At 47.7% G+C, this 57,671-nt stretch carries 54 protein-coding genes and 1 riboswitch (2 of these 55 running past the window's edge); of the genes, 35 read left to right on the top strand and 19 right to left on the bottom strand.

Annotation, left to right across the window (positions count from 1 at the left end; translation table 11 throughout):
* From lepB to MHH25_RS03515, 7 genes are all read left to right on the top strand, one after another.
* On the top strand, positions 1-137 hold the end of the coding sequence (lepB, locus tag MHH25_RS03485) for a signal peptidase I (RefSeq protein WP_340019171.1). 469 nt of this gene lie to the left of the window's left edge; 137 of the gene's 606 nt are visible here — the last part of the coding sequence; its start codon lies off the left edge, out of view; it ends in the stop codon at positions 135-137.
* Between the two features lie 171 nt (positions 138-308).
* Entirely contained in the window at positions 309-2,189 is a 1,881-nt protein-coding gene (queG, locus tag MHH25_RS03490) for a tRNA epoxyqueuosine(34) reductase QueG (protein WP_340019172.1), read from the top strand.
* A gap of 15 nt (positions 2,190-2,204) precedes the next feature.
* Complete coding sequence (locus MHH25_RS03495) at positions 2,205-3,236, top strand: HD domain-containing phosphohydrolase (RefSeq protein WP_047841405.1); 1,032 nt, start codon at positions 2,205-2,207, stop codon at positions 3,234-3,236.
* A 165-nt stretch (positions 3,237-3,401) separates the two neighbouring features.
* A complete protein-coding gene (locus MHH25_RS03500; RefSeq protein ID WP_017690778.1) occupies positions 3,402-3,665 on the top strand; it encodes a YneF family protein in 264 nt (87 codons plus the stop codon).
* A gap of 57 nt (positions 3,666-3,722) precedes the next feature.
* Complete coding sequence (gene folE, locus MHH25_RS03505; protein ID WP_036614134.1) at positions 3,723-4,316, top strand: GTP cyclohydrolase I FolE; 594 nt, start codon at positions 3,723-3,725, stop codon at positions 4,314-4,316.
* A gap of 189 nt (positions 4,317-4,505) precedes the next feature.
* A complete protein-coding gene (locus MHH25_RS03510) occupies positions 4,506-5,360 on the top strand; it encodes a lipoate--protein ligase family protein (RefSeq protein ID WP_340019173.1) in 855 nt (284 codons plus the stop codon).
* 70 nt (positions 5,361-5,430) lie between these two features.
* Positions 5,431-5,655 (top strand): hypothetical protein, encoded by a 225-nt coding sequence (locus MHH25_RS03515; protein ID WP_036614132.1) that lies wholly within the window; start codon positions 5,431-5,433, stop codon positions 5,653-5,655.
* A gap of 147 nt (positions 5,656-5,802) precedes the next feature.
* On the opposite strand, the gene MHH25_RS03520 is transcribed toward MHH25_RS03515, so the two are convergent.
* Both MHH25_RS03520 and MHH25_RS03525 read right to left on the bottom strand, forming a co-directional pair.
* Positions 5,803-7,083 carry a Fe-Mn family superoxide dismutase gene (locus MHH25_RS03520; RefSeq protein WP_340019174.1) on the bottom strand — a complete coding sequence of 427 codons (1,281 nt, stop codon included), beginning with the start codon at positions 7,081-7,083 and terminating at the stop codon, positions 5,803-5,805.
* Positions 7,084-7,240: 157 nt separating this feature from the next.
* A complete protein-coding gene (locus MHH25_RS03525) occupies positions 7,241-8,266 on the bottom strand; it encodes an alpha/beta hydrolase (RefSeq protein ID WP_340019175.1) in 1,026 nt (341 codons plus the stop codon).
* Positions 8,267-8,625: 359 nt separating this feature from the next.
* Between MHH25_RS03525 and MHH25_RS03530 the strand changes: the two genes are divergently transcribed.
* A complete protein-coding gene (locus MHH25_RS03530) occupies positions 8,626-9,369 on the top strand; it encodes an IclR family transcriptional regulator (protein ID WP_017690772.1) in 744 nt (247 codons plus the stop codon).
* Positions 9,370-9,517: 148 nt separating this feature from the next.
* Positions 9,518-9,631: riboswitch (TPP riboswitch) on the top strand.
* Between the two features lie 388 nt (positions 9,632-10,019).
* Positions 10,020-11,837 (top strand): phosphomethylpyrimidine synthase ThiC, encoded by a 1,818-nt coding sequence (gene thiC, locus MHH25_RS03535; RefSeq protein WP_340019176.1) that lies wholly within the window; start codon positions 10,020-10,022, stop codon positions 11,835-11,837.
* Positions 11,838-12,368: 531 nt separating this feature from the next.
* Here the strand turns inward: thiC and MHH25_RS03540 are convergent.
* The 4 genes from MHH25_RS03540 to MHH25_RS03555 all read right to left on the bottom strand — a co-directional run bounded on the left by MHH25_RS03540 (position 12,369) and on the right by MHH25_RS03555 (position 15,716).
* Positions 12,369-13,058, bottom strand: coding sequence for a hypothetical protein (locus MHH25_RS03540; RefSeq protein ID WP_340019177.1), 690 nt, complete (start codon positions 13,056-13,058; stop codon positions 12,369-12,371).
* Positions 13,059-13,240: 182 nt separating this feature from the next.
* Positions 13,241-13,408, bottom strand: coding sequence for a hypothetical protein (locus MHH25_RS03545; protein WP_017690769.1), 168 nt, complete (start codon positions 13,406-13,408; stop codon positions 13,241-13,243).
* Between the two features lie 465 nt (positions 13,409-13,873).
* Positions 13,874-14,692: a zinc ribbon domain-containing protein gene (locus MHH25_RS03550; RefSeq protein WP_340019178.1), complete on the bottom strand. Its 819-nt coding sequence runs from the start codon at positions 14,690-14,692 to the stop codon at positions 13,874-13,876.
* A gap of 73 nt (positions 14,693-14,765) precedes the next feature.
* Positions 14,766-15,716 (bottom strand): YafY family protein, encoded by a 951-nt coding sequence (locus tag MHH25_RS03555; RefSeq protein WP_340019179.1) that lies wholly within the window; start codon positions 15,714-15,716, stop codon positions 14,766-14,768.
* Positions 15,717-15,800: 84 nt separating this feature from the next.
* Between MHH25_RS03555 and MHH25_RS03560 the strand changes: the two genes are divergently transcribed.
* The 7 genes from MHH25_RS03560 to MHH25_RS03590 all read left to right on the top strand — a co-directional run bounded on the left by MHH25_RS03560 (position 15,801) and on the right by MHH25_RS03590 (position 20,315).
* A complete protein-coding gene (locus tag MHH25_RS03560; protein ID WP_340019180.1) occupies positions 15,801-16,496 on the top strand; it encodes a response regulator transcription factor in 696 nt (231 codons plus the stop codon).
* A complete protein-coding gene (locus MHH25_RS03565) occupies positions 16,489-17,577 on the top strand; it encodes a HAMP domain-containing sensor histidine kinase (protein ID WP_340019181.1) in 1,089 nt (362 codons plus the stop codon). The genes MHH25_RS03560 and MHH25_RS03565 overlap by 8 nt, the downstream gene beginning before the upstream one ends.
* Positions 17,578-17,676: 99 nt before the next feature.
* Entirely contained in the window at positions 17,677-18,540 is an 864-nt protein-coding gene (locus tag MHH25_RS03570) for a M15 family metallopeptidase (protein ID WP_047841412.1), read from the top strand.
* 28 nt (positions 18,541-18,568) lie between these two features.
* Entirely contained in the window at positions 18,569-19,129 is a 561-nt protein-coding gene (locus MHH25_RS03575; protein ID WP_340019182.1) for a VanZ family protein, read from the top strand.
* 13 nt (positions 19,130-19,142) lie between these two features.
* A complete protein-coding gene (locus MHH25_RS03580) occupies positions 19,143-19,352 on the top strand; it encodes a hypothetical protein (RefSeq protein WP_340019183.1) in 210 nt (69 codons plus the stop codon).
* A 214-nt stretch (positions 19,353-19,566) separates the two neighbouring features.
* Entirely contained in the window at positions 19,567-19,965 is a 399-nt protein-coding gene (locus MHH25_RS03585; RefSeq protein ID WP_340019184.1) for a hypothetical protein, read from the top strand.
* Positions 19,966-20,000: 35 nt separating this feature from the next.
* A complete protein-coding gene (locus MHH25_RS03590) occupies positions 20,001-20,315 on the top strand; it encodes a hypothetical protein (protein ID WP_340019185.1) in 315 nt (104 codons plus the stop codon).
* Positions 20,316-20,424: 109 nt separating this feature from the next.
* On the opposite strand, the gene acnA is transcribed toward MHH25_RS03590, so the two are convergent.
* The gene (gene acnA, locus MHH25_RS03595; RefSeq protein WP_036614112.1) at positions 20,425-23,139 is read right to left on the bottom strand and encodes an aconitate hydratase AcnA; all 2,715 of its coding nucleotides are present in this window, start codon (positions 23,137-23,139) and stop codon (positions 20,425-20,427) included.
* A 377-nt stretch (positions 23,140-23,516) separates the two neighbouring features.
* Between acnA and MHH25_RS03600 the strand changes: the two genes are divergently transcribed.
* The 14 genes from MHH25_RS03600 to MHH25_RS03665 all read left to right on the top strand — a co-directional run bounded on the left by MHH25_RS03600 (position 23,517) and on the right by MHH25_RS03665 (position 39,462).
* Positions 23,517-24,521, top strand: a complete 1,005-nt coding sequence (locus MHH25_RS03600) for an amidase domain-containing protein (RefSeq protein WP_036614248.1) — start codon at positions 23,517-23,519, stop codon at positions 24,519-24,521.
* Between the two features lie 137 nt (positions 24,522-24,658).
* Positions 24,659-25,759, top strand: a complete 1,101-nt coding sequence (locus MHH25_RS03605) for a D-alanine--D-alanine ligase (RefSeq protein WP_340019186.1) — start codon at positions 24,659-24,661, stop codon at positions 25,757-25,759.
* 30 nt (positions 25,760-25,789) lie between these two features.
* Entirely contained in the window at positions 25,790-26,113 is a 324-nt protein-coding gene (locus tag MHH25_RS03610) for a hypothetical protein (protein ID WP_036614107.1), read from the top strand.
* 155 nt (positions 26,114-26,268) lie between these two features.
* Positions 26,269-27,270: a UV DNA damage repair endonuclease UvsE gene (gene uvsE, locus MHH25_RS03615; protein WP_036614105.1), complete on the top strand. Its 1,002-nt coding sequence runs from the start codon at positions 26,269-26,271 to the stop codon at positions 27,268-27,270.
* A 98-nt stretch (positions 27,271-27,368) separates the two neighbouring features.
* Entirely contained in the window at positions 27,369-28,241 is an 873-nt protein-coding gene (locus MHH25_RS03620; RefSeq protein ID WP_036614103.1) for an inositol monophosphatase family protein, read from the top strand.
* 166 nt (positions 28,242-28,407) lie between these two features.
* Positions 28,408-28,698 carry a hypothetical protein gene (locus MHH25_RS03625; RefSeq protein ID WP_340019187.1) on the top strand — a complete coding sequence of 97 codons (291 nt, stop codon included), beginning with the start codon at positions 28,408-28,410 and terminating at the stop codon, positions 28,696-28,698.
* Positions 28,699-28,900: 202 nt separating this feature from the next.
* A complete protein-coding gene (locus MHH25_RS03630; protein ID WP_076320200.1) occupies positions 28,901-30,223 on the top strand; it encodes a stalk domain-containing protein in 1,323 nt (440 codons plus the stop codon).
* Between the two features lie 250 nt (positions 30,224-30,473).
* Positions 30,474-32,261 carry a histidine kinase gene (locus tag MHH25_RS03635; RefSeq protein WP_340019188.1) on the top strand — a complete coding sequence of 596 codons (1,788 nt, stop codon included), beginning with the start codon at positions 30,474-30,476 and terminating at the stop codon, positions 32,259-32,261.
* Complete coding sequence (locus MHH25_RS03640) at positions 32,236-33,789, top strand: response regulator transcription factor (protein ID WP_047841421.1); 1,554 nt, start codon at positions 32,236-32,238, stop codon at positions 33,787-33,789. Before MHH25_RS03635 ends, MHH25_RS03640 begins: the two co-directional genes overlap by 26 nt.
* A 221-nt stretch (positions 33,790-34,010) precedes the next feature.
* A complete protein-coding gene (locus tag MHH25_RS03645; RefSeq protein ID WP_076320198.1) occupies positions 34,011-35,294 on the top strand; it encodes a sugar ABC transporter substrate-binding protein in 1,284 nt (427 codons plus the stop codon).
* A 139-nt stretch (positions 35,295-35,433) separates the two neighbouring features.
* Positions 35,434-36,336 carry a sugar ABC transporter permease gene (locus MHH25_RS03650; RefSeq protein WP_036614094.1) on the top strand — a complete coding sequence of 301 codons (903 nt, stop codon included), beginning with the start codon at positions 35,434-35,436 and terminating at the stop codon, positions 36,334-36,336.
* 2 nt (positions 36,337-36,338) lie between these two features.
* Complete coding sequence (locus tag MHH25_RS03655) at positions 36,339-37,178, top strand: carbohydrate ABC transporter permease (protein ID WP_076333843.1); 840 nt, start codon at positions 36,339-36,341, stop codon at positions 37,176-37,178.
* A gap of 72 nt (positions 37,179-37,250) precedes the next feature.
* Positions 37,251-38,492, top strand: coding sequence for a rhamnogalacturonan acetylesterase (locus MHH25_RS03660; protein WP_235193723.1), 1,242 nt, complete (start codon positions 37,251-37,253; stop codon positions 38,490-38,492).
* Between the two features lie 553 nt (positions 38,493-39,045).
* The gene (locus MHH25_RS03665; RefSeq protein WP_036614092.1) at positions 39,046-39,462 is read left to right on the top strand and encodes a sensory rhodopsin transducer; all 417 of its coding nucleotides are present in this window, start codon (positions 39,046-39,048) and stop codon (positions 39,460-39,462) included.
* An 86-nt stretch (positions 39,463-39,548) separates the two neighbouring features.
* Here MHH25_RS03665 and MHH25_RS03670 read toward each other — a convergent pair whose 3' ends face one another.
* From MHH25_RS03670 to MHH25_RS03685, 4 genes are all read right to left on the bottom strand, one after another.
* On the bottom strand, positions 39,549-40,706 hold the full coding sequence (locus MHH25_RS03670; protein ID WP_036614090.1) for a Ger(x)C family spore germination protein: 1,158 nt from the start codon (positions 40,704-40,706) through the stop codon (positions 39,549-39,551).
* Positions 40,703-42,172, bottom strand: coding sequence for a spore germination protein (locus MHH25_RS03675; RefSeq protein ID WP_036614089.1), 1,470 nt, complete (start codon positions 42,170-42,172; stop codon positions 40,703-40,705). Before MHH25_RS03675 ends, MHH25_RS03670 begins: the two co-directional genes overlap by 4 nt.
* On the bottom strand, positions 42,153-43,259 hold the full coding sequence (locus tag MHH25_RS03680; protein WP_340019189.1) for an endospore germination permease: 1,107 nt from the start codon (positions 43,257-43,259) through the stop codon (positions 42,153-42,155). The genes MHH25_RS03675 and MHH25_RS03680 overlap by 20 nt, the downstream gene beginning before the upstream one ends.
* Positions 43,260-43,479: 220 nt before the next feature.
* Positions 43,480-44,415: a DMT family transporter gene (locus MHH25_RS03685; RefSeq protein ID WP_340019190.1), complete on the bottom strand. Its 936-nt coding sequence runs from the start codon at positions 44,413-44,415 to the stop codon at positions 43,480-43,482.
* Positions 44,416-44,574: 159 nt separating this feature from the next.
* Here MHH25_RS03685 and MHH25_RS03690 point away from each other — a divergent pair, with 159 nt between their 5' ends.
* Entirely contained in the window at positions 44,575-45,969 is a 1,395-nt protein-coding gene (locus MHH25_RS03690) for a PLP-dependent aminotransferase family protein (RefSeq protein ID WP_340019191.1), read from the top strand.
* 139 nt (positions 45,970-46,108) lie between these two features.
* Here the strand turns inward: MHH25_RS03690 and MHH25_RS03695 are convergent, their stop codons facing one another.
* Both MHH25_RS03695 and MHH25_RS03700 read right to left on the bottom strand, forming a co-directional pair.
* On the bottom strand, positions 46,109-47,428 hold the full coding sequence (locus MHH25_RS03695; protein ID WP_340019192.1) for a glutamate-1-semialdehyde 2,1-aminomutase: 1,320 nt from the start codon (positions 47,426-47,428) through the stop codon (positions 46,109-46,111).
* 130 nt (positions 47,429-47,558) lie between these two features.
* Positions 47,559-48,602 carry an LCP family protein gene (locus MHH25_RS03700; protein ID WP_036614081.1) on the bottom strand — a complete coding sequence of 348 codons (1,044 nt, stop codon included), beginning with the start codon at positions 48,600-48,602 and terminating at the stop codon, positions 47,559-47,561.
* Between the two features lie 212 nt (positions 48,603-48,814).
* Between MHH25_RS03700 and MHH25_RS03705 the strand changes: the two genes are divergently transcribed.
* From MHH25_RS03705 to bcp, 4 genes are read left to right on the top strand one after another with little or no spacing between them, the layout of a single operon-like run.
* Complete coding sequence (locus tag MHH25_RS03705; RefSeq protein WP_036668210.1) at positions 48,815-49,861, top strand: ABC transporter ATP-binding protein; 1,047 nt, start codon at positions 48,815-48,817, stop codon at positions 49,859-49,861.
* 1 nt (position 49,862) lies between these two features.
* Entirely contained in the window at positions 49,863-50,657 is a 795-nt protein-coding gene (locus MHH25_RS03710; RefSeq protein ID WP_036614077.1) for an ABC-2 family transporter protein, read from the top strand.
* Positions 50,658-50,662: 5 nt separating this feature from the next.
* Complete coding sequence (locus MHH25_RS03715; protein WP_036668209.1) at positions 50,663-51,448, top strand: ABC-2 family transporter protein; 786 nt, start codon at positions 50,663-50,665, stop codon at positions 51,446-51,448.
* A gap of 45 nt (positions 51,449-51,493) precedes the next feature.
* Entirely contained in the window at positions 51,494-51,958 is a 465-nt protein-coding gene (bcp, locus tag MHH25_RS03720) for a thioredoxin-dependent thiol peroxidase (RefSeq protein WP_340019193.1), read from the top strand.
* A 91-nt stretch (positions 51,959-52,049) separates the two neighbouring features.
* On the opposite strand, the gene MHH25_RS03725 is transcribed toward bcp, so the two are convergent.
* The 6 genes from MHH25_RS03725 to MHH25_RS03750 all read right to left on the bottom strand — a co-directional run.
* A complete protein-coding gene (locus tag MHH25_RS03725; RefSeq protein WP_340019194.1) occupies positions 52,050-53,177 on the bottom strand; it encodes an endospore germination permease in 1,128 nt (375 codons plus the stop codon).
* 99 nt (positions 53,178-53,276) lie between these two features.
* The gene (locus MHH25_RS03730; protein WP_340019195.1) at positions 53,277-54,401 is read right to left on the bottom strand and encodes an endospore germination permease; all 1,125 of its coding nucleotides are present in this window, start codon (positions 54,399-54,401) and stop codon (positions 53,277-53,279) included.
* Between the two features lie 18 nt (positions 54,402-54,419).
* The gene (locus MHH25_RS03735) at positions 54,420-54,656 is read right to left on the bottom strand and encodes a hypothetical protein (RefSeq protein WP_340019196.1); all 237 of its coding nucleotides are present in this window, start codon (positions 54,654-54,656) and stop codon (positions 54,420-54,422) included.
* A 6-nt stretch (positions 54,657-54,662) separates the two neighbouring features.
* Positions 54,663-55,865, bottom strand: coding sequence for a Ger(x)C family spore germination protein (locus MHH25_RS03740; RefSeq protein ID WP_051447347.1), 1,203 nt, complete (start codon positions 55,863-55,865; stop codon positions 54,663-54,665).
* A gap of 20 nt (positions 55,866-55,885) precedes the next feature.
* Complete coding sequence (locus MHH25_RS03745) at positions 55,886-57,400, bottom strand: spore germination protein (RefSeq protein ID WP_340019197.1); 1,515 nt, start codon at positions 57,398-57,400, stop codon at positions 55,886-55,888.
* Between the two features lie 133 nt (positions 57,401-57,533).
* Positions 57,534-57,671, bottom strand: the final stretch of a protein-coding gene (locus MHH25_RS03750) for a DedA family protein (RefSeq protein ID WP_127550916.1). Its footprint extends 510 nt past the window's final position; only the last 138 of its 648 coding nucleotides appear in the window; its start codon lies beyond the right edge, outside the window; it ends in the stop codon at positions 57,534-57,536.

Consider the following 57,671-nt stretch of genomic DNA (forward strand, 5'->3'; position numbering starts at 1 on the left):
ATTTCTTCGTGATGGGGGATAATCGTCATGAAGGCAAAAGTAAGGATAGCCGAGTGTTTGGCAGTATTACATCCGACCAGATTGTAGGCAAGGCTGAATTTATTTTCTGGCCGTTTTCTGAATTGAAGAAATTGTAAAATGCTTACAGGACAACAACTTCAGACTGCATTTTGCGTTAAACCATATAGACTCGTTCCGTTTGAATTCAAGTATGTAAGGCATATATAGAAATTAACGCCTGTCCTCTTACCGTGAGGCGGGCGTTCACTATTTACGGAATAAGTGTCGGAAGAAGAGAGGGAAGAGAAATGACGAGCTTACAGACCGGGGCAGCACAGGATGCCTCCGTATGGGAAAAGTTAAAACAGGAGATCAAGGCAGCTGGCCCCGGACTGGGCATTGATGATATCGGTTTTGCTTTGGCTGATCCCTTTGTTTCCCTGAAGTCGCTGCTGGAGCAGTCGCGGGATAAAGGGTATGCTTCAGGTTTTGAAGAGCCGGATATTGAAAAAAGGGTGCACCCCGCCTTAAAAGATGGCGAGCCCGCTTCACTTATTGCAATAGCCGTGGCATACCCATCCAAAATGGTGAATCCGCCGAAATCGGAGCCTGGTGCGTATCGAGGCATTTTTGCCCGTTCGGCTTGGGGTCAGGATTATCATCAGGTCCTGCGTGCAGCGATGGACAAGTTGGTCAATTTTATAAAGGAACGCGTACCTGAAGCCATGATCGAAAGCATGGTAGACACCGGAGCATTGGTGGATCGTGCGGTGTCCCAGCGTGCGGGGATTGGTTTTAGTGCCAAAAACTGTGCCATTATATCACCCAAATTTGGTTCATGGATTTTTCTCGGAGAACTGGTAACAAATATTCCTTTTCAACCAGACACACCTGTGACCGAAGACTGCGGTGAATGTACAAAATGTATTGATGCCTGTCCTACAGGGGCATTAGTGGGGCCGGGGCAGTTAAATGCACAGCGCTGTATTTCTTTTGTAACCCAGACAAAAGGGTTCGTGGATGAAGAATTTATGCTGAAAATAGGCAACCGTCTATACGGTTGTGATACGTGTCAGATTGTCTGTCCGAAGAACCGGGGTAAGAACTGGGATCACCATCCCGAGTTTCACCCCGATCCGGAGATTGTGAAGCCACTCCTACTGCCGCTGCTGGACATCGGTAACCGGGAATTCAAGGAACGTTTCGGTCAGAGTTCCGCCGCTTGGCGGGGCAAGAAGCCGATTCAACGCAACGCCGTTATTGCCCTGGGCAATTTCAAAGACAAAAGTGCTGTACCGAAACTTACAGAAGTACTAAAACGTGATCCGCGCCCCGAGTTGCGGGGAACCGCAGCCTGGGCGTTAAGCAGAATTGGAGGAGAAGACGCCATGAGAGCAATTGGGGAAGCTGCCGCTAACGAACAAGATGGGAACGTACTAAGCATGCTGCAGAAGGCCGAGGAGCGACTGAGTTCGTCCGAGACCTTACCCAAACAGCCACAGGCTGGACAAGTGAGTGAGAAGCAGTCAGAGGAACAGAACAACGAGAACAATTCCTTACGTGCGTTACAACAGGATTTGAAAATGGAAGCTGGGATTGAACCGGGTAGTGAGCAGTCTGCACAGCCTGCCAAACCGGAAGCCGTAGCGTGGAAACCTTCAGCCGTTACGGGTCTTCATGGCAAGCCCGTATACTACGATGAGGTACTGACACCGATTGGTACTCTTACGTTATGCGCGACGGATGAAGGACTGTGTCACATCGATTTTGGCGCCTTTCACGTACGCGAAGCTCATCTGCAACAATGGGCCCGCATCTGGATTGGCGAGTATCGATATGAGAAGAATGAAGAGAAGCTCAGCGAAGCTGCAAAGCAGTTAAAGGAGTATTTTGCAGGGGAAAGAAAAACGTTCGACTTGCAGCTTGATCGGCTTGGAACACCATTCCAGCTACAAGTATGGCAAGTTCTGTCCGATATATCTTATGGAGAGGCCTCATCACACCAACAGGTTGCGGAAATCATCGGCAGACCCAAGGCTGTTCGTGCAGTTCTGGACGCCATTAGCAAGAATCCGATTCCGATTATTATTCCCTGTCACCGTATCAGTGGTAAAGACGGTACCCTGGTGGGTTATGTAGGCGGTCTGCAAACCAAGGAGCAATTGCTCGCATTGGAGCAGCTATCGTAAGAGCGGGGGACGTTCATGAAGTATGTAAACGTGGAGAGCGTGGAAGCGGGGGAGCTTCTGGGCAAGACGGTATATTCCAGTAACGGCACGGTATTGCTGTCTGCCGGAGTCCAGCTCACCGTATACATGGTCAATACGCTGAAGCGTATTGGCGTGACCATGTTATACATCCAGGATGAAGCGTATAAAGATGTGGATGCAGAAGACATTCTGGATGAAACCACGAAACGGGCAATAATTAACGAAATGAGTGTCACACTCGAATCCATTCGATCCGGGAAAGACTGGAGTCCGAAAAAAGTTGCCCTCAGTATAGAGAAGTTGCTGAATGATGTACTGAACGGGCGTGAAATGCTTGTGCAGCTCACCGATATTCGTACCAAAGACAATGCACAGTATGTTCATGCGATGAATGTATGTTTGTTGTCTTCGGTCATCGGACTGAATATGGGACTCAATTATAATCAACTGAAGGACCTTGCTGTGGGGGCATTATTGCATGATATTGGCAAAGTGGGGGAACCTCCTGGCAGTGGTTCTGCTGCAAATTCTTCGCTGCATCATACATGGCGTGGATTCGAAGTGATTAAGAACAAACGGGAGTTCAGTCTGTTGGTCGCCCATACAGCCCTGCAACATCATGAGCATGTAGATGGTACAGGCATGCCGAGAGGGATCAAGGGAAGTGACATTCATCTGTTTGCGAGAATCGTTAGTGTGGCTAATATCTATGATAATCTCATTAATGGTTTATCCAAGGACAGTTTGATGCCACATGAGGCCTGTGAAGAGATGATGGCGTTGTCTGGTACAAAGCTGGATCGGGACATTCTGATTGAGTTCAACAAGAGTGTATCCGTGTATCCCAATGGTACAGCGGTACGACTGTCCACCAAAGAGACTGGAGTCATTGTGCGTCAACATCGGGGATTGCCCGGCAGACCTGTGATCAGGGTGGCACGCGGAAGTACGCGTTATTCTCTGGATGTGGTTGAAATCGATCTGGCTCAGCATACAACCGTTTTCATTGAAGCTGTCATGACGTAGCTTGTGTGCGGTTAAACTGGAAAATCCGTTTGCTCAAGGCGTGCGGAAATGCTATGATACTTTCAGGAAATCCGCTCTGTGTCAGGTTTGCAACATGTGTGTCGAACATCATGAAGTGACACGGATTATCAGGCTTTTTAGAATGCATACAGAGGTGTCTAAGAGATGGATATTGTTATACCGATTATTACATTGATTGTTGGTCTGGTCGGGGGATTTTTCATCGGGGTGTTCTACTTGCGTAAACAACTTGAGAAAATGCAAAGCAATCCGGACATGCTTCAGAAAATGGCGAAGCAAATGGGCTACAACCTGAATGGCAAGCAAATGCAGCGTGCCCAGCAGATGATGAAGAATCAGCAGCCAGGAGCGAAAATGCCTCAGCCGCAACAGCATCCTGCGCGTAAAAGTTCGGGCCGCCGAAAATAATAGCAGTGAAGTGAATAACTGCTTACCTTATTGTGGTTCGAAAGGAGGCGTTTGGCAGTGGCTGGCGTTAAAGATTATTTGAATTCAAAAGTATCCGACAATCGGGAGAAGATCGAGTATCATGTAGAGCAGATCCTGAAATTGATCGGAGAAGATAGTACACGTGAAGGGCTGCTTGAAACGCCTGCACGTGTGACCCGAATGTATGAAGAAATTTTTGGCGGATATGAAGTAGACCCGCGCGATGTGCTCGGTGTCACGTTTGACGAGAATCATGAAGAACTGGTTATCGTCAAGGATATTGTCTACTACAGTCAGTGTGAGCACCACATGGCGCCGTTCTTCGGCAAGGTACACATTGGGTATGTACCAAGTGGCAAGATCGTTGGTCTGAGCAAAATGGCTCGTCTGGTCGAAGCAGTAACACGTCGCCTTCAAGTGCAGGAACGTATTACTTCACAGATCGCTGACATTCTGACAGAGGCCGTTGAACCTCATGGTGTTATGGTCGTTGTGGAAGGCGAGCACTTGTGCATGTGTTCCCGCGGCGTGAAGAAACCTGGAAGCAAGACGGTTACGTCTGCTGTACGTGGTTCTTTCCGTGAGAATCCGGCACAACGTGCGGAGTTCTTGTCTTTGATGAAAGATTAAGATCAGGTATGTCCACTCGCTGGACAAGCCTGATGAGTAAGTTCCTTTGGTTTTGGAAGCAGCAGTTTCTAAGCCATAGGATGTGATATAAATAAGCCGTGTTCCCTGGGAACCGGCTTATTTATATATGCGTTGTCATTCCTATATACTGGATACATATGAATTCGTTAAGCCGGAGGTAATGGAACGATGAGTGTACCTTCCCATTCAGATCAACCGGTTCAGCCGGAAAAGGGACTACAGGCAGATCAGCAGGCTTCAATGCGTCTGCAAATCTGGGAGACACCACTCATGCGACAAGGTAGCAGTGTACTCGAAGCTTTTGCTTGGGAAGAAGTTATGTGCAGGCGGGTTGGGGCAGGGCATCTACCAGTTGCACATATATGGAGACACCCAGATGCCTTTGTAGCGGGTCTGCGTGACCGCAGGTTGCCACAGGCTGTAGAAGCGATGGAACAGATTAGAAGCCAAGGGACAGCGGTCTGTGTTCGGCCTTCCGGTGGAGCGGCAGTACCCTTGAACCCAGGGGTAGTTAATGTGTCGCTGATTCTGCCTAATCCCGGACATGCCATCAATATTCATGATGATTTCCGGGAAATGGCTTCGATTATTGCCGAGTCGCTAACGCCGTGGTCGAATCAGGCGCAAACTGGCGAGGTTCAAGGTGCTTTTTGCCCGGGAGATTATGATGTCAGTGTAGGTGGATTGAAATTCTGTGGTATTGCCCAGCGCAGGCAGGCAAAGGCGTATATCATTACGGCTTTTATCATCGTGGACGGTCAGGGTGATCAATTGGCAGCAGATGTGCGACAATTCTATCAGCATGCAGCAGGCGGGGCGAGTGAAGGATATCCCGATGTTCAGCCTGGCACGATGGCAAGTCTGAAAGAATTGGCAGGTGTACCTTCGGCTGCGGCATATACTGCGGCTTTGGTTCGGACACTGCGAGATCGCTATCCACTTGCGGAGACCAGCAGGGTGCTTAGCGTTGGCTCTGAAGAAGTACGCCTGACAGCTGAGCAGATGAAGCTGCGATACGATTAACACTTTTTACTAGGGCTTGGAATTGGTTAATAGAGATGATATGATGTGATTTCGGAAGGAGAGTGTTAGGATGGACACATTGAGATATACGTATTTATATGAGGTTGTATCAACAGGCGAAAAATCCGAGTTCAGCCAAATGGCAACAAGCAAGGAAGAGGCTGCTGCACTGATCGTTGCACGTATAGCCGATCTGGAGTTTACAGATGAGTCTGATATCAAGCTGGGCGATCTGATCTCCATTAGCAAACAGGTTGGCGACAACTATGTGGCGTGCGAGGGCTGTGCTTCTTAAGTGAACATTTAGAAATAGGAAGTCTCTCAAAATACAAGCAAGTCTCTTTTTACCGGAGGCTTGCTTTTTTGTCTACACCAAAAGAGATATCTTTCAGTCATTCGGCTGGAGATATCTCTTTTTTCTCTAATCCATCTAACCCCAAGCTTAATAAGGCGGCCACAACAACTTGCGTGCCGTTTCGTAACGCTCGGCAACAGCGGGCCAGTAGACAACGTTCCACCAATCCTCGATATACTTTTTGCGTTCATTCTGATGTTTCAGATAGTAGGCATGTTCCCACACATCCAGTGGCAGGAGCGGTACGATATCGGACTGGGACAGGTTCTGGTGTTTTTCCGCCTGCAAAATCTCCAAACGATGTGCTCTCGGGCTCCAGACAAGCATCGCCCAGCCACTGCCTTCCACCTTGTTCGCGGCTTCTGTGAATTGATTCTTAAACGCTTCATAACTTCCGAAATCCCGCTTGATCTGCTCTGCCAGCATACCGGAAGGTTTGCCGCCACCAGCAGGATTCATAATTGTCCAGAAGATCGTATGCAGGTAGTGGCCTGCCCCGTTGAAGGCAAGTTCACGTTCCCAATGTTTGATGAGTTCAAAGTTATTCTTTTTTCGCGATTCCGCCAGCTTTTTCTCTGCTACATTTAGTCCGTCCACATAAGATTGATGGTGTTTGTCATGATGGATACGCATCGTCAGCTCATCAATATGTGGCTCCAGCGCATTGTACGCATAGGGGAGAGGCGGCAGTGTGTGTCCTCCGATGGGAACCGGCTTCTCTTTTACGGGAGGTGCTGTAGAGCTGGGTGTGGCTTGTGTTGTTCCCGTAGAAGGCGGTTGAATGGTTGCGGATTGAATCTGAGCTGAAGCGGCAGGTGCATTTACATTCCCCTCTGGAGAAGTTGGAGCTTCTGAAGCTTGGCGATGGATGCTTCCTGACTCTGACGTATGCAACGCATTTTCCAGAAAAAGTGATGGCTCCGAATCCGTTTCGCGCAAGATGCCAGGTTGGCCAAGCGTATCCAATACGCCCAGAAAATACTCCGACTCGCGGATAAAATGCAGAATGAGTACTTTGGCAAGCGGAACAGCTTGCACAGCAGCACTTTGTTCCAGAAGAACATACAGCTGTTTGATGAACTCTCTCGATTGCTGCCGAGCTGCCAACACAAGTTGATCGATACAACGAACGATGTAGGGAGCAGGCGGATGGGTTCCAGGCAATAGTTGTTTTAAAAGCTGATTGGCTACTCGCTCACTGTTTGCAAAGGTAACCTCCCATTCCTCCAGTAGCTTGACGTAGGGGGGCTCCAGATCAGGAACCAGGGCACGAATGACGAGTGTATGTTCTTTCTCCTGCTCTTTCCAGAAACGGATTTCCTCCAATGTCCGCAGAGGCAGCAGGTGACCATATCCATACCAGTTCATCTATGTTGAACCTCCTTCAGATGAAATTCATTGCATGCAGACTGTCTGTTCATGCGTCCCAAGAGTATATTCCGATAGCCTGTTGTCCTATGAGTGCAAAAAAAAGAGCCCCTGAGGGCTCTGGAATCAACGAAAAATTCGGATGATTGAAATTTGGTTACTCTCCATTATTCGTGTTCTGCACATCGTCACTGCTTGTCTTCGTTACATGACTCAGGAAAGTTGAGACACGGCGCAGATATTCCTTCGGATGCTCCCGGAAGATCAACTCATGATGCGCATCCTGGACAATCCATACATCCGAGTACGGATTGGTCTGGTTGGCAGCGAGCTGCTCCGCAATTGGATAAGGCGCCTTCTCGTCCTCTGTACCATGGATGAAGAAAATCGGGAACGGATAATCTTCCTTTTTCACTTCCTGGTATGGAATCTGTTGCAGTCCGGTACCATTCAGAACAGGGAACAACAGCTTCATAATCTCGAGTGTAGGCTGACGCGGGAGATCGATCTGGTTATGAATGTTGTGGTACAGCGTATCCGGCTCAAGCAGGAACGCACTGTCCAGAATCATCGCATCGACTTCCTTCGTAATAAGTCCGGTTTGTAACGCTGTACCGGCACCCATCGAGAAACCCCAGACAACCAGTTCCTGTGCACCTCGCTGCTTGGCGAACTGGATGGCACCCAGCAATTGCTGTGACTCAGCTTTGCCACCTGTGGCTACAGCTTTGTTCACCTGTGAGGCGAAGCCATAATCGAACATGACCACGTTGAAACCGAGTTGATGGGCATAGTGGGCCAGGTCATACATAGGTACCCATGTTTCTTCACGATTGGCACCATAGCCGTGACTGAAAATAATCGTTTTGCTTGCAGCATTGTCAGCAGGTATATACCATCCCTGCATCGTCCGGCTGCCATCTGCTGCCGGGAACGTGATGTCTTCGTACTTCATGTTCTTGGCCTGCATTGGATTGGAGAAGACCGGCGCTACAGTAGGATTGGATAATACCCATGCGATGTAACCATGCAGTGCAATAAAACAAAACAGTAGAAAAAATACAACGGAGAGCAGCAACGCTACGATAATATGTTTGAACCGAATCAGCCTCGGTGATAGGGAAGAGGGCAGATCGGACACTTTTGTTTGCAGCGGGGCTTCGCTCTGGGATGTTGGATACATGAATGCCCCTCCTTTGAAGTTCAGTTGAAGATAACAACGACATGAAAAGAGAATTGCGTCGATTTCAGAGCCTGCTTCAGAGCGATATCTTAATGTAATATATCTTTATCGTATGTTCCCGTATAGTCAAAGTCAATTGATTGAGGGCATTTGTTACGCAATTGTTATATAGTTCTTAAGATATATGGGTAACATTACCTTAGTGTGTAAATTACAGGGGATTAAGTCTTATAAAAAGGAAAAATTTACACGTTGGTCTATTTTGATTTTGGCTCTTTTTGGTTTACAGATGAGACCGTTTCTCATATAATTTATGTAACCAAGTTTCATGTGATGAAACATGAGGAGGGCATTATGCCATGGAAGATCGCAAGTTAACCGTCCGGGCTGTGGAACGGGCGCTGGATATATTATTATGTTTTACCACACGCAGTGATCTGGGACTCACCGAAATTGCCAGCCAGATCGGCCTGCACAAAAGTACAGTCCACCGTTTGATGGCTACGCTGGAGGATCGAGGGTTCGTGATCCGCGATGCAGCAACAGAGAAGTACCGACTTGGCATCCGAATCTGGGAGCTGTCAGCTCATATGTCCCGCAGTGATGATCCCGCTATACTGCTGTTACCTGCGATGGAGCGACTGAGAGATCGATTGGGAGAGACCGTGAGTCTGTACCTGCGTGATGGAAGTGAACGGATTCGGATTCAGGCTGTACAAAGTGATCAGGCGATCCGCCGAGTCGCTCCCGTTGGTGTTAGACTCCCGCTGTCTGTGGGGGCTTCCAGCAAAGTTTTGATGGCGTTTGCCACGGACGAGGATCGTGAAGAACTGATGAACGGGCCGGAATGGCCGGTGTTTATTGATCCGGCGGTGTACTTGGCGCAAATGGGAGATATCCGGGATAACGGATATGCGACGAGTTATGAGGAACGTGAGCCGGGAGCTGCCGCGGTATCTGTACCGATTATGGATCGCAGAGGCAATATCGCAGCTGCCCTCTCGGTCTCGGGACCTGTCAGTCGACTTTCGCAGGAGACATTGCATGAATACGCACCTGTGTTGAAGGATGCTGCTACGCAAATGGGGCTCATGTTATCCTGATGTTGATGTAAGTTTTTTCTCCAATTGAGTTGGTGTTCTGGAATATAAAGGTTGTTTTTATGTTCCGGTTGCGCTACTCTGTAATGGACGGCCCAACGGGGCCAGCTTCATTGAATATGAACGGCGGCCTATGTAAGCCGCAACTTATTAACGTTACTGGGGGAGTCCGAATTGTCCGGACTGAGACGGAATCGCATGAGATTCCGGACCCTTTGCACCTGATCTGGATCATACCAGCGTAGGGAAGTAATCGGCGATATGACCACAACCACCACATGATGTGACCCTTGTAGGGCTCCGTTAAGGAGCTGCATGAAGGTGCATTATTGGTGATGGACATAAAAGTCGGTTCCTTCGGGGACCGGCTTTTTTATATACAGGGAACGGGCGATATAGCGCGGATTTTATGGGCTTCTTTTTCGATAACCTGCGGAAGTGGGCTTGGATGAATAGAGAACGCACCATAGATCATCCAAGATCTGTGGCAGCCTCCGTCTGTTGTTAACTGTACATGAAAAGTGTCTTCCCTGGTCTGGTGTAGGATCGCTCTTTCTTCTCTGCATTGCGCATGATTTGGAACAGGTACGTAACCAAGCTAATGATGATACCAACCAAACAAGCGACGAACACTGAGGAGGAGACAAGCGAACATGAGTACAGGAAATCAAACGGGACAACAAGCGACGGAGCGGGGACATAACGATCAGCAGGTGGAAAAAGAAACAGGAGCGGCCGGACGGGTTCAGCCCTTTCCCGGTAGCCGCAAAGTCTACATTCAGGGCTCACGGCCGGACATTGCTGTACCGGAGCGTGAGATAGCCCTTCATGACACGAATACTCCCCAAGGGGTGGAGCATAACGAACCGCTGCGTGTCTACGATACGAGCGGCCCCATGACCGATCCCGCATTTCATGCGGATATCCGCGCAGGTCTGCCAGCCCTGCGCACCCGCTGGATCACAGAGCGTGGCGATGTTGAAGCTTATCAGGGCCGTACAGTTAAACCGGAGGATAACGGACTAAAGCCCGGAGGGAAGAGAGCCGGCGCTGAAGAGTACCCCGGATTACGTGGCAAACCGCTGCGGGCACAGCCAGGACGCTGTGTGACTCAGATGCATTATGCGAGGCAGGGAGTCATTACGGCAGAGATGGAGTTCGCCGCTATTCGTGAAGGCGTGGAGCCGGAATTTGTGAGACAGGAGCTGGCGAGTGGACGGGCCATTCTGCCATCCAACATCAATCACCCGGAGAGTGAGCCGATGTTGATCGGTCGTCATTTTCACGTGAAGATCAATGCCAACATAGGTAACTCTGCTGTATCTTCTTCCATTGAGGAAGAGGTGGAGAAGATGACCTGGGCGGTACGATGGGGATCGGATACGGTGATGGATCTGTCCACAGGCAAAAACATTCATACCACCCGGGAATGGATTATCCGCAATTCACCTGTGCCGATTGGTACGGTGCCACTGTATCAGGCGCTGGAGAAGGTGAATGGCGAAGCGGAAGCGCTGACCTGGGAGTTGTACCGTGACACACTCATTGAGCAGGCAGAGCAGGGCGTGGACTACTTTACGATTCATGCAGGTGTACTGCTGCGTTATATCCCCATGACCGCCAAGCGAATGACAGGTATTGTGTCTAGGGGTGGTTCCATTATGGCAGCATGGTGCCTTGCGCATCATCAGGAGAATTTTTTGTACACCCATTTTGAAGAAATCTGCGAGATTATGAAAAGGTATGATGTGGCGTTCTCACTGGGAGATGGACTTCGTCCAGGCAGTATCTACGATGCGAATGACGAAGCTCAGATGGCGGAACTGGCCACGCTTGGGGAACTGACGCAGATTGCATGGAAGCATGATGTGCAGGTGATGATCGAAGGCCCGGGTCATGTGCCGATGCATAAGATCAAGGAGAATGTGGACTTGCAGATGGAGATATGTAAAGAGGCACCGTTCTATACGCTGGGGCCGCTGACGACCGACATTGCCCCGGGTTACGATCACATCACATCCGCCATTGGTGCGGCCATGATTGGCTGGTTCGGCACGTCCATGCTCTGTTATGTTACGCCAAAAGAACATTTGGGCCTGCCCAACAAGGATGATGTGCGGGAAGGGGTCATCGCCTACAAGATCGCAGCTCATGCCGCCGATCTGGCGAAAGGCCATCCACGTGCCCAGCGCCGCGATGACGCATTGTCCAAAGCGCGGTTCGAGTTCCGCTGGCGTGACCAGTTTAACCTGTCACTGGACCCGGAACGTGCGCTGGCCTACCATGATGAGACGCTACCGGCAGAAGGGGCCAAAGAAGCTCATTTCTGCTCCATGTGTGGACCAAAGTTCTGTAGCATGCGCATCACGCAGGACATTCGTGCCTTTGCCGCTGATAAAGGATTGTCTGAGAATGAGGCTGTAGCTGCCGGGATGCAGGAAAAGGCCGAGGAATATCGGACACGCTCCTAGGCGCCGATACAGCGCAAGCTGGGCAGTCTGACATCGTTTGAAGGTGAGAATACTGCTATCATGTCGTCTTCTTCATCTTATTGATCAGCTTCCTGATACTTTTTATCAGCATTATGGTTGATTGTCTAGCAGATGTTTAATAAAATGAATGTAAGTAAACACCAATAAGAGTAGCCAGGCCAATGGCTACTCCTGCACAGCATTTGCGGTGGGTATTCCTCCGAGTGCAGCAAGTTCAGATGAAGTGACCCGTCAGGCCGTCAACCTGTGGCGGGTCACTTCTTTTTACGATCGATGTATGTCAGGAGCGCAATAATTAACATCGCGAACACGATTACGTCGTTAAAAGAGAAGTTCATAGGATCACCTCCCACTGGAGGCAAGCCTATTTCCCACCACAAATTGGCTGTACAAAGTGATTATACCATTTGAAATGCTCTTGTTCGAGAGCATTTTTATTTTGCAGAAGGAGTCGATATAGTAGTTTTCACATGTTTTTAGTGATTGTAATATTTCACTCCAAATCAGCAGCTACTGTCGAGCCAGTTCCAAATTCTTCTCCAAATACGCCGCAAGCAATGCTAGCGGACTATGGATCGGAATACCGCGATCTACTGTAACCTGTGCAGCAGCGGGAGCCATAGACAGTTGGGCCGCCACTACCGCTTTACCCGGGTACTGCTCAGCAATCTGCTGTAAGCCTTCTCGTACCGCTTCGAGATACCCTTGCTGATCTCCACGCATAATCAACTCAAATGTCCCAGGGATGCACACCGCTTCCGTCTGAGAGGTCTTGGCAACGTGTAGTTGCCCATTCTCATCCTCTTGCTGTAATGCCTGATTCAACCGTGCCATCGTTCCTTCAATAGTTGCCGGGTTGGTGAATGATATTATGTAATCTCCTGGTACTCGCCGCATCTCCTGCAATAACGGATCATCTATGCCGATCACAGGCACAGGGACCTGTATGGCTTCCTGCTCCAATACTGTCGCAAACAGGGTACACGTGACCAGAATGGCATCGGCATGACACTCAGCGATCCATTGGAGCGTCTGGGCTACCTTCTCGTGAATGACGACCGCGGAAAAGTCAGCGTCATGTTTAAGACGGTCCAGACCTGGATCGACGTAATGGACCAATTCAACTTCATAAGGAGCAAGCGTCTCTTCAATTAAGGCGATGTTGGAATAATGAGCGTGAAAACAACCAATGGTGGTCATGTGCTAAGTCCCCTTTTACAGTTCGTATATGTCATGGATCTTTTAGATATTTAAACCATTATAGAAACATGCCTGAGAACTGTACAGTCGTTTATTGCTCAACGCCAATAACCGCCCTGCCGCCAAGCAGCGGAAAGACGGTTGATAACCTGACTCGACTAGGGTCGGTCCGGTGTCCATTTTTATCTAAGGGAAGGAGAAGCATTTTTCTTCGCCATTTTTTGTTGCAGAATTTCATGAAAGGATAGACCTTGAGTGTTCTCATTCTCCTTTTTAGGAGCAGTGGTCGCCGTGTTGCGCGGATATTGGTGATGGTACGGGATCATTTGCTGAATAGGCATGCGGATCATCTTGGTTCCTCCTTTGATGCGTTTTTTATGAATTATGTATTTCGACTGGTTACCATGCCAGGTGCGCATATAGGTACATGTGACTTGTTAGACGAAATAAAAGAGTTTAAAGCGTAATTCCAACTTGGATTGTAGTGATTTTACCCGGTTTTAAGGAGATGTAAACGTTTTTAGGGAAATTCAGGAGTAAAGGACCTAATATGAAAGGTTTGATATGGGAGGATCGAATCGGTTGTTATGTGAATAGTCCCAATTTTAAGGAAGTCAATGGTACCCGTATATGAGGCATATTATCTGGTTAAATGATGCAAAGCATGCTAACTAACTTGGTACCATGGTCGGGTTGTTTAGGGGGTAATGTAGTTCCGGATATAAAAAAACTGCCGAGCGAACCCGGCAGCTTACGTGATATGAAGAAGGATGCGATGAAACTTTGATTCTGTCTGAGGTGGTATCGTGTTGGCTTTATCTACTTTGGCGAACAGCGATGTATATATCCACTTGTACACTTTCGGGATTCAGGCTGCGTTCATCATACAATTCAAAATCCCCAGTGAACGTACGATCGCTTTGTTTATCCCATGCCCACACGGCTCCCCAAGCTTCGCCAACAACCTCTGCCATCGGTCCTTTTCTGGAAGTGAATATGGCGTAAGTTGCAGGAGGGAGTAAAATGTCGTCCAATCCCTCAGGCAACGATTCGTTCGGACTGACCTCATGCCCTACCAGTATGGTGTATTCTCCGGTTATGCCATCGGTGTAATCCGTGTAACAGCCATAGCGAACAACTTCAGGTGCAGGTAGGTGCTCTGAGGCAAAATAATTGTTCCAGAGTCCCTGAATACAGCCTTGGCCACTGATTTCAATGGCGTTGGTTGTGCGGGCGGATACGCCGGCAAGACGTTTGCCGGGGAGCGTGACATAACGAACGGGCTGGGCAGAGAACGAATGATCCGTTGTTACCTGACCAGGATTAGCAGAAGCAGTAGAGGTTTCAGTGAGAGATTCTGCATGCTGATCCGTTGTATTCGTGCGCCAACGTTTCAAAAAAGGAAGCTGGTTACGTAGCATCGAACGAGCGGATTCCTCATCCATGCCTTCGTCCTTCAGAATGGCAGTGCACATCTCCGTCATGCCTTCAAGTGACATACCGGGCTGCTCAAACTTGCCCTCTTTGTAACAATAGATACAGTACTCACGGGTTGTGCTTCCATCTGCTTCCGTTCCGAATTGGGCAGGGGTTGTGAGCGGCATGCCGCAGCTTTGACATACAGTGACGTTCATGATTAGTTCCTCCTCATATATGTACAGATTGAATATATCTGAAGTATACGGGGAGGAACTGGACAGCTGTCTGTCAGGTTTGAGTCGGAGGTATATAATTTTGTACAATTTGCTCCGCGATACGGCAGATTTCATCCCGAATATGCTGAGGTTCCAATACTTCAACGTCCGCGCCGAAGCCCAGGATGAATCCATATAACCAGCCATCCTCTGGAAAAGCAACCTGGCTGATGTAATACCCAGTCCCATCAGGCATGACGTTCTCGATCCCAAACCATTCTTCCGCAATATGACGGACGCGAGCATGGAATTTCAAGGTTAACCTAGCTTGATTGTCCGGACGGCTCCATTCCTGTTGCCAGGGTCTGTGCTGTGGGTTGATGACTTTACGCTCGAAGTGCTCATTAGCAAGCGTGACATCTTGCATGCGCACAAGCTTGAACATGCGAAATTGATTCCGCTCGTGACAAAAAGCATACAGGTACCAGGAATGCTTCTTGAGTACGATGGTATGAGGGTCGGCAGTTCGGTGAGTATGGATACCTTCCGCACTGCAGTAGGTAAAGGTTACGGGGCGTAATTGATCCATACCCTGTTCGATAAGTTCAAGCTTGATTTTCAGTGCTTCGGGATGCGTCCAGGTTGAATAATCCACGATGAATCGATTGGTATTGGCCTGAAAATCGTCATTTTTGGATTCAGGTACGATACTGCTGAGTTTTTCGACCAGAAGCTCTCGCGCAGCATTAGCATGGGAAGTGGATACACTGCGCAGTGCAGTGACGATGGAGGCGAGGTCCTTGTCTGTTAATACGTTTCGATCCAGCCGGTAGCCTTCAGCCAGGCCAATCCCGCCGCTTGCCCCCTGATACGTCACCACGGGGATGCCTGCTTGACCCAATGTATCGATGTCCCGATAGATGGTCCGGATTGATACTTCGAACATATCTGCCAAGTCTTTGGCTTGTACCCGTCCACGATTGATTAGCAACACCACGATGGCTAATAAACGCTCCAGTTTCATATGTATGGATTCCTTTCATTGGTTTATCTGTTGGATTCAAATATGTTATATTGTTGAGCATCACACATAGGAGTGGAATAAGCAATGAAGCGAATTACGATTCTGATCGCAGACGATGAAGTTGAGATCGCTGATCTGGTTGCTTTACATTTACAAAAAGAAGGATATCACACCATTAAGGCCTTTGATGGGAAGGCGGCGGTTCAAGCTATTCAGACCCAAGCGATAGATTTGGCGATTCTGGACATTATGATGCCTGGCATGGATGGGTATGAGGTGACCCGTAAAATTCGGGAGCAGCATCATTTGCCGATCATTTTCCTGAGTGCCAAAACATCAGATATGGACAAAATTACGGGACTTGTGATGGGTGCGGACGATTATATGACCAAACCGTTTAATCCGATGGAGCTTGTTGCCCGGGTTAACTCCCAGTTACGTCGTTCGCTGCAATTCAGCCAGTCTGCGCCTGTGCAGAGGTCCATTCTGGAGAAGGGTGGGCTCATCATCACGCCAGATCAACATCGCGTTACACTCTACGGCAAACCAGTGGAACTAACACCGAAAGAGTTTGACATTTTGTATCTGCTCGCGAGCCACCCCAAGCAGGTGTTCAGTGCAGAAAATATTTTTGAACAGGTCTGGGGAGAAGCCTATTACGAGAGTGGGAATACCGTGATGGTCCACATTCGGACCCTGCGCAAAAAGCTAGGGGAAGATGTGAACAAGAACAAGTTTATCAAAACCATCTGGGGTGTGGGGTACACGTTTAATGACTAAACGAAGAAGTTTTCGTACAACCATGATTATGTTGCTAGGGTTAAGCATGCTTGCCTCTGGTGCAATTACCTATGGGATTTACAAGCTTATGCAAGCCTATTATTCGGGTGTCCGTGCAGAAGATCAGCTCGCTGAATATCGTCATTTTATGAGAAGTATCGGGGATATCTATTTCTTTCTGATTTTATTTATCCCACTCGCCATTCTATTTTTCTTCTGGTTTACCAAACCCTACGCGACGTATTTCAAGGATATTTCTACAGGGATCAGGCATTTGGCCAACGGTGACTTTCAGCATCGTGTGCAGATCTCCTCGAAGGACGAGTTAGGTACGATTGCGGAAGATGTGAACCTGGCAAGTGAGAAGTTAAAGGAAGCAGTAGAACGAGGGGATTTTGCTGAAAATAGTAAGGACCAGCTTGTTGTCAATCTGGCGCATGACCTGCGAACACCGCTGACGTCTGTGCTTGGATATTTGGATCTGCTCATGAAGGATGATCAGCTAACGGAGGAGCAGGTACGGCACTTTACGTCGATTGCATTCACCAAATCACAGCGTCTGGAGAAGCTGATTGATGATTTGTTCGAAATTACCCGTATGAATTATGGCATGCTGCCTATAAACAAGACACAGCTGGATCTTAGCGAGCTGCTGAAGCAGATGAACGAAGAGCTCTATCCTGTATTTGAAAAGAACCAACTAGTCGCCCGACTAAAAATAGACACTGACCTTACGGTCTCCGGTGATGGCGAGCTACTGGCTCGTGTGTTCGAGAATCTGCTAATTAACGCTGCACGGCATGGCAAGGATGGCATGTACGTAGATATTAATGGATATCGGGATGCAGAACAGGTCATCATTCAGGTAATTAACTATGGTGGACATATTCGTCCAGAGGAATTGCCACATATCTTTGATATGTATTACACCGGAGATCGTGCCAGGACCCCTCAGGAGGGTGGGACAGGCCTTGGACTGTTTATCGCTCGTAATATTGTGGAGCAGCATGACGGTATGATCTCGGCTCAGAGCGACGTGGTACGGACGTTATTCGAGGTTCGTTTGCCCGTCTTCCAGTAAGGTTGACGTCAAAATTTAAGAAAAACTTTAAAATTGCCCTGCTTTTTCTTTAACTTGTGTTGTCTATCCTTGATGTATGAGGTAAAAGGAGGAACAAGCATGAAGAAGTGGGGCTTTTTGATATGTATTATTTTGATCGGATATATAGTTACGCAATCACCGGGATGGATTCAGCAGAAGGATGAGTTGCCCATCGAGATTCAGAATACGCGTGAAAATCCCGCAGGTTATACCGTATCCGTCACCGGAAACATTCAGGATCAGGTACATAAGGGCAATTTGTTACTGGTTGATAAGCAATACCCCGTTCACCCGGAAGGAGTTAAATCCGATATTGTATATGTGGCACATGAGGATGATCTGCTTCGTGGATATGGGATACTGGATCAGAAAATCATGTTATCACGACAGGTGGCGCAGGAGTTTCAGAAGATGGTTGAAGCAGCAGGCGAAGAGGGAGTCAGATATTTTCTCGTCAGCAGTGGGTACAGGGACTTTGAAAAGCAGGACGAGTTATATCGGGAAAAGGGTTCAGATTATGCGCTTCCTGCGGGACACAGTGAGCACAATCTTGGGTTATCCCTGGATATCGGCTCGAGCTTGGCTGCCATGAATGAAGCACCAGAGGGTGCTTGGCTGGAGAAGAATGCATGGAAATACGGATTTATTTTACGTTACCCAAAGGATAAAGTGCGCATCACCGGTATTCAGTATGAACCATGGCACTTTCGATATGTAGGGCTACCGCACAGTGCTGTCATGTATAAGAATAATCTGGTGCTTGAAGAGTATCTCGATATGCTTAAAGAGAAAGAGAACATTACTGTGGAAGTAGAGGGTGAGCAGTATCATATCCGCTATTATCGGGCCACCCGAGACACAACCGTTTACATACCTGAGCAAGGACAAACTGAAATATCGGGTGATAACATGGATGGTGTCATTGTCACCGTAAAGAAATAACAGGGCAACACAAAGGAGGCGAAACAACATGAAGCACAACAACCAGAAGAAAAGCAAACATTACATCCTTTGGATTGCCGTTTTCATTATCTATTTATATCTGCTGACTAAGCTGATCCTGTTCAAAGGAAGCCCGGTCGATTTTGGCATCGTGAAGGATCGACTGATGGCGTTCTTGCAACAACCGGATCTGATCCATACGCGAACCGTGAACCTGACACCATTCAAGGAAATCTCACGAGACTGGAACAGCCTGTCATTGCATCGTCCGGGTACAGCAATCCATCTGGTAGGTAATATATTGGCCTTTATCCCACTGGGCATCTTCATTCCTGTGTTGACGGGCAACAAGTTATTCTCTGGAGTAAAGGTACTTCTGCTGTCTCTGCTGCTCAGTCTGGGCTATGAAGTGACACAGTTAGTGACTGGTATGGGCATATTTGATGTGGATGATTTGATGCTTAATACACTCGGCGGCTTCATTGGATATATTGTTTTCACTATGGCTATGGGTCTGAAAAAGGTGTTGGTGGGAGGAGAATCCCGCGTGACGACGAAAAAGTTAAATTCTAAGGAAAGTCACGTGTAAGGAGGGGAAGAACTTGATTATAATGGCTGTACTGTTCATTAGCGTAGGGCTAATATTTCTCGTGTATCCACACAAGGTAACGGATGCTTCGGAAAAACAGATTGCGGAGCGAGTAATCATGTCTAGATGGGTTGGCGGCTCGTTAATTGCTCTGTCGTGTTTGTTTCTGATCATGGGCACGATTCAACTGTTAGATCAAGCCTCACATCACATTGGGCATTAGAAGGCAGCTGGCCTTGAAGCAACGGAGAATACACACATACTGAAACCACAGCTCCCCGTAACGTGCAGAGTGCACTTTACGAGGAGTTTTTTAGTGTTTCATAAGGTATCGAATTTAGCATAGGACCAGTGAACTTTGCGAGTAACATCGCAAATGAGGTAGAGTAGAGAGGATGCGTTAGTACCTATTCCTTACAAAAAAAGGAGGACATACATTGTATTCATTAGCTAAAGAACTAGCAGGAACCATGAAAGCTATTATGCAAATTGAAACCGAAATTGCAGAAGCTAAGATTGATCAACAGGCTGAAGAGATCATACTTGGTATGGAAGAGAGAAGATCAGCTTTAATAAATAGTGTCACACGTGATGAATTAATGGTCATCCAAACAGTGATGAACGTAGGAAGGTCAGAAAGAGGGTATCGTTATCATTTTAATTCGGAAGACGTTGAGATTATTAACCTTCCCATTGAGTTAAACGAGCATGAGTTGATGCAGAAATATTCCTACTATTTGATACATAAGACCAAAGAGGAATTAGCATATGGAATTGAATATCATACGCTTGTCTCATCATTTCTAAAAGAAGGTATAGAGATCTTAAAACTCTAGACCGTTACGCGACATACTAATAGGAGGTCTGCAAGATGATAATGAAAATTTCGTATTATACGCCAGATGGATTCTACTATTATGTCCCCGATCAATATGCAGAGAAGATGGAAGAGTGGAGAATCGAATTTTCAGATTTTTTGCAGAGTATAGAGGGGAAACATCCATTCACAGAATACATGGAGTCCATTAATTATGAGGGTGAGCTGGAATATGCCGTTTTTGTAAGATGCTACGGAGGAGATGAGTTTGTAGACTGGATTAACGTAGAGAAATTAAACTGCAGAGGTATATATCGTATAGCTGAGCCACCTGATGATTCGGAAGTTGGCTTGAAGATTGATTTTTAAACATATTCCTATTATAAAAAACAAAGCCAAAAAAGCTCCTCGCCACGTGCTGATTGCACGTGGCAGGGAGCTTTTCTGTATAACTTCATCACATTAATGATTTATATCATTAAGCTTTTTTCATCATTTGACGCAATACAGTTTGCAGGATACCGCCGTTATGGTAGTAATCCACGTCAACCATGCTGTCCAGACGAGCGATGACAGGGAATTCGAACTGTGTACCGTCTTCACGAGTTACGGTAACTTTCAACTCTTGTCCTGGCTTCACATCATTGCTGAGGCCAGTAATGTCATACGTTTCACGTCCGTTCAGACCAAGGCTGGACCAGCCGTGACCTTCCTGGAATTGCAATGGCATTACGCCCATGCCGACCAGGTTACTACGGTGAATACGCTCGAAGCTTTCTGCGATAACGGCTTTGACGCCGAGCAAGAATGTTCCTTTTGCCGCCCAGTCACGGGAGCTTCCTGTACCATACTCTTTACCTGCGATAACGATCAGGTTCTGTCCTTCATCCTGATACTTCATGGAAGCATCGTAGATGGACATTTCCTCGTCCGTTGGCAGGTACTTCGTGATACCGCCTTCTGTACCAGGAGCCACCTGATTACGAATACGAATGTTGGCAAACGTACCACGCATCATGACTTCATGGTTACCACGGCGTGAACCGTAGGAGTTGAAGTCTTTGCGCTCTACGCCATGTTCTTTCAGGTACAGTCCAGCCGGGCTGGATGGTGCAATATTACCTGCTGGCGAGATGTGATCCGTTGTTACGGAATCCGCAAGCAATGCCATAACGCGTGCAGAACGGATATCTGCGATATCGTTCAACTTGTCGCCAAGCTCCTGGAAGAACGGAGGATTCTGAATGTACGTGGAGTTCGGATCCCACTCGTACAGTTCACCTTCCGGTACAGAAATTGAATTCCAACGCTCATTGGCTGTAAATACATTCTCGTACTTGTTGCGGAACATCTGAGCGTTCAGGGAACTAGCGATAGTATCCTTGATTTCCTCGGAGGTAGGCCAGAGGTCTTTCAGGAATACAGGCTCATTGTTCGTATCATAACCGATTGGATCGGTTTCAAAGTCAATATTTACGGTACCCGCAAGTGCATATGCCACAACGAGTGGTGGTGATGCCAGGTAGTTGGCTTTAACCTGTGCGTGTACACGGCCTTCGAAGTTACGGTTACCGGACAATACAGCCGCTACGGTCATATCGTTCTCAGCAATAGCTTCACTCACTTCGTCCGGCAGTGGGCCGGAGTTACCGATACATGTTGCACAACCGTAGCCCGCAACGTTGAATCCGAGTTTGTCGAGATACGTGATCAGACCTGCTTTTTCCAGGTACTCGGTAACCACAAGGGAACCTGGTGTCAGACTGCTTTTCACATATCCTGGTTTGGTCAGGCCGCGTTCAACTGCTTTTTTCGCCAGTAGTCCCGCTCCAACCATAACACTTGGATTCGAAGTGTTCGTACAACTTGTGATCGCCGCGATTACAACAGCGCCTGCCTTCAGTTCACTGTTGGAACCGTCCGGATGCTTCACAGGTACGGATTGTTCGATTTTCTCATCGCTCAGACCGTAGCCGCCTTTATCTACAGGTGTGCGAATGATGCTGTTGAAGCTTTCTTTCATTTGTGTCAGCTCGATGCGATCTTGTGGACGTTTTGGTCCTGCAAGACTTGGTACAACAGAGCCGAGATCCAGTTCAATCACATCTGTGAATTCAGGATCAACGGTGCTTGAAGTACGGAACATGCCTTGAGCTTTGTAATAAGCTTCAACCAATTCTACCTGCTCGTCAGGACGGCCAGTGTTACGCAGATAGTTCAACGTTTCACTATCAACAGGGAAGAAACCGATCGTTGCGCCATATTCTGGTGCCATGTTGGCTACTGTTGCACGGTCAGCCAGACCGATGTTGGCAAGACCTGGTCCGTAGAACTCTACGAATTTACCAACAACGCCTTTTTTACGAAGCAATTGGGTAACAGTTAGTGCCAGATCCGTTGCTGTTGCGCCTTCGCTCAGGCTGCCTGTCAGTTTGAAACCGATAACGTCTGGTGTTACAAAATAAAGCGGTTGGCCCAGCATACCTGCCTCAGCCTCAATACCACCAACACCCCAACCAACAACACCAAGTCCGTTGATCATGGTGGTGTGGGAGTCTGTACCTACGAGGGAATCCGGGAATACAACGGTTTCGCCGTCCACGGTTTTTGTTGCTGCCACGGAAGCCAGATACTCCAGGTTAACCTGGTGAACGATCCCTGTGGATGGTGGAACTGCACGGAAGTTGTTGAATGCCGTTTGCGCCCAACGCAAGAAGCGGTAACGCTCTTCATTACGCTCAAACTCAACTTTGATATTGTAATCAAGTGCATCGTTGGTACCAAAAGCATCAACCATAACGGAGTGGTCGATAACGAGATCGACCGGTACGAGCGGGTTGATCTGTTTTGGATCGCCACCTGCTTTTTTCACAGTATCACGCATTGCAGCGAGGTCAACGACAACCGGTACACCGGTGAAATCCTGCAGAACGATACGTGCAGGGATGAATGGGATTTCCTTGTTATTGTCACGGCCATCTGCCCAGCCGGTCAGTTGTTTTACGTGTTCTTCGGTGATAGCACGTCCGTCGAATTGACGAATTGCTGCTTCAAGCAACACTTTAATGGAGAAAGGAAGCCTGGAAAGATCGCCGTGGCCGTTTTCCTGAAGAGCATCGAGACTGTAGTAGCGGTAAGACTTGCCTCCAACCTCAAGACTGCGAGCGGCGGAGAAATGATTCTTTGCTGACATACATGTACCTCCTTGGGATGTGTCGGTGAGATGAAGAAAACGTTCATTTAGGTGAAGAACAGGCCTTCATCGTTCCGTGTTCTTGTTCGTTAGTTTCATCAGATGAAACGTAATTTCATAATCATAACTTTAGTTTTAAGTATACCGTTTTCACCTCCGTACGTAAAGGTCTTTTTGCCTGATCAAGCAAGCTTTTGGACCGATGAAGGCGTTTTCGTGAAGCGAGCAGGAATAAGATATCTTGTGTACCTGTATTTGCCGAATTTCGGATCTCCCTCCTGAGCCGTGTACATACAACCGAAGACCCTTTCATATGAATAGTAGGAGTTTATATACGCAATGAAATATTCCAAACAGAACTCATGCCAAAGGGGGACATAGGCTTGGAACGGGAATGGAAGAGTGCCTTATATACTTACGTGAACCAGTACAATCGCTGTGAGATCGACTACCGTCCACAGACCAGCGAACGGATCGTTACCGATCCTGACTTCGTGGTGGAACGGGGAGAGCGTATGGCAAGGCTGGACGAATGGTATCGTAAGCGGCGCGCCGTGCCTCTTCGCAGCGAGACCAGCGCCAAGCTTGTGCGCACGCTTATGGATGGCCAGGAAGAAGCGGTGGTGGATGTACAATTGTACAGCAGACTGTTCTACGAGAAGAGCGGGATCACCCACCGGGAGGACCGGATTGAGCGGGAGCGGTTAACCTTTCTGCGGCAGAGTGGTGGATGGATCATTGGACGGGTCGAGCGAGAAGTGCCAGAGCGTCGCCCTGCTGGGGAAGGACGTCCGTTTCAACAAGCTGATTTTGTACAGGCGATGAATCGGCCGCTGCTGAATCGGGAAGTGTTGGGTCAAGGAAGAAGCTCACGGCAACAGTCATATCGAAGAGATCTGGCGGTTGCCTATGCAGATCGGTGGTGGAATGCGGGGAATCCGGCATTTGAGGAATTTGATGTGGATTGTACCAATTACGTGTCCCAATGTCTCTTTGCAGGGGGCGCACCCATCCACTATACTGGTAGAAGAGAAGCTGGCTGGTGGTATAAAGGGTATGTGAACGGCTCCGAAATGTGGAGTTACAGTTGGGCAGTTTCCAACAGTCTGGAGCGTTATTTGTCAGGCAGCAGCTGGGGTCTGACCGCGACAGAAGTGGAGCGTCCTGAGCAGCTGATGCTCGGCGATGTTATTCTCTACGATTGGGATGGAGATGGACGATTTCAGCACAGCACCGTTGTGACCGCGTTTGATGCGGGCGGTATGCCGCTTGTTAACGCACATACGGTTAGCAGCCGTCACCGCTTTTGGGATTACCGGGATTCTTACGCTTGGACGGAGCGGACGGTATACCGGCTTTTTCATATTGCAGATGAGTTTTGATGACGAAAGATTTTCGGGATGCGGTGACGCAGACATCCAGTTCCGTGTAAAATAAGACCAGATAATGCAAGCAGAATAACAAGGGTGCTGAGCATGCAAACATGACAGCATCAGGCACAGATAATCGGAGGGTACACATGAGTATGGATAAATTAAAAGTAGGCGTCGTGTACGGCGGAAAATCGGGCGAGCATGAGGTGTCGCTGCAAACGGCGTTTGCTGTAACAAACGCATTTGATTATGAAAAGTATGAACTGGTTCCTTTTCATATCTCCAAGCAGGGGACGTGGAAAAAAGGACCTGTCATGCATGCGCCGTTCGCGCAGATTGAAGACTTGAAGCTGGAGCAATCGGCAGGCGGAACGCAGGATGCGCTGAACGCACTGTTTGGCCGTTTGTATGGCGGAGCAGAAGCGCTGGACGTGATGTTCCCTCTGCTGCATGGTACGTTTGGAGAGGATGGTACCATTCAGGGCATGTTTGAGATGGCGGATATGCCATATGTAGGTGCAGGTGTACTGGCTTCTGCTGGCGGCATGGACAAAGTGGTCATGAAAAAGCTGTTTGCACAGGCTGGCATTGACCAATGTGCCTTTACGTATTTTAACGCGACACAATGGAAGCAGACAGAGCACGAAATGATCGTACAGGTCGAAGATCAGCTGGGGTATCCTTGTTTTATCAAACCGGCAAATCTGGGCTCCAGTGTAGGCATCTCCAAAGCACGTAACCGCGATGAGTTGAAGACAGCTGTCGAGTTTGCACTTCGGTATGACACGAAGGTTGTCATTGAGGAGTTCGTTGAAGCACGCGAGGTTGAAGTCAGCGTCCTCGGCAATGACGAGCCCATGGCTTCCGTTCCAGGTGAGATCGTATCCTCCGGTGAGTATTATGACTATGCAGCTAAGTATATTGATGGTCAATCACAGATGCTGATTCCAGCTCCACTGGACCCAGAGGCCGCAGATCGCATTCGCGAGGCAGCTTTGCAGGCGTTCCGTGCGATTGAAGGTAACGGTATTTCACGTGCCGACTTCTTCATTCGGAAAAATGACGGCGCTTTGCTTATTAATGAAGTCAACACCATGCCTGGTTTCACACCATACAGCATGTATCCACTTCTTTGGCGTGAGACAGGTGTATCGTATGCCGAACTGCTGGATCGCATGATTGAACTGGCACTGGAGCGTTACAACCGCAAGCAGGCACTGAATTACGAGAACGGCGTACAGGCGTAGCCTGAGACCACAAGATCAGGAGGGATATGCATGGGATTTCAGACTGAATTCAATTCCGTATGTAAGTTCAAGAATGAGCAGGAGCTGTTCGAACTGCTTGAATACGGACGCGGCAAAATGGTCAAACAGGGCTTCCGGGTATTTCCTACCGGCCAGAAAGTGATTGCATACACACCGGATAACGTGGCTGTAGCCATCGTCAAGATCGTGGTTTCCATTGCGGAGATCAACTTCCAGGGGCAAGAGGTAACTGAGGTGGAGATGCAACTCATCCGCAAATTGACTGAGGAAGAATCACGCATTCAGACTGCCCTTGCGGATGAGATGTTCTTTGGGGAGCAAGCACAGGAGTAGTTGTTGACTGTAAGTGCGGGTCGGAAGGACGGATTTGCCAGAATACGATTATGGTCACTCTTTTAGGGTAAAACTTGGTTATATACAGTGACGGTACATCCTGACGGCTGAATATGCCGTGTGGGTTCTCCGCCCTAATAGAGAGGAAGAGATTCATGCTCGTACGCTTTGGTTACGTGGCAATGTCCGTGCTTATAGAGAACGCCTCGCCTTCCCGGACCATGACCATGTCGAGTTTTAACAAAATCGATGACAGGGAAGCGGCGATCCGCAAGCTCGAACGGATTGCAGCCGAGAACCTGCACAATACATTACGTTTGCTCAGGCACAACAAGGGTAGCCATATTCATGTATATCGCTTCTCTTCCAAATTGATTCCACTGGCAACACACGAGGACCTGAATGACTGGGACCCGTTCCCGGCGCTGAAGCAGGACTTTGCGGCCATTGGTGATTTTGTGAAGGAAAATCATATGCGTGTGTCCTTTCATCCGGATCATTTTACCGTACTTAGTACCCCCCGCGAGCAAGTTCTGCGCAACTCGATTCGCGACCTTCGTCATCATGTTCGGATGCTGGATGCCATGGGGCTGAATGCCACTGCCAAGAACAATATACATATTGGTGGTGCATACGGGGACAAGCCTTCGGCGGCGCTTCGTTTTGAAGAAAACTTTTTGAAGCTGGATCGGGACATTCAGGAGCGGCTCACACTCGAAAATGATGATAAAACGTTCAATGCGCCTGAGACACTTGCCGTGTGCCAGCGCTTGGGATTGCCCATGGTACTGGATATCCATCACCATTGGGTGAACAACGAAGGAGAACAGGCATGGGATCTGTGGCCTGATATTCTAAAGACCTGGCAGTCACCGCTTGCCCAGGCAGATTCACCGGCTGATCAGCCATTGCCACCCAAAATCCATGTCTCCAGTCCAAAGAGTGAGAAGGATCTGCGAGGTCATGCCGATGGTGTGGAGGTAGAGCCTGTGCTCGATTTCTTGCGTCATATCGCAGCAGACACCCCAAGACTTGACGTGATGATTGAGGCCAAACGCAAGGATGAGGCTCTTGTGCAACTGATGCAGAAGCTGGCATTCTATCACGAAGAGGGTGTGGAGTGGGTGGACGAGTCTACCGTCATCATTCATCCGTAGTGCCAAAAGGGGCCTGGGCAACGAGAAACTTTACGACCTGTGGGGCGTATACTTTTAACAAGTATTTCAACTTTTCGTAGATTGATATAGAAAGTAGAGTGAACGCTTTGAATGAGAAGGAAAAGACACCTTATGTCGTGACAAGCAAAAGCTATACTGCCGTTGCCATTAATGCAGCTTCCAAAGCTGGCGAATGGATCAAAAGCCGTCTTGGGACGGTAGCTGAACTTGGTACCAAATATTCACCCCAAGATCTGGTGACCGAAGTGGATAAAGGAGCGGAGCAGATGATCCGCCGCCTGATTCTCACGCATTTTCCCCACCATGCTATTCTGGGTGAAGAGGGCGTTGAACCGGGACCGGAAGCTTCGGCAAAAGCACTGAAAGAGGCTGAGGAAGAAGAGTTCCTGTGGATTGTTGATCCTGTGGATGGAACGACGAACTTTGTACACGGATTTCCGTTTTATTCGGTGTCCATCGCATTGGCTCACAATGGTGAAGTCATTGTCGGCGTGATCTACGACCCTTCCCGTGATGAAATGTTTGTTGCGGAAAAAGGGAAAGGAGCATATGTTCACGGAAACCGGATGCTTGTATCTGGTGAACAGGAACTGGCTCAGAGCCTGATTGCGGTTGGATTCCCGGCAGACACAACCTTTGCGTTGCCACTGAATATGGCCGCTGTGCAGGCGCTTGCTCCGCAAGTTCGTAACTTGCGTGCAGGCGGATCTGCCGCCCTCCATCTGGCATATGTTGCCGCAGGACGCCTCAGCGCCTACACCGAAGTTGGATTGAAACCGTGGGATATTGCCGCAGGTGCACTGTTGGTTGAAGAATCAGGTGGCAAGGTGACCGATACCATCGGAACGCCTTACCAACTGTCTGTAAACCATGTTGTTGCCAGCAATGGCAAAATCCATGATGCATTAACAGATGTGTTGAAGGAAGCAAAGGCTACTGGGTTGGAGTGAGTTTATTCAACTCATCGGCTCGCCTTTATCACCGGATTTCTACCTTGGAAAAGGGAATCAAAGAAATCTGGGGATAACAGCGATCGGAAGATGGTTCTGTACACGAAGTGAAAGTACAATAGTAATAATTAACGCATGTATGACTTTAATTAAAGGAGCGAAAACAATGGATGAATCCAAAGAACTGGAACGACGGCTCAGTGATATGCTGACGGAAGGGGACATGGAAGAGTCCGGCGACACCGATCAGCGTGAACGCCAGCTGATTCCTCCCAAATATGAAGTGCGAATCCAGACAGAACGTGATCCAATTGTCGAGGAAACGTTAAAGTACCAGAAGATGGCACGCGAAGTGGATGATCGTTATGATCGGTATCTGGAGCGAGCTACCGGGAACAAACCGGAGAGTGACAAGGGTCATACGATTGCTGAAGACTCGAATAAGCCGCAATCTTAACTAATCACTGAACGTCATAGCTGAGCTTAACCAATAACAGGCTCCCCTTTAGGGAGTCTGTTATTTCATGTGTGCTCTCAGTAGAGAGGACAACGCCTACTTTAAAATGATAGAATAGAGTAACACCAACCAATGTCATTGGAATGACCAATGTACTATATATTAGTGTAATTATAGATTTGCGAGAAGGAGTGTTACCTGAATGAAGCGTAAACGTATATGGGAAAATACAGCTGCCGGTTTAACGGTAAGCATGTTGGCAGGAATGCTGCTCTTTACATCATCTGCATTGCCTGCACACGCGGCTGACACCAAAACTGGTGTATTGCCAGCGGGTACAAACGAGACTTCGCTGACAGCGAAGAAAGATGCAGTAGCCGTAACTAAGGAGTTCCGCATCCTCACATTGGGAGATTCCATAACGGTAGGTTATGAGCCTAACACAAAAGAATTGCCTTATGGTTATGTAGAACGTCTCCAGGAGCAAGGTTTGCTGCATGGACGTACACAGGTGGACAACTACGGGATTGCCGGATTGAAAACCAGTGGTCTGAAAAACTTTACTACTGCAATTAAGGATGGCAAAACGCTGACTTCTGAAGCCATTCAACCAAGTCTTCCTGATCCAAGAGCGGGACAGATCGGAGCCAATACTGCTGCAATCCGTGAGAGTGTAGCACAGGCCAATCTGGTTGCAATTACCATTGGGGGAAATGATGTATCTGAGCTTCTCGGTACAGCAGACAAACTGAGTGATCAGGATCTGCAAGCGAAGGTAAAAGAATTACTCGCAACATATACAGCCAATGTAAGTGCAACGATTAATGATATCCATGAAATTAATCCGACAGCTACAATTGTCATCGCCGATCAGTATCAACCGATGCCAGAAGTAGCAGGCAAGGCACTCTATGCTAAACTGATGGAGGCATCCCAAGGTTTCACACAGACCATTGATGGCATTGCAGCACAATTCACTGCTCAGGGTACCGATGTCAAAGTCGCACACGTGGCCAAGGAGTTTGTTGGTGGTGAAGGCACGATGACACATATGATCAAAGATCGTGATTTCCACCCGAACCAATTTGGATATGCGGCCATTGCCGAAGTATTTGCCAAAACGATCTGGGGCGACTACACGAAGCTGACTACACCTGCGACAGGTGAGCCGATGAACATTATTGTGAGTGGCAAAACATTAAATACTCCGTACAAACCGATTATCCGTAACGGCAAAAACTTTGTGGCGATTCAAGACATCGTGAATGCGGTCGGTGCTACTACGGTGTGGGATAACAAAACTTCAACCGCAACCATTACATATGGAGACCGGAAAGTTGCGGTGAAGATTGGTGCCAATGCTGTGAAGGTAAATGGAGCATCGGTTACTGTGGATACACCTGCATTCCTGAATAAGGTAGGCAAAGAGTCCAAAACATATGTACCACTTGCCATGGTGGCTGAAGGTCTTGGCTTTGATGTGCAGTATGTAGCGAAGCTGAAAACTGTTTTTGTGAATCCGTAAATTGTATTTCATGCTTTAACATGATGTTATTCAACAGCCAGAATACCTTGATCTGTTCAAGGTATTCTGGCTGTTTTGTGTTCTTTTTGGGTTGCTGATACAGATGTATGCCTTCTCTAATGACCTAAAATGTTGCATAAATATATCTTGTCAGATGACCAATGGATGTGTAAATATGAAAATAACTTACAATAAAACCACTAATGCATAGCATGACAGGCACCCCTCGCAAGCCAAAGGAGCGCTTAGGATGAACAAAATTAAGAACGCTTTCACAACACTGCCGATTCATCACAAAACGATTCTTCTTATCGGACTTTTGATGTTGATCAGCTTTACGTTTTATGCGTCCGTACTCCGATATGTGTTCAGCATCTATGACCGTCAGATCTATGAGAAATCCTCGCAGGTCCTCAATATGTCTTCGGTAGGTATTGAGAATCAACTTCGTGAAATTTCTAATCTCTCCTTCAAGGTGATGTCGGACGAGCCGCTTCAGCAATATCTGCTCCAACTGAAAAAGGCCGAAACGGGTTACGAGAAAAATGGATTACGTAAAAAAATTACCAACAGGTTAGTCGCTTATGCCGGTTCCGAAAAATACGTCTATTCCATGCTATTTATCGATAATGATAATAACGTTATGGCTGCAGGCAATCGAGAGGGAATTTCGGAGTCGAAGCAAAAGGAACTGGTTGCACTGGGACAGCAATACTCGGGCTCCAATGCATGGCATACCAGTGGGGATAAACAGTCCCGACTCTTGTCGGTCCGACAGGTGAAATCCTTTATTGGCGGAGCATTTACATTGGAGGACCTCGGCACACTGATCATCCGCGTACGGCTGGACCGAATTGTACAGGACCAGATGCAAGAACCGGCTGAGGACTCCCAATTACTCATTACGGATGGAAAAGAAGTGATCTATCCAACAGAATCGTCGGTCAGTGAAGCTGAGATTGAGTCTGAATTGAAGCGCACCCAGCCCTATGGAATTGCCATGTTGGAGCAGGGGAGACACTTTGTAGCTCGTGCTCATTCTTCCTATACGGATTGGACCTATTTGTACACAACCCCGTTTGACCAGATGTTTAAAAAGATCCAGTTTGTCAAACAGTTGGTTACGGTGATCTTCATCATGATCTTTCTGGCGGCGCTTATCATTGGAGCGAGATTCTCTCGCAGTATTACCCATCCGATTGCGCAGTTGATCAAAAAGATGCGTAATATCGAAAAAGGTGATCTGGATAAGCTGGAGGAGGCAGCCCTTGGCAATGTTCCGATATCTCCACAGAATGAGGTTGGGCTGCTGCATCGCACATTCAAGATGATGCTTCAACGAATACGTGAATTGATTGATGAGAATTATGCCAAGCAACTGGTGATTCGTGAGACCGAGTTGAAAGCGCTTCAGGCGCAGATTAATCCACATTTTCTATACAACACGCTTGAATCCATTAACTGGCTGGCTAAAGTACAGAAGCAACGACAGATCTCGGAAATGGTTGAGGCTCTCGGATTTCTGCTGCGTAGCTCTGTGAACATGTCCGAGAAGTGGATTACGCTGGAAAGAGAGCTGGACATTGTCCGCAGTTACGTGACGATTCAGCGCACGCGTTTTGAGGAAAGACTGGATTTCGACATGGAAATTGCCCCAGAGGTAGGAACGGCGCGGATACCGAAGTTAACATTACAGCCGTTGGTGGAGAACGCGATACATTATGCACTCGAACCAAGCATTGACCCCTGCCGGATTCGAATCCGGGCGAGAGCAGAGGGAGATAAGGTGATTATTGAAGTTGAGGACGACGGTCCGGGGATGACACCGGAATTCCTGAAACAACTATACGAAGGACGTATTCAGACAAGAGGACAGGGCATTGGGTTATCTAACATCCAGGAACGAATCAGACTGACCTTCGGTGATGAAGGTGGAATGGTGATGAGCAGCAAGCCCGGATCAGGAACTGTAGTATCGATCAGCATACCTTGGATCAGAGAGGACGATGACGATGTACAAAGTGATGCTCGTAGATGATGAACGTGTCATTCTGGAGGGGATTTCCCAAGTGGTCGATTGGGCCGCAGCAGGTACGGAATTGGTGGGTACGGCGAGGAACGGGATCGAAGCATTGGACAAAATTGGGCAGTCGAGACCGGATATTATCATTACGGATATTTCCATGCCGGGTCTGGATGGTCTCGGACTCATAGAGAAGGCATCTGAAGCATACCCGGGAGTACGTTTTATTATGTTATCCGGCTACAAGGAGTTCGAATATGCTCGCAGAGCGATGCAATATGGTGTGAAGCATTATTTGCTCAAACCCTGCAACGAGAATCAGATCCATGATGCATTAACTGAACTGTTGCAGGAACATCAGGATGCCCAAGTGAAGGAGCATGTTGCAGGTGAGATGAAACAGCGATTGCAGCGTGTCCTTCCACATGTGAAGGAGCAATTTCTGCTGGAGTTCATGACCAACCGCACCTATGGGCCGGTTGATCTGGAGTATTATCAGGAGCTGTTTGATCTGGAGCTTGAAGAGAACGCAGTTCGGTTACTGCTGTTCCGAATTGTAGATGAACATGATTACAGTCACTTATTTGCGATCAAAAACATTGCCAGTGACCTGCTCCCACATGTCCTGTTAAGCACAACCATTGAAGGCAAACTCCTCATTCTGCTCGCGGATTCAGCTGATCCAGCCGGACTGAAAGAAAGTATTGAAGAGGTTAGGGCTGCATTCACCAGACTATATAAATTGGAAGTGACCGCTGCGCTGAGTGAAGCAGATCGAATGATTCAGTCGCGGCGGTTGTTTCGTGAGGCGTTGCAGTATCTGAACCATCGCTTCTTTATCGGTGAAGGCAAGCTGATTACGAAGAATGATCTGGTACTGGCCGGAGAATGCGACGGATTGCATGTAGAACAGGATGCCGAGCAACTGTGTCAGTTGATCAAATCGGGCAATACCGAGGAAACAGCGGTAGAAGTGGAGCGTCTGTTTGATCTATTATCACGTCAGCAGCTGGAAATTGAGGTGACTCGCTCCTATGTAGTGCAGCTCTACTCGGCGATGGTTCATGTCTGTCCACCTGAGGAGGCAACAGAATTCACCCAGCGTATGGCAGAATTGCCTCATATCGATACGTTATCTGGTTTGAAGTCTTTTGTTGCAAGCAGTACAGCCCGATTAACTTCCGGTTATTACAAAAACCATATCAGTCGCCAGTCTTCTGCCGTGGAGAAGATGATGGATATCGTGGATCGTCATTATGGAGAGGCGGATCTCTCGCTCAATGGAGTCGCCCATCAGATGTTGTATATGAATCCCGATTACCTGGGCAAGATTTTCAAAAAAGTCACAGGAGAGAATTTCTCCAATTACGTGAATCGTCTGCGAATTGAACGCGCATGTGACCATATTCGCAGAGGCGGGGATGTGAAAGTATTTGAGCTTGCTGAATTGTTCGGATTCGGCGGGAATTCACAATATTTCAGTCAGGTGTTCAAAAAGTGGACCGGGATGACACCTACGGAATTCCGCAGGATCGGCATATAACAATGGGATACCAATCTTGTGATTCATGTCTGGGGAGGACGAACAGCGCCGAGAGGGGACTGTTGTCCTCCTCTGTTTTTTGAACCAACAAGACGGTTTTGTGTATTCAACTATGGTCGTACATTTGCGAAAATGACATTAACAAGTTTGTGAAAGCGTTATCAGAAATAAAAAGGATAACTCGTTCACACAACCATATCAACATAAAAGGGGAGATTGGCATGGTGAAAAAGGCAATATTCCTGATGATGGCTGCTTTGCTCGTGTTTACAGCGGCATGTAGCTCAGGTGGAGGAACTGAAGGAGCATCTGGAGATGACTCAGTTACCCTGCGGATCGCTTGGTGGGGCTCGGATGCAAGGCATGAATATACACAGAAGGTCATCGACCTGTACAAATCGAAAAACCCGAATGTCAAAATCGACGTGGAATATGCTTCATTTGATGACTACTGGAAAAAGCTCGCTCCACAAGCAGCGGCAAATCAGTTGCCTGACATCGTTCAGATGGATATTTCCTATATCAGCCAATATGCACAGAATGGTCAGCTTGAGGATCTAGCGCCTTATCTGGGCAACCAGATCAAAGTGGACGATGTGTCCGAGAATGTTATCAGCACAGGTGTAATTAACGGTAAACAATACGGTGTACCTGCCGGTGTTAACGTTCTGGGCTTCCAATATGATCCGGCATTGCTTAAAAAAGCAGGCGTGGATGCAATCCCTGACAATATGACTTGGGAATCGTACGAAGCACTGGGTAAACAAACCGCAGAGAAAGGCCTGTATTTGGATGGAGGGATAGCTCCGGATATTTTCTTCCACTACTTCCTGCGTACCAAAGGATTGTCGCTTTACAATGCGGAAGGAACAGGTCTTGGTTATGATGATGACCAATTGTTTGTGGAGTTCTTCGGACTTATGCGCCGCATGATCGAGCAAGGTGCAGCACCTACGCCGGATGTAGCCAACCAAACCAAAGGCATTATTGAGGAATCAGATCTCGTGAAGGAAAAAGGAATTGGCGTGTGGCAATGGTCCAACCAGTTCGTAGCCTTACAACAGGTAGCGAACCGTCAACTCGAAATCGCCCCAATGCCAGGACCAGATATGGAAAAAGGACTATATATGCAGCCAAGTATGTACTGGGGTGTGACGTCCAACTCCAAAGTGAAGGAAGAAGCGGCTAAATTCATTGATTTCTGGGTGAATGACGTGGAAGCCAACAAACTGATCAAAGGTGAGCGCGGTGTGCCAATTTCAGGAGCAATCAAAGAAGCTATCGCACCTGAGCTGAGTGACGCAACGAAACAAGTCTTTGAATTCGTAGCAGCCATGGAGCCTAAGGCTTCACCAATGAGTTCTCCGCCACCGGTTGGTTCACCTGAAGTAATCTCTTCCCTGGCAGATGTGGTTGAAGAATTGAACTTTGGCAAAATTACACCTGAACAAGCAGCAGAGACATTCCGCAAGAACGCCGAATCTGTACTTGCGAACAATAAATAACAGTTGAATGATGGCTTGCTCGTCCCACTTCAGGGATGGTCGGGAATGGGGCTACTCGCGAATGCGAGGGCCTTTCCCCGTCCAGATGACCGAAGCCAGGATGAGGGAGCAAGCTGATCCATGAAGGAGGTTCGTTCCATTGAGGCAGTATTCGTCGTTACGTAGAAACTTAACTGGATATGCGTTCATAAGCCCGTTTATTATTGGATTCCTGGGCTTCACACTCATCCCCATGTTTGTGTCCTTATATATGTCGTTCACGAGTTATAACTTGTTCACTTCTCCACGGTGGATTGGGCTTGATAACTACACCAAAATGTTTTTTGATGACCCGAAATATTGGAACTCGGTCAAAGTGACGTTTCTGTATGTATTCATTGGGGTACCGTTAAGGTTGATCTTTGCCCTCTTCGTAGCGATGGTCCTAAACACTGGCTCTCGTATGATTGGAACGTACCGGACGCTGTATTACCTGCCATCCATAATCGGTGGTAGTGTGGCCGTATCCATTATGTGGCGTAACCTCTTCAGTAATGAGGGTGTTATCAACAGTGCTCTAACGGCAATAGGGATCGGGCCAATCAGCTGGTTTGGTGACCCGAATGCGTCTCTCGTTATGCTTATCTCACTGTCTGTGTGGCAGTTTGGTTCGTCCATGCTGATCTTCCTGGCTGGTCTCAAAAATATCCCTACTGAGATGTACGAGGCAGCAGGTGTGGATGGAGCGAACCCTATACGGAAATTTTTCAGCATTACCTTGCCACTGCTTAGCCCGATCGTCCTGTTCAATATGATTATGCAGACGATTGGAGCATTCATGACGTTTGTACCTGCCTATATAATCTCCAAAGGCGAAGGTGGTCCAATGGACGGTACGATGCTGTACTCCCTGTATCTGTTCCGTCAGGCGTTTATGTTTAACAACATGGGTTATGCTTCGGCCATGGCCTGGATCATGCTTCTTATGATTGGTGGACTTACAGTAGCAGTATTCTTAACATCCAAGTACTGGGTGTTCTACGAATCTGAAGGAGGGAAGTAACGATGGTTTGGAGAAATGTGAAATGGCCCATTTATCACCTGTTCGTTGCAGCTCTTGCCCTCCTGATGCTCTATCCCGTCCTATGGATGCTATTCAGTTCATTCAAGGAAAGCCGTACGATCTTTGTCACTGCGGACACTCTGTTTCCTACCGAGTGGATCTGGAGTAACTATGTAGATGGCTGGAAAGGCACAGCGGGAAGACCGTTCATGGATTACATCACGAACTCACTTGTAATCGTAGTGATATCTACCATCGGTGCTGTGATATCGTCATCGCTGATCGCTTTTGGTTTTGCCAGACTGAATTTCAAGGGACGCACGTTCTGGTTTTCCTTGATGATGTTAACACTGATGTTGCCACATGACGTGGTATTGGTTCCTCAGTACATCATTTTCACGAAGCTCGGCTGGCTGAATACTATCTTGCCAATCGTTGTACCTACATTCTTCGGAATGCCGTTTTTCATCTTCCTGATGGTACAGTTCATTCGAACGATTCCGAAGGAGCTGGATGAGGCTGCAACCATCGATGGATGTAACAAATTCAGACTGTATATCCAGATTATTATGCCGCTGATCAAGTCTTCTCTGGCGACTGCAGCCATTTTCTCCTTCTACTGGAGATGGGAGGATCTGCTCGGTCCGGTATTGTACCTGAACTCGCCTGATAAATACACCGTGTCGATGGCGCTGAAAATGTTCCTCGATAGCGAATCTGCTTCCAACTGGGGTGCAATGTTCGCCATGTCCATCGTCAGTCTGGTTCCGGTTGTAGCTGTGTTCTTCATCTTCCAGAAACAAATTGTTCAAGGGATGAGCACCAGCGGATTGAAAGGATAAGCCAGATTACTGTATCTTCGTATCTTCGCCCGAATGAACGTTTACGAAAGTTAACCAAGGAGGTTATCGCTTTTGAATAAAGCTCAGGGTAGTCAGGCCGTTGCCATGGAGGCAGCGGCAGAGGGCCAGGCAGTGTCCGTGACCAGCTGGAAGTTTAACTTTGGACCGGACTCGGGAAGAGCAGATGAGACAGGGGATTATCTGAAAGTAACTGCAACAACCGCATATGAGGAACGCGGAGGATACGGATTCGAGGCAGGATCTCTGGTGTATGAGAAACAACGCATTAGTGATGACGATGTGTCGGATCCCACGAAACAACATCATAACAATCCGGGGCAGACAACCATGTCTGCCCGATTGCGTTCAGGCTTCTGTATTCCGCTCAAAGCCTCGTTTATCGTGGATGTTCCCGACGGAACCTACCAAGTATTACTTGTTGCAGGGGATGAATTGGCTGAGACAGTGACCCGCGTGAAAGCTGGTGAAGGCAGACTTGTACTGCCAACCATTCGCACACTTCCCGGACAATACGCAGAGGTTAGATTCTCGGTTGTTGTTCGCGGCGGCAGACTTCGTCTGTCATTCTCCGGTCCTGCACCGAGAATCAATGCATTGGAGATTACTCTTGCGAATCAGACCATGACCGTATTTCTTGCCGGGGATTCAACCGTAACAGATCAGCCGGAAAGTGGATATCCGTATTGCGGTTGGGGCCAGTTATTGCCGGCACAGTTCAAACATGATGTGGCAGTGGATAATCATGCCCAGTCAGGCCGCAGTTCCCGCAGCTTTATTAATGAAGGCAGATTAAGCGCCATTCTGGAGCGAATCAAGCCCGAAGATTTTCTGTTTATTCAATTTGGACATAACGATGAGAAGCCTGACCCTGAACGTGGGACGGACCCATTCACAACATATAAGGAATATTTGAAAAAGTATATCGATGCTGCACGCGAAGTCAAGGCTCGTCCAGTGCTCATAACCCCGGTGCATCGTCGCTATTTTGCGGATGATGACACATTGACCGATACGCACGGCGATTATATCATCGCCGTGCGTGAGCTGGCGGAAGAGGAAGATGTTCCGCTGATCGATCTGGCTGAGCGCAGCCGTCTTCTGTTCGAGCAAGCGGGTGTTGAAGGCACTAAGGAAGACTTTATGTGGGTACTGCCAGGCGAGTATGTGAACTTCCCATCAGGCGTGGAGGATAACACGCATTTTCAGGAACGAGGCGCCCGTCGCCTTGCCCAGCAGGTAGCAGAAGCCATCCGCGAGTTGCAATTGCAACCGTTGCAGATGTATCTGCGGTAGGTTCATGCCCTTAATAATTAAGCGAGTTAATTAAATAGCGAGCCAGCAAAGTTGCCCAGCGAATAGCGAAGGCAATAACCTTTTAAAAACAGGCGAGCGTAGCAGCGAAGAAGGGCGGAATCGGGTAGAGGGAGCGAAGCGTCCGCCTTTGGAGCGGGATTTCCCCTGCTGAGGGGGAATTGAATAGAAATCCCGAGCCAACAGCGGCCTGTAGCCCGATCCGCCCGCCGAAGCGACTGCCCCGCGAGCTATTCAGGGTTTAAAAGCTGTAGCGAGTTAAACGAAGTAACGAGCCAGCAAAAGTTGCCCAGCGAATAGCGAAGGCAATAACCTTTTAAAAATAGGCGAGCGTAGCAGCGGAGGAGGGCGGAATCGGGTAGAGGGAGCGAAGCGTCCGCCTTTGGAGCGGGATTTCCCCTGCTGAGGGGGAGTGAATAGAAATCCCGAGCCAACAGCGGTCCACAGCCCGATCCGCCCGCCAAAGCGGCTGGCCCGCGAGCCCGCAGATTTTTAACTTAATATTGCACTCGCAAAAAAAGGAGGAGGTATATCAATGACACCTGACCAGACAGAATCAGGCACATCTGCAAGTAAGAATGTTTCAGCAGCTACAGGTCACACCTACTGGGTCATTCCGGATGGTTACATTCCCCCGGAGAGCCGGGGCACATTGGAGAGTCATGAGAGCATCTGTGTACTGAACACCAGTGCCACGGATGCGGAGCTGCATATCACGATTTACTTTGAAGACAGAGAACCACTCGAAGGTATGGTCGCTGAAGTGCCAGCGAGAAGGACGAAGCATATTCGCACTGCATCGCTACGATCCGGGGAGCAGTCTATTCCACCGGGCGTGCCTTATGCGATTACGGTTTCGAGCAATATCCCTGTTATCGTCCAGTACAGTCGTTTGGACACGACCCAGCCTGAATTGGCTTTGATGAGTGTCATGGCGTATCCATTAGGATAACTTCCCCAATCGACAGCATAGTTGGAGATGGTAAGAAGCCCCGTAACCTTGCATTCAATGCAGGTACGGGGCTTCTATTTCTTCATTTATTCACTGTATTTATACGTGCTCGCATTCAGGATATCCACGTGAACCTCCACTTTTCCAAGCTTAAAACGTTGGAGTGGGTCCGCCCGGTTGTAGACTTCCTGTTTCCATAAGGGAAGGTTGTGGCGATATAAGTGTTCCACAAGACCATAGGAATCAATCATGCGTGACTTGGTTTTTTCGAACGTATCTCGGATTTGGGATTCGATCTGTTTCTCGGCTTCTTGTTCCATGGCATCTGGAGACCGAGGAGCCCCATGATCTTCGGTGATGGCGCTTTTGACCGTGGTAACCAGATCAAATGTGATGCCATCACCTTGCTTCTTCGCCTTGATTTTTGTCTTGGGATGATGAAGCAACAAGGTTAAATCAGGAGTTTTTCCACCATTCCCATATACATATAGTGGGTACTGATGTACCCGCTCATAATTTACGTATCGTGTACCATCTGCGTCTGCTCCTGCAACTCTACCCTGACTTGTGCCTTTGGATATCACATAAAATCCATCCATTCTAACAAGGGGAGGCGTTTTATCGCCGTTGAACCAGGTCTCGTTCCTCGTTGACACCGAGGGTAAAAGAACGACAGAAGCGGGTTCCCGTAATCCATCGAGAAGCTGGTGGAGCCGGATAGGTTCGTAACCAGAATGCTGTTTGTATAGTCTCATGGGCTCAAATAATTCAATGGTCTGGGCGGATTGGTTCAACAATGCAGAGGGAGAGAGTACATCCGGAATGTTATGCTCTGTAGCGTAGATCCAGGGTGTATATCTCAATTGGCCTGAATGAAGAAGTGTATTAAAGATATCCTCCAGTCGACCATCCAAGACTCTTTTGGATAAAACAATAGCTTTAACATGAGTCCAGAGCGTTAGCTGCTGTGACGTTTCATACAAGTCGTTAATAGCCATGTTCAGTGTTGTACCCTCGCCCCGTCCAGTCCAGATATCCCTTGTCTCCCGGGAAGTTGGTGTTTCCTGTTTTGCAATACTGGAGAAGTCAATCAGTTGGGCATACGCAATATACTGGTTGTCTACATAGTCAATTCCTATCGCCGTAATGAAGTTTATACTTTGCACCTCTTTGGAATCCCAGCACCCCGTTAGCAGGATCAAGCAGCTTATAAGAAGGCCACTTATGGATACCCATCGTTTCACGGACGTTTCCTCCGGCGGGTAGAATCCTGTGTATGAAGTGCTTCTGGGCGCTTGGTTCTTTTCATGGAAGGTGGCATGGATACGGCCTGAGTGAAGTCTCCGGGAATGTAGGGAGATACAGGTGACAGATAGGATACGCCATAACACTCCAACGATACGAGGTGCACCAACAAGGCTAATAGTCCGATCATAAAACCGAATAATCCAAGAATGGAAGAGATGAGTAACATCCCGATCCGAACATGGGCAGTAGCCCCGCTTAACACAGTATTCACGAGAATATAGCTAGAGATGACCGAGATCGCTACCGTGACAATAATCGTAGGGGACGTAATCCCGGCGCGAATGGCAGCATCTCCAATAATAAGCCCGCCGACAACGCTGACCGTCTGCCCCAATGCACGTGGCAACCTACGCCCAGCTTCGTTAAATAGCTCAAACATAAAGATCATCAGGAACGCTTCCAGCGTCACGGGCATGGGCAGGCCCATTCGAGTCCCAGCAATCGTTGCCAGAAGAGGCAGGGGAATCTGTTCCACATTGAAGCTGGTCAGGCCAATATAAAATCCTGGGAAGAAACAGGCGATCAGCAGTCCTGAAATACGTAATATCCGTTCAAAAGTAACGATGAAAAAGGGTGTACTTTCGTCCTCCGGAGACTTCAATTGATTGAAAAGTGTAGTTGGTGCGATGACCGCTACAGGAGAACCTTCAATGAGAACGGCAAAACGTCCATTTAACAGGGAATCAACGACAAAATCAGGACGTTCGGTATTATCTGTGAGTGGAAAGATACTCCGAATCCCTCCCATGACAGCTCGCTCCATGATTGAGGTACCCAGGATGCCGTCAATCTCAATCTGATCCAGATTGTGCCGAGCTTCTTTCAGAATGTCTGGGTTGATAATATCTTTTACATATAGAAGTCCAATGGCTGTCTGGGTACGACCGCCTTTGACATATTTCTCATAACACATCGAAGATGTTTTCATTCGTTTGCGTATAAGGGCCACGTTGGTAGTGAGTTCTTCGGTGAATCCATCGCGCGGGCCTTTAACTGATGTTTCAATGGCTGATTCATCTGGACTGCGCCCCGGTATGTCAGCGATATCCAGACTGCAGGACTGAATACCGTTGCCGAAAATGATCAGCAGTTGTCCGCTAAAAATCAACATATTAAGCTTATTCGTATCTGTGAGGTCATCCAACGGATTTAATGTTAATCCCAGTTCTTTAGGATGTGATTCCTCAATAATGAGAGAATGTTGCTCAAGACGCGGGATAATAAACTGGTTGAGCTGTTTGCCATCAACCAGGCCGTCACAATAGAGCAGAATAACAGGTTGATCCGTTTCATTTTTGACAGGAAAGGTCTGAATAACGACATCTGCACATGGATTGAACTGCTCTTTCAAAGAGGCAAGCAGTGTCTCATGGGACGTGGTGTCAATCGCTTGATGCTCCATGATGTTTCCTCCTCTGATGGCGTGAATGGATAAAGGCAACCGTCGTTGCTATAATCGCAAGTCCGCTCAGATACACGAGATTGAACGGGAATATGTATTCGACCAGAAGTTTTTCGAAGGTCATATCATCCAGAGGGTACAACATGACAAGAATAAAGAAAACGCCTAAAGAGATACAACTGATGAGCCTTCTGGTGGCGTTCTTAATATTCCATATTTCTACTACAATATACATGGCGAGACTAATTCGGGTAAACGATCCGGCGAGCCATTGATAGATGGAGAAAAAGTCGGTTTGGGCGATATATTTGCCCAAGGAGGCAATTCGCCATTCTTCAAAGGCGGGATATCGCATTTTGGCAGCCTCAAAAGGATCGAATTCCACAATCGCCCCGATGAGTGGGCCGACAGTCAGTCCCACAAGAATGAGTGCAAGCATCAGATACTGCCATACACGTATACGTTTGGTGAGGTGAGGCTGGATATACCAGATGAACAGCAGTTCAAACATGCCTGCAAGACTGTAAATCATGCCATTCAGCACTGGATGCCAGCCATGTTCTAACACAGGCAGTAGACGACTGTAATCCTTATATTGAGTGTTCACAATGGCAACATAGAAGCCCAGCAGTACCACCAGTGGAAGGATCAATCCTGCCGTAAATGCCAGTGAACGAATACCTTTATACGCAGCGTAGGCACAGAGAGTCATCAAAGCAATACTGGTTACCAATATTGGCGTTTCTGTCAGGTAATTTGTTTTGGCCCAAGTCGTGGTTTCGTGCAGGGTGAAATAGATTGCGCTCAGAAAAAAGAGACTGTTACCCACTCGAAAGAACAGACCGATAGGCTTGCCGAGACGGGATGTTAACCATTCATGCAGGGTTTGATGCTGGAGGAAACGAGAGACATAGGCGAGCATTAGCGCAAATATCAGAAATGGTCCGGCTGATAACAGGACGGAAATCCAAGAATCCCTTTTGGCCGCAGCCAAAAGGGCAGGAATAATCAGAACATGGCTGATCAAGCCAACGGACAACATGATCAACATCATAGCTTGTAAAAAAGAAGGTTGTGTTCGTTTCATGCTGAGGGGTCCCCTTTTCCCAGTAGACTGTCCTCAGCAGTGTTAACGTGATTGGAGCGCTTCATACCGTCAGTCGAAATAACGAATACCCATGGCTTCTTTTACCTCTAAGATCGTTTCCCGAGCCGTTCTCCAGTCAAAATGCGGGGGTTGGGGAGGATGGGAGCGTATAACTCGTTGAACCGGCGAACCAACTTCCGCGCTGTCTCAATATGGGGAATCATGCTTGTATCCCACTGACCAGCCTATGTTTGCGACCGCTCATATTGGTGCCAAGCACACCGGCGATAATTAACAATGCACCAATATAGTGATGGCTACCCACTGGTTCATGCAATATCCATGCACCTCCTACGATGGAGATGAGCGTGGACAGATTGCTGAATACACTCATTTGCGAAGCCTCCAGATGAGTAAGGGCATAGCTCGCAAGCAGGGTAGAGATCATGGTGGAGAGAATTGCCAGATAAGCGAGTGCACCCAGATAGGATGTATCTCCAAGCGGTTTGATGTAGTCCATCATGGAGCCGTTGGACGCATGTCGGATCAGGGAAGCGGCGTTAAATACAACACAGCCAACCATCAGTGTGACCCAGGTTAATTCCATTGGTTTATACTTCTGGGTTAATGGTCTTGCAAGCACACCATACCCTGCAAAACAGACCGTGGATAGTAGCAATAATGCAATACCCTTCAGGTTACCTATAGACATGCCACTTCCTTGCATTATGAAAATAAAGACCACTCCGGCGACAGACAGTAGCAGGAACAGCTTCTGCATCGTTGATGTACGTTCTTTCAGGAAAACTGAAGCGAGAACGAGTGTGAATACAGGGGCCATAGCCTGAATAATTCCGGCTTCCGATGAGTTGGAAGAGACAAGTCCAAAGGCTTGAAAGGCAAAAAATAAGACGGGAGATAAAAGCCCCAGTGGAATGATGCGCCACAGATCACGAAGGCTCAGTCGGATTTTGATCCAGCCAAAAATGACAGGAATGCTGACAACGATCAGCGACAGCGCGAATCGGTGGGCAAGCACATCAATGGGATGTGCAACAGTGACGGTCATTTTAACAAATAAAAAAGATAGACCGATAATAGCTGCGTACAATACAGCTGCGATATAGGCGTATCCCCGAGTGTGTGTTGTGTTCATGAATGCTCCTCCAATACAGTAGTCATAGCGCTTTATCTTTCATTATCCTGAATTATGTCAGGTTCGAGGCATGTGCTGGCCTTATTCAATATACTGCCAGGTGCATCGTGCTACAATAGATAAAAGGTTAAACTGTATCGGTACAGTTGTTGGAGAGGGATGGGTGCATTGAGAAAATACGAAGTGATTGCCGAAGCGTTAAAGCAATGGATTCAGGAACAGATGCAGCAGCAGGATCGTCGCCAGTGGGCAGATAAGGGCATTCGACTGCCAGCAGTTCGAGTTGTAGCAGAACAATATCAATGCAGTGTAAGCACGGCTATTCGTGCATATGAGTGGCTGGAACAGCGGCATTTGGTGTATGCCATACCTCAATCCGGTTATTATGCCGTACAGAACGGGACAGGTGCTCAGGACATGGACTGGCAGGGAACGTTGGACTTTGCTTCAGCTGCTCCCGATCCAAGGGTGTTCCCTTATGCAGACTTTCGTCACTGTGTGGATCAGGCGATGGAGAAGAAGCAGGCAGAGTTATTTATGTATGGCACGGATCAGGGATTACCTTCGCTTATTCTGCTGTTGCAGAAGCAGTTTGCGGATTATCAGGTGTTTGCGAGAACGGAGCAGTTTTTTATCACGTCAGGTGTGCAACAGGCACTGGCTGTACTTGCATTGATGCCTTTCCCCAATGGAAAGAGAAAAGTACTGCTTGAACTACCGACCTATCATAATATGCCCTCCCTACTGAGTGGATTAAATGTGCCGATTGCCGGTGTGAGACGTGCTCTGGACGGGCTGGATTGGGCATCACTTGAACGTCAGTTCGCTGAGGAAGATATCAAGTTTTTCTATGTCATGCCGCGCTTTCACAATCCGATTGGCACATCTTTGACTGTTGCTGAGAAAAAGAAACTAATCCGGCTTGCACAGCGGTACGATGTCTATCTGGTGGAGGACGATTATCTGGCTGATCTGGAGGACAATACGAAACAGGACCCGCTATGGTCCTATGATACCGAAGGCCGGGTCATCTACCTGAAGAGTTACTCCAAAATTTTGTTTCCAGGTCTGCGCATTGGTGTAGCTGTTCTGCCCTCACCACTAATTCAATCTTTTGGGGCTTACAAAAAAATGCTCGATATCGACACTTCTGTTCTGTCTCAAGCTGCTCTGGAGATCTATGTCCACAGCGGAATGTTTGCTCATCACAGGAAAGTGATTCGTAACCGCTATGCTGCCCGGATGCACACGGTGCATGAGCAACTGGACTCATATCCAGACTTTGCTCCATTTATGGACGCTCCTCGAACAGGAGGGGAGCATACCGTATTACCTTTAGCGGGTGATATGCCGCTTCGTGTTCTGCTGTCCCGGCTTCAAAAGCGCGGAGTCATCGCTGATACGACAGAACGGTATTATCCGGAAGGTACATATCAGGTGCATGAGGATCAAATGCTGCGATTGAACATCTCCAATGTGCCGAAGCAGCGAATCGAAGAAGGGATACAGAAGATCCGGGAGGAAATTTTGAAACTTCAGATCAGGCAGAGATAAGGTGAAGAATCGGAGTGTTGTCCGTAAATAACAAAAGGCGTCCACACAAGTTAATCACTTGTTGGACGCCTTTTCCATGAGTTGTTATCCATCTACAATACAAGCTTGTACGCTACATGGTAGATGGAAATAATCTAATTTATTCTTGAGCCATCGCTTTGAAGGAAGCTTCTGCGGCTTCCAATGTAGCCTGAACATCCTCGTCTGTATGAGCCGTGGTCAGGAACCAGGCCTCATATTTGGATGGAGCCAGGTTAATGCCACGGTTCAGCATGTGACGGAAGAAGGAAGCAAAGAGCTCTCCATCCGTGTCTTGAGCATGATCATAATTCGTAACCGGATGGTTACAGAAATGAGTGGAGAACGCACCGCGAATCCGGTTGATCGTCAGTGCAATCCCATGACGGTCAGCAGAAGCTTGCAGACCCGCTGTCAGGTCGATGGCAAGACGTTCCATCTCTTCATATACACCCGCGCCTTGCAGGACCTCCAGACATGCGATACCAGCCGAGATGGATGCAGGGTTACCAGCCATCGTTCCCGCCTGATAAGCCGGCCCAAGCGGAGCAACCTGCTCCATAACGTGTTTGCGTCCGCCGTAAGCACCGATTGGCAGGCCGCCACCAATAATTTTACCAAGAGCCGTCAGATCCGGTTCAATCTCCGCATGGTTATCGAGTCCGGCATATGTCTGTGTAGAACCGTAATGGAAACGGAAAGCCGTAATGACTTCGTCATAGATAACCAGGGAGCCGTTGGCCCGTGTCATGGCACAGAGACCTTCCAGGAAGCCAGGCTCCGGCATAACCATACCGAAGTTCCCAACGATCGGCTCAACCATGACCGCGGCAACATCATCACCCCAGCGCTCCAAAGCATCCTTCAGGGCTTCCAGATCATTGTAGGGCACAGTAATGACTTCTTGTGCAATACTGGCTGGAACTCCCGCACTGTCAGGAATTCCGAGCGTGGACGGGCCTGAACCGGCAGCTACAAGCACCAGATCGGAATGACCATGGTAACATCCGGCGAATTTTACGATCTTGTTGCGTTTGGTGTAGGCACGAGCGACCCGAATCGTAGTCATGACCGCCTCCGTACCGGAGTTTACAAAACGAACTTTATCCATGGAAGGGATAGCTTCCTTCAACATTTTGGCGAGCTTGATCTCAAGTTCAGTCGGGGTACCGTACAGCACGCCATTTGCCGCTGCTTCCGTAATGGCCTGTGTAATATGCGGGTGGGCATGTCCTGTAACAATTGGACCGTAAGCGGCCAGATAATCAATATAACGGTTGTCATCGACATCCCAGAAGTGGGCCCCTTGGGCTTTTTTCATAAATACAGGTGCACCGCCACCAACGGCTTTGAACGAGCGTGAAGGGCTGTTAACACCTCCTACAATATGTTCAAGTGCTTCTGCGTATAGAAGTTCGGAACGGGAACGTGATGTATTCATAAGATAACTTCCTTTCGTAATTCAAAATATGATAAAGAAACAAACCACAGAAAGATATGATGATTTTCTCATAATAGTATAGCCGGGCACAACGAGAGGGCAGCGAATGGCTGCCCTCTGCATGTGTAGATTACTGAGCCGGTTGCTCTGACTTCTGATCGTCACCACTGGCTGTTTTATCTTCGGTGCTGGTTGTACTATCATCCGTTGTAGCAGGCGGGTGAATAATATCCTGAATATGCTGCTTCAATTTCTCTTCATTGGTAACCGTCAATACTTGCGCACCGCCTGCTGTACGTTCTTCTTTCAGCAGGTTCATTGGCGGAATCTGCTCACTGCCGTTCATGCTGCTCTGGTATCCGAGTCCACCCAGCTTCCACATATCGGAAAGCGTGAGATTTGTATCTACGTAAGGATTAACCTGTTCCAGAATGGCAGGCAGTTTGGCAATGGTAGTTGTTGACTGCATTTTCGCTGTTACAGCTTTCAGCAACTCACGCTGACGTTCGGACCGAGCGAAATCCGACATGGCATCATGACGGAAACGAACGTACATGAGCGCTGTCTCGCCATCTAGGTGCTGATATCCTTTTTTGAGATCAATATCGTATTCGTTATTGTCTGCTTTACTTGTATAGTGCATGTCTTTCTCCACATCAAAATCAACACCGCCAACGGCATCCACCAATTTGATGAATCCCTGGAAATCCGTATACACATAATACTGTACAGGAATGCCGAGCAGGTCGCCGGCAGCTTGCATCGCTGCATTAGGGCCATGGGTGATAGCGGTGTTGATCCGCTCCTTGCCATATCCGTCAATATTGACGTAAGTGTCGCGCAGAATGGAGAACAGATTGATTTTTTTGGTCAGTGGGTCGAGCGATACAACCATCATGCTGTCGGAGCGAGGAACTTCACCTTTTTTCAATCCACGTGCATCGACACCCATAACGAGAATATTTACCGTTTCTGAGCCTTCCCATTTTGGTGGGTCAGGCGTATTTACTTTCTCCACATTTTCGATGCCTGCAAATGGTGAATCGTCGCCGTCCTTTGCCAAACCGTCCAACTGATTGAGAATAGAACCGAAATAATATGCCGATGCTCCTCCAATAATTAACACGAAGGCGGCAAGAGAAATCCATATGGTTCTCTTCGTCTTTCTGGTCATGCTAGCTCTCCTTTGTATTTGAGATGAAATAAAAAAACGAGTTCGAGTATTCAAGTAAGAACTAGTCGGAGCTTTCCGAACACGTCTTTTCCCAACATAAGGGCAGGACGCGGCTCCAGACTATTTTAAAGCTTGCTGAATTTTGACTGATACCATTATAATTTCTTTTTGGGCTACAAGCAATTTCAACAAAATCCAAGTGAGGTATAATCATGCTGGCGATTGATGTCAAAGATTTGCGCAAGTCGTTTAGCGTCCAGAAAAGCCGAGGTGGGCTGAAGGGCGCGTTTCAGGACCTGTTTGCACGTCAATACCAAGAGGTATTGGCTGTAAATGATATTTCGTTTCAGATTCCGCAGGGTGAAATATGCGGATATATTGGGGAGAACGGTGCCGGTAAATCAACAACGATCAAGATGTTGACCGGCATTTTGGTGCCTACTTCAGGGCAAATATCGGTTGGTGGATATGTTCCGTATCAGGAACGGGAGAAGTTTGTACAGAATATCGGTGTTGTTTTTGGTCAGCGCAGTCAATTGTGGTGGGATATTGGCGTTATCGAATCCTTCCATTTATTGCGCAAAGTATATCGTGTCGGAGAGGTCGATTTCCGCAAACGGCTGGATGAACTGGTTGAGCGGTTGCAGCTTCAGGACCTGCTAAGCCGTCCGGTACGGAAGCTCAGTCTCGGTCAGCGCATGCGCTGCGAGTTAGTGGCAGCCTTGTTGCATAATCCAAGTATTGTTTTCCTGGACGAACCAACTATTGGTTTGGATATTGTGGTGAAGTCGGAAATTCGGGATTTCTTGAAAGACATGAACAAGGAGCATGGAACGACCATACTGCTCACAACCCACGATTTGCAGGACATTGAGGCACTGTGTTCCCGGGTCATCATGCTTGATGCAGGCAACATCATTTATGATGGAGGTCTGGATCATCTCAAGTCCCAGTGGGGTAAGGAGCGGGAGATCCGCTTCAAGTTTGGTTCAGCTCACAACATCAGTCAGATGGAGGAATGGACTGCTGCGTTGCCTGTACGTTGGACGGTTGAGAATGAATTGTCCGCATCCGTATGGATTCCGCTGGAACTGAACGTTTCGGATGTACTCGGACGTGTCGTTGGACAAGCCGATATTACCGATATTCAGATTATCGAGATTAACACGGATGAGATTGTGCGCAGTATTTACCAATCCGGTTCCGCCGAGCGTCCCGAGATTGTGGGAGCAGGGAAAGAAGCGGTGGGTGTATCCTGAGATGAATAGTGCATTTATTGATTTTATGCGCATCCGTTTTCTAACGATGCTGGCATACCGGGTGAATTATTACTCCGGCATTTTGATATATACGCTGAATATCGGCGTGTATTACTTTACCTGGCAAGCCATTTACGGTAGCAGTGGTGAACTCGGCGGCTTCACGGCAGCACAGATGACCACTTACATCGCTGTATCCTGGATGGCACGTGCCTTTTACTTTAACAACCTGGACCGGGAGATTGCCGCAGATATACGGGATGGCTCCATTGCGATTCAATTCATCAGGCCGATCAATTACGTTATGGTCAAAATGATGCAGGGTCTTGGCGAAGGTATTTTCCGCTTCCTGCTGCTCATGATTCCGGGGATGCTCATTGCCATTCTGCTGTTCCCGGTTGAATTGCCTACGGCGCCATCGGCGTGGATTGGCTTTCTCGTCATGCTGTTCTTCAGTTTCCTCATTAATTCCCAGATTAATGTGATAACGGGACTGGCGGCATTCTTTGTGGAAAACAATGAAGGCATGATGCGTATGAAACGCGTCGTGGTTGATTTGTTCTCCGGTCTAATCATCCCGATCAGCCTGTATCCAGGCTGGATGTCTGCGGTGATGAAAGTATTGCCTTTTCAGGCCATTACGTATCTGCCCGGTTCCGTCTTCACTGGAAGAGTGGAAGGTACCGCCATCTGGAGTGTACTCGGTATTCAGGTGTTCTGGTTTGCCGTACTGCTGCTTCCGATGGTATTGATCTGGCGTAAGGCGCGCAAGCGTCTGTTCGTGCAAGGGGGATAACAGATATGTACTATATGGGTCTGATCTGGGAATATTTGAAGAATTACATGAAAACACGACTCACGTACCGTGCTGATTTCTGGGTGGAGATCCTATCGGATCTGCTGTTCCAGGCAACTAACCTGATCTTTATCTTTGTGGTCTTTCGCCATACGGATAACCTGGGCGGCTGGAGTGAGAGTGAAGTGCTCTTTGTTTATGGATATTTTATGGTGCCCTATGGCATCTTCAGTTGTTTTATCAATCTGTGGGGATTCAGTGAGCGGTACATCGTCAAAGGTGAGATGGATCGGATCCTGACACGTCCTGCACATAACCTGTTCCAGATATTGCTTGAAAATGTAGATCCGCCTGCACTCATGGGTTCGTTTATCGGCCTGATCATCATGATCTTCAGTGGCGCAGAGATGGGTCTGATGCTGGAGTGGTGGCATATCCCTGCCTTGATTATTTTGGCACTCAGCTCAGTCATGATCTATGCCGGCATCTACACCACATTGACTTCACTATCCTTTTATTCGGACGCGCCAACAGGTATCCTGCCGTTGATGTATAACATTCAAGGATATGGACGCTACCCGGTAACGATCTATAACCGTGCTATTCAGGTGCTGTTAACCTGGATCATTCCGTTTGCCTTTGTGGGGATCTATCCCGCAGCGTTGTTCCTGGAGAGGTCCGAGATGCATCGCATGGCGCTGCTTACACCTGTGATGGGATTGGTGTTTGGTTCGATGGGCTTGCTGTTGTGGAATTTTGGCGTGAAGCGGTATCGCGGAGCAGGTTCATAATAACGCCCTATAGCATTTCATGGGGGAGATTAGGGAGGAACTGACATGACGTTAAATGTAGGCGAATTGGCACCGGATTTTGAGCTTCCGTCCAGTACGGGAGAATCAGTAAAGCTTTCGGATTACCGCGGACAGCGGGTACTGCTTTATTTTTACCCCAAGGATATGACCTCGTCCTGTACGCAACAAGCTTGTGATTTCCGGGATCGACATGCTGAATTTGAAGGGCTGAACACGGTCATTCTCGGAATCAGCACCGATCCGATGAAACAACATGACAAGTTTATCGCCAAATATGGACTGCCTTTCACCTTGTTGTCGGATGAAGAGCACGTTGTAGCCGAGCAATACGGTGTATGGCAGCTGAAGAAAATGTATGGCAAGGAGTACATGGGTATGGTTCGCTCCACTTTTCTGATTGATGAAGAGGGGATATTGATCAAGGACTGGTCCAAAGTTCGGGTCAAAGGACATATCGAGGCTGCGCTTGAGGCTTTGAAGACATTGTAATTAATGATTTAGACATGTGTGAATAAATACATCTTAACCGTTTCATCATTAAAGGCTGTGCTTCGCGGAATTTACCGTGAACACAGCCTTTTTAGGTGGGCAATCGTTTATGATTGGTTGAATTGTTCTTGCTCTTGCCCGAACGAAGCCGATGCACAAGCAGTAGGAATAGCGGAACAATAAAGCTTACCGTGATATCCCAATCCACCCAAGCGGGCATGATCGTATTGGTGTAGAAAATGACATTGGGAGAAATCAGTACAGCTAACGCGAATAATAACATCGCTGATGGCAGGATGAGAGGTTTATATGTCTTTAACCGAAATAGCTGAGCTGTTCCAACGACAAAGGAGAACATATACAGCAGACTCTTGAAATAGGTAGCAATTAACCAAGCGGTCGCCATGAACGCCTCAATTCGCTCAAAAAAGTTGCCGATATTAATTTTTTGGGACAGGGTATAGGAGATGTAGATGTCATGCTGTGTCAGAAAGGGGCCAAATATCATCAGTGAAATGACCAACAATGTGGTTAGCAACAGCCCTCCACATAAAGTAGCGAGTAACATGTCCCGTTTGATGTGAGGCCCGGACATCACATAAGGAAGAACCATGGTGATCACGATTAGTTCACCAAAGGAAGTGAAAGCCCCTCTAATGACAGACTGCATCAGATGAAGCCAAGGGGTGTCCAAGTAAGGCTGTAGATTTGAACTGTCTACTTTGGGCATCAGCCCCAGAAATAATAGAATCATAAATGCAACAACGATTGGAGTCAGCATTTCACTACTTGCTCCTATTGTATGCAAGCCATGCATAAGCCCCCAGACCAGAGCGCACATAAGGATAATTAGAATGACCCGGATGGGGGTCTGAAGGTAGATCTGTGTGGTCATAAAGTCACCGACTTCACGGATACATATGACAGCGCCTATGGCGAAATAAAATAGATATGCAGCTGCCAAAACAGACCCTGCCCACCGGCCAAGTATTTTTTGGCAGATTTCAATAAGGGAAAGATCAGGGTGCGTCTGATGAAGATTGTATAGCACCCACATGATGAGCATGCCGATCGGTTGACCGATAAGAGAACAGATCCATGCATCCTGTTTACCGGAAGCAGTAACCACGGAGGGGTAGAGTAGAATCATGTCCCCAATCATGACGAGAAAGGTAAGGACTGCAAATTGCCTAATGGTGATTTTCTCCTTAATTAACATAGACACCGTTCTCCTTCTCTATATTCAGCATGGATGACTTTCATGGATGGACTCCATTTTTCCATCTATACCAGGCTCCTTCCCCGAAAAAATTTGTACTCATTTTTGTGAGGAATTGTTTGGAGTAACCGATGATGTTCTGTAAGACTTAAGCAATTGTATCAGCAGGAGACAACCCGGCAGAATGATCCCCAGTGTAGTATCCCAATCTACCCAATATGGAACAATGGTGATCACGATAAAAGTAATGCTTGGTGAGATCAGATTGGCTAATCCGAACACAAGTATGGACGCAGGGAGTACCAGTATCTGATACTGCTTAAGCTTGAACAGTTCCGCACAACCAACAATAAAGGCGTATAAGTATATCATCGCTTTGAAGTACGTAGAGATCAGCCAGGAAGAAGCCATAATCGCTTCAATACGTTCAAAAAAGTTCCCAATACTGATTTTCTGGGACAAAATAAACGAAGCATATATGTTATGTTGCGTAAGAAAGGCACCCAAGACCAGCAACGATATGGTAACGAGTGTTGCCAATACCAAACTACCTAGGCCAGCTGCAATAATTACGTCCCGTGTTCGATGAGCCTGCTTGGCAACATAGGGCAGTATCATCATGATGGGAACGACTTCACCGATTGGATATATAATGCTTACCAGAATGCCTTGCGAGATAGAGACAACACCCGTATCACTTACTGGCTTCAAATTTCTGATATCAATCTGAGGAAGCAGGCAGACTGCAAGAACGACAATAAACACAATAACGACGGGCATCAGTAGTTCACTACTTCGCCCCATCGCCTCTAATCCATGAGACACTCCCCAGGCAATCACGATGACGAACATCAGAATGATGATGCGAAGGGGAGTGTACGGGAAGATTTGAGTGGTCATGAAATCGCCGACTTCTCTCGTATGTGTGGAAGCGCCAATAATGAAAAAGAACAGGTAGAGGCAGGAAAAGAAAGTACCTGGCCAGAACCCTAGAATGCTTCGTGCCATCTGCACCAGATTTTTTTCTGGGTGCATGCTACATAGCTTCAGGAACATGGCCATCAGTGCCATCCCCAGAGGAACGCCTATAAAAGCGCAAATCCAGGAGTCTTGTTTGGCATAGGACGTGATGACCGAGGGGTAGATCAGCATCATATCCCCGACCACCATCATAAAGATGAGCGTGGTCAATTGTCTTGTTCCAAGGCGCCCCTGTTCCAGCATAATGGTCCTCTCCTTTTTCTAGGTTCCCGTCAGATGTGCCAGGAATTGATTAACAGGTTCATAGATCCACATGATGATATAGAGCGGACTGGGGAAATCCCACAGGTTGGCTGCAATCACACTGAACCCTGTGGCTATGACGAGCATTCCGCTGTACACTGCTGTTTCCCTCCATTCCTTGCGACGGATGAGACTTGGAAGATCAACCAAGCCTACAAGGCCCCCTATGACAATGACAGTAATTGTAATTAACATCCGGTCTCACTCCTTCAAATCCTCCTTGAATGAATCATCCAGTGTACCTACACGTTTGATCTGTGCATTGGCTTCATATTTAACATCCAGATTCTCAAAATATTGATCCCAATCCTTCTCAATCTTTTTGAAAAATTTAGGATCGGCATGATAAACTTCCTGACCGAATCCAAAAATGTCAATATGGAACTTTCGCCGCACTGAATTCACGGATTTTTCCATCAGTTCTATCAATCGCTCCTCACTGTCCTTTTCCAACTCTTTGAGTGTTTTCATCGAACCAATTTTGATTCCACACTCTACTGCACCAATGGAAGATACATTTTTAATTTTGATGTGGATCACAGGTTGGTCATCAATGACCTTTGCTTTTCGTTGAGTCTTGGTGCGAAGGGTTTTAAAAGTCACATTTCCTCCTTTTCGGCAAGGCAGGTGACCTATGGTAGATACGACATTGTCGCGGATATAGTTGTACCCTTTGGATTCATCTTCCGTTAACCAGCCAATCAGTTTGTCTTTTTTGAATACACTCAATCCTGTTGAAACTAGACGAGCTTTGGACTTAATCGTCGCAATATTGTCTTTGCTTCCGCTTCTCTCTGAATTGCCAAAAATCTCTACACCAGTGATTACGGGTTGTATTCCGGAAGTAAGCATATATTCCATCAACTGATCACCGGTTACAGTCGTTGTAGGAGACCAGGTCTTGGCAGACACGTCCAGAGAATTAAATAACTTCTCTGCAGGTAAATTCTCTAATGGAGTAAGTGTGTCCAATACCTTGGAAGCTGTAGTATTTCGAGCAACCATGACGTAATAATCGGGCCGGACAGTAGGTTCTCGCATTAATGCTTCCATAACATCGTAGATGCCCTCTTTACGGGCATATTCTTCACTGAACACCAGTACACGGATATGTGCCATGAATATACGGCGTGGGCTTGTCTCGGTCAGCTTTTGAATTGCTTCAAACAGCGTGGGCGCGGACGCTTCGTACAGCGTGACAGGAGTGCCATTGCCTCCCCCTGACTTGGAGGAAACTTCATTTGGCACAACGACCTGAGCGCTCACTTTAATCAAATCGCCATCCTTGTCTACACCAAGACCCAGCATAATGCCAAGTTCATTCAGCTCCTGGCGATCCCAGCATCCGGTAAGGAGAGGGAGTAGGAATGCAATGCATACAATTAATCGGAAGCACTTGTTCATACGTTGTTCTCCTTACCGAATTAACGCTTCGTTTTTTTTGTGGTTTGTCTGGTTTTGTTCGGTGTACCCGTAGAGAGTGGCCGTGTTTTCATACGGGACCAGGGCACACGAAACAGCGTATCCTTCAGATCTTTCTGAATTAGAGGTGCAAAGGGGGACATATATGGTACGCCAAAAGAACGCAAGCTGCACAGGTGTGTAACCGTAATGAGCAGAACAATTAGAATACCGTAGAATCCAAAAGCTGCCGCGAGTATCATCAATACAAATCGCAAAATTCGGACAGAGATAGACAGTCCATTCTCTGGAATGACATAACTGGATATGGCCGTTATGGAAACGATAATAACCATTGCTGCGGAGACAACTCCTGCATCTACGGCGGCTTGGCCAATGACCAGTGTTCCGACAATGGAAACGGCCTGACCGACCGTTTTCGGAATACGTATACCTGCTTCTCGCAAAATTTCATAGGTCAGTTCCATCAGTATGGCTTCAATGAAGGCGGGGAAAGGAACGCCTTCACGCTGGGCTGCCAGACTGATGAGCAGGTTGGTCGGCAGCATTTCCTGGTGAAAGGTGGAAATGGCAATATAGAAGGATGGAGCTAGTAAAGCGATAAAAAAGGACAGATAACGAATCAAGCGAATCAATGTGCTGATATCGGCCCGTTGATAGTAATCCTCCGGCGATTGGAAGAAATGCACGAACAAGGCGGGAACCAGCAGCACAAAAGGCGTACCGTCCACGATGATGGCTACTCTACCCTCAAGCAAAGCAGCACAAACCGTATCTGGACGTTCACTATTGTAAACCGTGGGGAATAAAGTTCTGGTTTCGTCTTGTACAAGTTCCTCGATATATCCACTCTCAAGGATACTGTCGATATCGATCTCATCGAGTCTTCGACGCAGTTCTTTTACAATCTCCTGATCCACGATATGTTCCAGATAGAGCACAGCCACTCGGGTTTTGGTAATCTCACCTATTTCTCTTTCTTCGATCCAAAGATGAGGATTACGGATTCGTTTGCGGATCAATGATGTGTTGGTACGCAGGTTTTCGTTGAAGCCTTCCATAGGCCCCCTAACGACGGTTTGGGAGACAGGTTCTCCAACGGATCGATCTTCCCAGCCTGCTGCACCAATCTTCAATCCTCGTACAGATCCTTCAAGCAGTAAGATAGCTGATCCCGAAAGAAGTGCATTCATTACTTCATCCATATCATCAACCAGCAATACATCACTGGCGATCAAGATATCATTCTGGAGGTAGCTGAGATGTTCATCGTCTGCAGAGAATTCAGGGAGATCACGCTTTTGCAATAATGATTCCATAATGGAGTGATTCAGGATCTGCACATCCACTAATCCATCAATGTACAACATGACTGCAGGCCATTTATGTAAACACTGGAGAGGGCGCATCATCAAGTCGTTGCTGTTCCCCATCACTTGCTTGCAGTATTCCATATTTTCGCTTAGATCCGGAGAGATTTGCCTCTGATCTTGGCGTTCCAGCGACGATTCACTCATGCCTTCACCTCCCTATACACCCTATATTTTCAAGTTAGTATGACCTGGATGAATTCGGATTATCACAAAAAAAAGGAGCTGCGATTATTCGCAACTCCCTGCCTGCTTATTATAGATGGACTTTTGTCCGAATTTACTTTTGTCTTTGTCGAACAGGGGCTGGCTTGGATACGGTGGATCTTGCTGCCCATGCTTTGCGGTAACGATAGAACACGGCTGCGATGAGCAATAGGCCGATTCCTCCCACGATATATGCTGCATATTGATGAGC

The sequence above is a fragment of the Paenibacillus sp. FSL H3-0457 genome, from assembly GCF_037981725.1.
Taxonomy (GTDB): Bacteria; Bacillota; Bacilli; order Paenibacillales; family Paenibacillaceae; genus Paenibacillus; species Paenibacillus amylolyticus.

Bases quoted from the DNA above. Each gene is read 5' to 3' on its own strand.
- queG (WP_340019172.1), top strand. From the start codon at position 309: ATGACGAGCTTACAGACCGGGGCAGCACAGGATGCCTCCGTATGGGAA.
- MHH25_RS03715 (WP_036668209.1), top strand. From the start codon at position 50,663: ATGTACTATATGGGTCTGATCTGGGAATATTTGAAGAATTACATGAAA.
- MHH25_RS03735 (WP_340019196.1), bottom strand. From the start codon at position 54,656: ATGTTAATTACAATTACTGTCATTGTCATAGGGGGCCTTGTAGGCTTG.
- MHH25_RS03685 (WP_340019190.1), bottom strand. From the start codon at position 44,415: ATGAACACAACACACACTCGGGGATACGCCTATATCGCAGCTGTATTG.
- MHH25_RS03510 (WP_340019173.1), top strand. From the start codon at position 4,506: ATGAGTGTACCTTCCCATTCAGATCAACCGGTTCAGCCGGAAAAGGGA.
- MHH25_RS03665 (WP_036614092.1), top strand. From the start codon at position 39,046: ATGACACCTGACCAGACAGAATCAGGCACATCTGCAAGTAAGAATGTT.
- bcp (WP_340019193.1), top strand. From the start codon at position 51,494: ATGACGTTAAATGTAGGCGAATTGGCACCGGATTTTGAGCTTCCGTCC.
- MHH25_RS03655 (WP_076333843.1), top strand. From the start codon at position 36,339: ATGGTTTGGAGAAATGTGAAATGGCCCATTTATCACCTGTTCGTTGCA.
- MHH25_RS03680 (WP_340019189.1), bottom strand. From the start codon at position 43,259: ATGAAACGAACACAACCTTCTTTTTTACAAGCTATGATGTTGATCATG.
- thiC (WP_340019176.1), top strand. From the start codon at position 10,020: ATGAGTACAGGAAATCAAACGGGACAACAAGCGACGGAGCGGGGACAT.
- MHH25_RS03540 (WP_340019177.1), bottom strand. From the start codon at position 13,058: ATGACCACCATTGGTTGTTTTCACGCTCATTATTCCAACATCGCCTTA.
- MHH25_RS03640 (WP_047841421.1), top strand. From the start codon at position 32,236: ATGTACAAAGTGATGCTCGTAGATGATGAACGTGTCATTCTGGAGGGG.
- MHH25_RS03710 (WP_036614077.1), top strand. From the start codon at position 49,863: ATGAATAGTGCATTTATTGATTTTATGCGCATCCGTTTTCTAACGATG.
- MHH25_RS03525 (WP_340019175.1), bottom strand. From the start codon at position 8,266: ATGTATCCAACATCCCAGAGCGAAGCCCCGCTGCAAACAAAAGTGTCC.
- MHH25_RS03495 (WP_047841405.1), top strand. From the start codon at position 2,205: ATGAAGTATGTAAACGTGGAGAGCGTGGAAGCGGGGGAGCTTCTGGGC.
- MHH25_RS03550 (WP_340019178.1), bottom strand. From the start codon at position 14,692: ATGAACGTCACTGTATGTCAAAGCTGCGGCATGCCGCTCACAACCCCT.
- MHH25_RS03705 (WP_036668210.1), top strand. From the start codon at position 48,815: ATGCTGGCGATTGATGTCAAAGATTTGCGCAAGTCGTTTAGCGTCCAG.
- MHH25_RS03635 (WP_340019188.1), top strand. From the start codon at position 30,474: ATGAACAAAATTAAGAACGCTTTCACAACACTGCCGATTCATCACAAA.
- MHH25_RS03725 (WP_340019194.1), bottom strand. From the start codon at position 53,177: ATGTTAATTAAGGAGAAAATCACCATTAGGCAATTTGCAGTCCTTACC.
- MHH25_RS03740 (WP_051447347.1), bottom strand. From the start codon at position 55,865: ATGAACAAGTGCTTCCGATTAATTGTATGCATTGCATTCCTACTCCCT.
- MHH25_RS03675 (WP_036614089.1), bottom strand. From the start codon at position 42,172: ATGGAGCATCAAGCGATTGACACCACGTCCCATGAGACACTGCTTGCC.
- MHH25_RS03690 (WP_340019191.1), top strand. From the start codon at position 44,575: ATGGGTGCATTGAGAAAATACGAAGTGATTGCCGAAGCGTTAAAGCAA.
- MHH25_RS03745 (WP_340019197.1), bottom strand. From the start codon at position 57,400: ATGAGTGAATCGTCGCTGGAACGCCAAGATCAGAGGCAAATCTCTCCG.
- MHH25_RS03560 (WP_340019180.1), top strand. From the start codon at position 15,801: ATGAAGCGAATTACGATTCTGATCGCAGACGATGAAGTTGAGATCGCT.
- MHH25_RS03730 (WP_340019195.1), bottom strand. From the start codon at position 54,401: ATGCTGGAACAGGGGCGCCTTGGAACAAGACAATTGACCACGCTCATC.
- MHH25_RS03610 (WP_036614107.1), top strand. From the start codon at position 25,790: ATGGGATTTCAGACTGAATTCAATTCCGTATGTAAGTTCAAGAATGAG.
- MHH25_RS03700 (WP_036614081.1), bottom strand. From the start codon at position 48,602: ATGACCAGAAAGACGAAGAGAACCATATGGATTTCTCTTGCCGCCTTC.
- MHH25_RS03500 (WP_017690778.1), top strand. From the start codon at position 3,402: ATGGATATTGTTATACCGATTATTACATTGATTGTTGGTCTGGTCGGG.
- MHH25_RS03590 (WP_340019185.1), top strand. From the start codon at position 20,001: ATGATAATGAAAATTTCGTATTATACGCCAGATGGATTCTACTATTAT.
- MHH25_RS03625 (WP_340019187.1), top strand. From the start codon at position 28,408: ATGGATGAATCCAAAGAACTGGAACGACGGCTCAGTGATATGCTGACG.
- MHH25_RS03565 (WP_340019181.1), top strand. From the start codon at position 16,489: ATGACTAAACGAAGAAGTTTTCGTACAACCATGATTATGTTGCTAGGG.
- uvsE (WP_036614105.1), top strand. From the start codon at position 26,269: ATGCTCGTACGCTTTGGTTACGTGGCAATGTCCGTGCTTATAGAGAAC.
- MHH25_RS03645 (WP_076320198.1), top strand. From the start codon at position 34,011: ATGGTGAAAAAGGCAATATTCCTGATGATGGCTGCTTTGCTCGTGTTT.
- MHH25_RS03530 (WP_017690772.1), top strand. From the start codon at position 8,626: ATGGAAGATCGCAAGTTAACCGTCCGGGCTGTGGAACGGGCGCTGGAT.
- MHH25_RS03575 (WP_340019182.1), top strand. From the start codon at position 18,569: ATGAAGCACAACAACCAGAAGAAAAGCAAACATTACATCCTTTGGATT.
- MHH25_RS03520 (WP_340019174.1), bottom strand. From the start codon at position 7,083: ATGAACTGGTATGGATATGGTCACCTGCTGCCTCTGCGGACATTGGAG.
- MHH25_RS03695 (WP_340019192.1), bottom strand. From the start codon at position 47,428: ATGAATACATCACGTTCCCGTTCCGAACTTCTATACGCAGAAGCACTT.
- MHH25_RS03630 (WP_076320200.1), top strand. From the start codon at position 28,901: ATGAAGCGTAAACGTATATGGGAAAATACAGCTGCCGGTTTAACGGTA.
- MHH25_RS03605 (WP_340019186.1), top strand. From the start codon at position 24,659: ATGAGTATGGATAAATTAAAAGTAGGCGTCGTGTACGGCGGAAAATCG.
- MHH25_RS03555 (WP_340019179.1), bottom strand. From the start codon at position 15,716: ATGAAACTGGAGCGTTTATTAGCCATCGTGGTGTTGCTAATCAATCGT.
- MHH25_RS03570 (WP_047841412.1), top strand. From the start codon at position 17,677: ATGAAGAAGTGGGGCTTTTTGATATGTATTATTTTGATCGGATATATA.
- MHH25_RS03515 (WP_036614132.1), top strand. From the start codon at position 5,431: ATGGACACATTGAGATATACGTATTTATATGAGGTTGTATCAACAGGC.
- MHH25_RS03545 (WP_017690769.1), bottom strand. From the start codon at position 13,408: ATGATCCGCATGCCTATTCAGCAAATGATCCCGTACCATCACCAATAT.
- acnA (WP_036614112.1), bottom strand. From the start codon at position 23,139: ATGTCAGCAAAGAATCATTTCTCCGCCGCTCGCAGTCTTGAGGTTGGA.